At 71.6% G+C, this 57,671-nt stretch carries 47 protein-coding genes and 1 tRNA gene (1 of these 48 cut by a window edge); 34 read left to right on the top strand and 14 right to left on the bottom strand.

Annotated features, from left to right (window positions below):
- Positions 1-1,653, bottom strand: partial view of a DEAD/DEAH box helicase gene (locus ACWGJB_RS14185; RefSeq protein ID WP_453380431.1) — the 5' portion only. The gene continues 903 nt to the left of window position 1, outside the view; the window shows 1,653 of its 2,556 coding nt (coding positions 1-1,653); the start codon lies at positions 1,651-1,653; the stop codon falls past the left edge of the window.
- Between the two features lie 558 nt (positions 1,654-2,211).
- Here ACWGJB_RS14185 and ACWGJB_RS14180 point away from each other — a divergent pair.
- A complete protein-coding gene (locus tag ACWGJB_RS14180; protein ID WP_450754940.1) occupies positions 2,212-2,958 on the top strand; it encodes a ferritin-like fold-containing protein in 747 nt (248 codons plus the stop codon).
- A 127-nt stretch (positions 2,959-3,085) separates the two neighbouring features.
- Here ACWGJB_RS14180 and ACWGJB_RS14175 read toward each other — a convergent pair whose 3' ends face one another.
- The 4 genes from ACWGJB_RS14175 to ACWGJB_RS14160 all read right to left on the bottom strand — a co-directional run bounded on the left by ACWGJB_RS14175 (position 3,086) and on the right by ACWGJB_RS14160 (position 4,963).
- On the bottom strand, positions 3,086-3,358 hold the full coding sequence (locus ACWGJB_RS14175; protein WP_450755302.1) for a hypothetical protein: 273 nt from the start codon (positions 3,356-3,358) through the stop codon (positions 3,086-3,088).
- A 188-nt stretch (positions 3,359-3,546) separates the two neighbouring features.
- The gene (locus ACWGJB_RS14170) at positions 3,547-3,774 is read right to left on the bottom strand and encodes a DUF3107 domain-containing protein (protein ID WP_046730492.1); all 228 of its coding nucleotides are present in this window, start codon (positions 3,772-3,774) and stop codon (positions 3,547-3,549) included.
- Between the two features lie 150 nt (positions 3,775-3,924).
- Positions 3,925-4,566 (bottom strand): TetR/AcrR family transcriptional regulator, encoded by a 642-nt coding sequence (locus tag ACWGJB_RS14165; protein ID WP_365290502.1) that lies wholly within the window; start codon positions 4,564-4,566, stop codon positions 3,925-3,927.
- A gap of 166 nt (positions 4,567-4,732) precedes the next feature.
- Positions 4,733-4,963: a hypothetical protein gene (locus tag ACWGJB_RS14160; protein ID WP_453380430.1), complete on the bottom strand. Its 231-nt coding sequence runs from the start codon at positions 4,961-4,963 to the stop codon at positions 4,733-4,735.
- Positions 4,964-5,363: 400 nt separating this feature from the next.
- Between ACWGJB_RS14160 and ACWGJB_RS14155 the strand changes: the two genes are divergently transcribed.
- From ACWGJB_RS14155 to moeZ, 12 genes are all read left to right on the top strand, one after another.
- Positions 5,364-6,356 carry an alpha/beta fold hydrolase gene (locus ACWGJB_RS14155; protein WP_453380429.1) on the top strand — a complete coding sequence of 331 codons (993 nt, stop codon included), beginning with the start codon at positions 5,364-5,366 and terminating at the stop codon, positions 6,354-6,356.
- Between the two features lie 7 nt (positions 6,357-6,363).
- On the top strand, positions 6,364-7,845 hold the full coding sequence (locus tag ACWGJB_RS14150; protein ID WP_453380428.1) for a DUF3152 domain-containing protein: 1,482 nt from the start codon (positions 6,364-6,366) through the stop codon (positions 7,843-7,845).
- 56 nt (positions 7,846-7,901) lie between these two features.
- On the top strand, positions 7,902-7,994 hold the full coding sequence (locus ACWGJB_RS14145) for an Ms4533A family Cys-rich leader peptide (RefSeq protein WP_351321593.1): 93 nt from the start codon (positions 7,902-7,904) through the stop codon (positions 7,992-7,994).
- A 165-nt stretch (positions 7,995-8,159) separates the two neighbouring features.
- Positions 8,160-9,878: an ABC transporter substrate-binding protein gene (locus ACWGJB_RS14140; RefSeq protein WP_453380427.1), complete on the top strand. Its 1,719-nt coding sequence runs from the start codon at positions 8,160-8,162 to the stop codon at positions 9,876-9,878.
- 4 nt (positions 9,879-9,882) lie between these two features.
- The gene (locus ACWGJB_RS14135) at positions 9,883-10,911 is read left to right on the top strand and encodes an ABC transporter permease (protein WP_453380426.1); all 1,029 of its coding nucleotides are present in this window, start codon (positions 9,883-9,885) and stop codon (positions 10,909-10,911) included.
- Positions 10,908-11,906 (top strand): ABC transporter permease, encoded by a 999-nt coding sequence (locus ACWGJB_RS14130; protein ID WP_453380425.1) that lies wholly within the window; start codon positions 10,908-10,910, stop codon positions 11,904-11,906. The genes ACWGJB_RS14135 and ACWGJB_RS14130 overlap by 4 nt, the downstream gene beginning before the upstream one ends.
- Complete coding sequence (locus ACWGJB_RS14125; RefSeq protein WP_453380424.1) at positions 11,903-13,495, top strand: dipeptide ABC transporter ATP-binding protein; 1,593 nt, start codon at positions 11,903-11,905, stop codon at positions 13,493-13,495. Before ACWGJB_RS14130 ends, ACWGJB_RS14125 begins: the two co-directional genes overlap by 4 nt.
- A 268-nt stretch (positions 13,496-13,763) precedes the next feature.
- Entirely contained in the window at positions 13,764-15,497 is a 1,734-nt protein-coding gene (locus ACWGJB_RS14120) for a glycosyltransferase (protein WP_453380658.1), read from the top strand.
- Between the two features lie 20 nt (positions 15,498-15,517).
- Positions 15,518-16,825 carry a hypothetical protein gene (locus tag ACWGJB_RS14115; protein ID WP_453380657.1) on the top strand — a complete coding sequence of 436 codons (1,308 nt, stop codon included), beginning with the start codon at positions 15,518-15,520 and terminating at the stop codon, positions 16,823-16,825.
- Positions 16,826-17,006: 181 nt separating this feature from the next.
- Entirely contained in the window at positions 17,007-17,966 is a 960-nt protein-coding gene (locus tag ACWGJB_RS14110; protein ID WP_453380423.1) for an NAD-dependent epimerase/dehydratase family protein, read from the top strand.
- The gene (locus tag ACWGJB_RS14105) at positions 17,954-18,703 is read left to right on the top strand and encodes a spherulation-specific family 4 protein (RefSeq protein WP_453380422.1); all 750 of its coding nucleotides are present in this window, start codon (positions 17,954-17,956) and stop codon (positions 18,701-18,703) included. Before ACWGJB_RS14110 ends, ACWGJB_RS14105 begins: the two co-directional genes overlap by 13 nt.
- A gap of 63 nt (positions 18,704-18,766) precedes the next feature.
- Positions 18,767-19,945, top strand: coding sequence for an adenylyltransferase/sulfurtransferase MoeZ (gene moeZ, locus ACWGJB_RS14100; protein ID WP_351704789.1), 1,179 nt, complete (start codon positions 18,767-18,769; stop codon positions 19,943-19,945).
- A gap of 62 nt (positions 19,946-20,007) precedes the next feature.
- Here moeZ and ACWGJB_RS14095 read toward each other — a convergent pair whose 3' ends face one another.
- The 3 genes from ACWGJB_RS14095 to ACWGJB_RS14085 form a co-directional block, all read right to left on the bottom strand.
- Positions 20,008-21,555, bottom strand: coding sequence for an alpha/beta fold hydrolase (locus tag ACWGJB_RS14095; protein WP_453380421.1), 1,548 nt, complete (start codon positions 21,553-21,555; stop codon positions 20,008-20,010).
- 134 nt (positions 21,556-21,689) lie between these two features.
- Positions 21,690-23,231 carry an alpha/beta hydrolase gene (locus ACWGJB_RS14090; protein WP_453380420.1) on the bottom strand — a complete coding sequence of 514 codons (1,542 nt, stop codon included), beginning with the start codon at positions 23,229-23,231 and terminating at the stop codon, positions 21,690-21,692.
- Between the two features lie 128 nt (positions 23,232-23,359).
- Positions 23,360-26,116 (bottom strand): lysylphosphatidylglycerol synthase domain-containing protein, encoded by a 2,757-nt coding sequence (locus ACWGJB_RS14085; RefSeq protein ID WP_453380656.1) that lies wholly within the window; start codon positions 26,114-26,116, stop codon positions 23,360-23,362.
- Positions 26,117-26,316: 200 nt separating this feature from the next.
- On the opposite strand from ACWGJB_RS14085, the gene ACWGJB_RS14080 reads away from it, so the two are divergent.
- The 6 genes from ACWGJB_RS14080 to ACWGJB_RS14055 all read left to right on the top strand — a co-directional run bounded on the left by ACWGJB_RS14080 (position 26,317) and on the right by ACWGJB_RS14055 (position 37,152).
- Entirely contained in the window at positions 26,317-26,703 is a 387-nt protein-coding gene (locus ACWGJB_RS14080; protein ID WP_453380419.1) for an MGMT family protein, read from the top strand.
- 266 nt (positions 26,704-26,969) lie between these two features.
- A complete protein-coding gene (locus ACWGJB_RS14075; RefSeq protein WP_453380418.1) occupies positions 26,970-30,323 on the top strand; it encodes an ATP-dependent helicase in 3,354 nt (1,117 codons plus the stop codon).
- 51 nt (positions 30,324-30,374) lie between these two features.
- On the top strand, positions 30,375-33,989 hold the full coding sequence (locus tag ACWGJB_RS14070; protein ID WP_453380417.1) for a UvrD-helicase domain-containing protein: 3,615 nt from the start codon (positions 30,375-30,377) through the stop codon (positions 33,987-33,989).
- 10 nt (positions 33,990-33,999) lie between these two features.
- On the top strand, positions 34,000-35,403 hold the full coding sequence (locus tag ACWGJB_RS14065) for a dipeptidase (RefSeq protein WP_453380416.1): 1,404 nt from the start codon (positions 34,000-34,002) through the stop codon (positions 35,401-35,403).
- A gap of 155 nt (positions 35,404-35,558) precedes the next feature.
- Positions 35,559-36,503 (top strand): NAD(+) diphosphatase, encoded by a 945-nt coding sequence (nudC, locus tag ACWGJB_RS14060; protein WP_450754975.1) that lies wholly within the window; start codon positions 35,559-35,561, stop codon positions 36,501-36,503.
- Positions 36,504-36,519: 16 nt separating this feature from the next.
- Entirely contained in the window at positions 36,520-37,152 is a 633-nt protein-coding gene (locus ACWGJB_RS14055) for a class I SAM-dependent methyltransferase (protein WP_453380415.1), read from the top strand.
- 59 nt (positions 37,153-37,211) lie between these two features.
- Here the strand turns inward: ACWGJB_RS14055 and ACWGJB_RS14050 are convergent, their stop codons facing one another.
- A complete protein-coding gene (locus tag ACWGJB_RS14050) occupies positions 37,212-37,454 on the bottom strand; it encodes a mycoredoxin (RefSeq protein WP_453380414.1) in 243 nt (80 codons plus the stop codon).
- Between the two features lie 176 nt (positions 37,455-37,630).
- On the opposite strand from ACWGJB_RS14050, the gene ACWGJB_RS14045 reads away from it, so the two are divergent.
- From ACWGJB_RS14045 to ACWGJB_RS14025, 5 genes are all read left to right on the top strand, one after another.
- Positions 37,631-39,826 carry an ATP-dependent DNA helicase UvrD2 gene (locus ACWGJB_RS14045; RefSeq protein ID WP_453380413.1) on the top strand — a complete coding sequence of 732 codons (2,196 nt, stop codon included), beginning with the start codon at positions 37,631-37,633 and terminating at the stop codon, positions 39,824-39,826.
- A 163-nt stretch (positions 39,827-39,989) separates the two neighbouring features.
- On the top strand, positions 39,990-40,307 hold the full coding sequence (locus ACWGJB_RS14040) for a hypothetical protein (protein WP_453380412.1): 318 nt from the start codon (positions 39,990-39,992) through the stop codon (positions 40,305-40,307).
- Between the two features lie 175 nt (positions 40,308-40,482).
- Positions 40,483-40,851, top strand: coding sequence for a WhiB family transcriptional regulator (locus tag ACWGJB_RS14035; RefSeq protein WP_450754981.1), 369 nt, complete (start codon positions 40,483-40,485; stop codon positions 40,849-40,851).
- Positions 40,848-41,174, top strand: coding sequence for a hypothetical protein (locus ACWGJB_RS14030; RefSeq protein ID WP_450754983.1), 327 nt, complete (start codon positions 40,848-40,850; stop codon positions 41,172-41,174). Before ACWGJB_RS14035 ends, ACWGJB_RS14030 begins: the two co-directional genes overlap by 4 nt.
- 136 nt (positions 41,175-41,310) lie before the next feature.
- A complete protein-coding gene (locus tag ACWGJB_RS14025; protein WP_453380411.1) occupies positions 41,311-41,523 on the top strand; it encodes a hypothetical protein in 213 nt (70 codons plus the stop codon).
- A 20-nt stretch (positions 41,524-41,543) separates the two neighbouring features.
- Here the strand turns inward: ACWGJB_RS14025 and ACWGJB_RS14020 are convergent, their stop codons facing one another.
- Positions 41,544-42,968 (bottom strand): ABC1 kinase family protein, encoded by a 1,425-nt coding sequence (locus ACWGJB_RS14020; RefSeq protein WP_453380410.1) that lies wholly within the window; start codon positions 42,966-42,968, stop codon positions 41,544-41,546.
- Positions 42,961-44,166 carry a TOMM precursor leader peptide-binding protein gene (locus ACWGJB_RS14015; protein ID WP_453380409.1) on the bottom strand — a complete coding sequence of 402 codons (1,206 nt, stop codon included), beginning with the start codon at positions 44,164-44,166 and terminating at the stop codon, positions 42,961-42,963. The genes ACWGJB_RS14020 and ACWGJB_RS14015 overlap by 8 nt, the downstream gene beginning before the upstream one ends.
- 247 nt (positions 44,167-44,413) lie before the next feature.
- On the opposite strand from ACWGJB_RS14015, the gene ACWGJB_RS14010 reads away from it, so the two are divergent.
- The 4 genes from ACWGJB_RS14010 to ACWGJB_RS13995 all read left to right on the top strand — a co-directional run bounded on the left by ACWGJB_RS14010 (position 44,414) and on the right by ACWGJB_RS13995 (position 48,301).
- A complete protein-coding gene (locus tag ACWGJB_RS14010; RefSeq protein WP_453380408.1) occupies positions 44,414-45,010 on the top strand; it encodes a M48 metallopeptidase family protein in 597 nt (198 codons plus the stop codon).
- Positions 45,011-45,147: 137 nt separating this feature from the next.
- Complete coding sequence (locus tag ACWGJB_RS14005) at positions 45,148-46,836, top strand: TerD family protein (RefSeq protein ID WP_453380407.1); 1,689 nt, start codon at positions 45,148-45,150, stop codon at positions 46,834-46,836.
- Between the two features lie 11 nt (positions 46,837-46,847).
- Positions 46,848-47,528, top strand: coding sequence for an AIM24 family protein (locus ACWGJB_RS14000; RefSeq protein WP_453380406.1), 681 nt, complete (start codon positions 46,848-46,850; stop codon positions 47,526-47,528).
- A gap of 17 nt (positions 47,529-47,545) precedes the next feature.
- Positions 47,546-48,301 carry an AIM24 family protein gene (locus tag ACWGJB_RS13995; protein WP_453380405.1) on the top strand — a complete coding sequence of 252 codons (756 nt, stop codon included), beginning with the start codon at positions 47,546-47,548 and terminating at the stop codon, positions 48,299-48,301.
- A gap of 69 nt (positions 48,302-48,370) precedes the next feature.
- Here the strand turns inward: ACWGJB_RS13995 and ACWGJB_RS13990 are convergent, their stop codons facing one another.
- Positions 48,371-48,892 (bottom strand): NUDIX hydrolase, encoded by a 522-nt coding sequence (locus tag ACWGJB_RS13990; protein ID WP_453380404.1) that lies wholly within the window; start codon positions 48,890-48,892, stop codon positions 48,371-48,373.
- A complete protein-coding gene (locus tag ACWGJB_RS13985) occupies positions 48,889-50,325 on the bottom strand; it encodes a zinc-dependent metalloprotease (protein ID WP_453380403.1) in 1,437 nt (478 codons plus the stop codon). The genes ACWGJB_RS13990 and ACWGJB_RS13985 overlap by 4 nt, the downstream gene beginning before the upstream one ends.
- Before the next feature lie 192 nt (positions 50,326-50,517).
- Here ACWGJB_RS13985 and ACWGJB_RS13980 point away from each other — a divergent pair, with 192 nt between their 5' ends.
- The 4 genes from ACWGJB_RS13980 (at position 50,518) to ACWGJB_RS13965 (ending at position 53,686) form a co-directional block, all read left to right on the top strand.
- Positions 50,518-51,630, top strand: coding sequence for an SDR family oxidoreductase (locus tag ACWGJB_RS13980; RefSeq protein WP_453380402.1), 1,113 nt, complete (start codon positions 50,518-50,520; stop codon positions 51,628-51,630).
- 154 nt (positions 51,631-51,784) lie between these two features.
- Positions 51,785-52,246, top strand: a complete 462-nt coding sequence (locus ACWGJB_RS13975; protein WP_453380401.1) for a molybdenum cofactor biosynthesis protein MoaE — start codon at positions 51,785-51,787, stop codon at positions 52,244-52,246.
- Between the two features lie 117 nt (positions 52,247-52,363).
- Positions 52,364-52,528, top strand: a complete 165-nt coding sequence (locus ACWGJB_RS13970) for a hypothetical protein (RefSeq protein WP_453380400.1) — start codon at positions 52,364-52,366, stop codon at positions 52,526-52,528.
- Positions 52,529-52,588: 60 nt separating this feature from the next.
- A complete protein-coding gene (locus ACWGJB_RS13965) occupies positions 52,589-53,686 on the top strand; it encodes a YlbL family protein (RefSeq protein ID WP_453380399.1) in 1,098 nt (365 codons plus the stop codon).
- A gap of 109 nt (positions 53,687-53,795) precedes the next feature.
- On the opposite strand, the gene ACWGJB_RS13960 is transcribed toward ACWGJB_RS13965, so the two are convergent.
- Entirely contained in the window at positions 53,796-54,338 is a 543-nt protein-coding gene (locus tag ACWGJB_RS13960) for a PPA1309 family protein (RefSeq protein WP_453380398.1), read from the bottom strand.
- A 187-nt stretch (positions 54,339-54,525) separates the two neighbouring features.
- Here ACWGJB_RS13960 and ACWGJB_RS13955 point away from each other — a divergent pair, with 187 nt between their 5' ends.
- Both ACWGJB_RS13955 and ACWGJB_RS13950 read left to right on the top strand, forming a co-directional pair.
- A complete protein-coding gene (locus ACWGJB_RS13955) occupies positions 54,526-57,486 on the top strand; it encodes a UPF0182 family membrane protein (protein WP_453380655.1) in 2,961 nt (986 codons plus the stop codon).
- Positions 57,487-57,527: 41 nt separating this feature from the next.
- Positions 57,528-57,601, top strand: a tRNA-Met gene (locus ACWGJB_RS13950).
- Positions 57,602-57,671 lie beyond the last annotated feature (70 nt).

Here is a 57,671-nt window from a genome sequence, read left to right as displayed (position 1 = left end):
GACGGCCTGGACGGTCTCGGCGGTCTCCTGCGGAGCCTCCGTGACCTCGGCCGGTGTCACCGCGGCCTCCGCGGACTTGCGGGTCCGACGGCGACGCGGCTTCTCCGGAGCGACAGGCTCCACCACGGCCTCGACGGTCTCCACGACCGCCTCGGGCGTCCCGGTCTGCGGGGCGGTGGCCGCCACCGGCTCCGGCGACGCCCCACCGCGCGTACGGCGACGACGGCGCGGAGTGCGGGAACCCGCGGGCTCCGACGCCGTGACGGACTCGGCGGCGGGCGACGCGGACTCGGCGGCCGGCGCCGAGGACGTCGTACCGGATGCCGGGTCCAGCGCCGAACCGGCGCGGGTGCGACGGCGGCGGCGCGGGGTGCGGGGCGAACGCTCGCGCTCCTCGGGGCGGGCCGCGCCCCGGTCGCGACGGTCGTCCCGGCCACCGCGACCGCGGCCACCACGGCCGCCGGTCTCGCCCAGGTCCTCCAGCTCCTCCGCCTCGAGCCCGGCCCGGGTGCGCTCGGAACGCGGCAGAACACCCTTGGTGCCGGCCGGGATCTTGAGCTCCTCGAAGAAGTGCGGGGAGGTCGAGTAGGTCTCCACCGGTGCGGGGAAGCCCAGCTCCAGCGCCTTGTTGATGAGCTGCCAGCGCGGGATGTCGTCCCAGTCCACGAAGGTGATCGCCGTACCCTTCGCGCCCGCGCGGCCCGTACGGCCGATGCGGTGCAGATACGTCTTCTCGTCCTCGGGGGACTGGTAGTTGATGACGTGGGTGACGCCCTCGACGTCGATGCCGCGCGCGGCCACGTCGGTGCAGACGAGGACGTCCACCTTGCCATTGCGGAAGGCGCGCAGCGCCTGCTCGCGGGCGCCCTGGCCGAGGTCGCCGTGGACCGCGCCGGAGGCGAACCCGCGGTGCTGGAGCTGCTCGGCGATGTCGGCGGCCGTGCGCTTGGTCCGGCAGAAGATCATCGCCAGTCCGCGGCCGTCGGCCTGCAGTATGCGGGCGATCATCTCCGGCTTGTCCATGGAGTGCGCGCGGTAGACGAACTGCTTGGTGTTCGCGACGGTCGCGCCCGTGTCGTCCGGCGCGGTGGCGCGGATGTGCGTGGGCTGCGACATGTAGCGGCGGGCGAGACCGATGACCGCGCCCGGCATGGTCGCCGAGAACAGCATGGTCTGGCGCTTGGCCGGAAGCATGTTGATGATCTTCTCGACGTCGGGCAGGAAGCCCAGGTCGAGCATCTCGTCGGCCTCGTCCAGGACGAGCGACTTGATGTGCTTCAGGTTCAGCTTCTTCTGGCCCGCGAGGTCCAGGAGCCGGCCCGGGGTGCCGACGACGACGTCGACGCCCTTCTTCAGGGCCTCGACCTGCGGCTCGTAGGCCCGGCCGCCGTAGATGGCGAGCACGCGCACGTTACGGACCTTGCCGGCGGTCAGCAGGTCGTTGGTGACCTGGGTGCAGAGCTCGCGCGTCGGGACGACGACCAGCGCCTGCGGGGCGTCGGTGAGGGCCTCGGGGGCGGCGCGTCCGGCCTCCACGTCGGCGGGGACGGTCACGCGCTCCAGGAGCGGCAGACCGAAACCGAGGGTCTTGCCGGTGCCGGTCTTGGCCTGGCCGATGACGTCGGTGCCGGACAGGGCGACCGGGAGCGTCATCTCCTGGATGGGGAAGGGGTTGATGATGCCGACGGCTTCCAGGGCCTCGGCGGTCTCGGGAAGGATCCCGAGTTCACGAAACGTCGTAGTCAGGGTGCTGCCTCTTCTGTGTGTCGCGGTCCGAGGCGAGCGCGGGGGTCTTTGACGGACCGTGCCGGGGGACGTCGGCTGCCTTACGGGCGCCGTGTGGGGCACGCCGTATGACACGGGACCTCTGCCGACGCTCTAGCGCTCGTACCGCTGAGGTGTCCCTCCGGTCGTCGTACGCGATGTGCCGTACGCGCCGGGAGGGCTGTCGGGTCGGAGCCGATCGGGCCACCGACCGGGCATCCTCATACGTGCGGCCTGTCGAGGTACGTCCGAATACGACGGCGTACCAGCAGGCGCATTACCACCATACCCCGGAATCGTGCACATGCGATGGCCGATTCGGTCACGTCGTGGTAGTCACAGTGGCTGACCAGCGGCTTCTCGGTTACTTGTCCGGGACTTCTCGGGGCTTCCCCGAGGATTCCAGGGCCTTCCCCGGGGCTTCCCGGAGGCGGCGGGCGGACTATTGTGCGCTTCATGACGAGCTCTGACAAGCCTGAGACCGCCTCCGCCGAACCGACCGGTGTCGCCGCCCAGGACTGGGCGCAGGCGGCCGCCGACCCGCAGTACCGTGCCGCGGTCGTGGACCTGCTCGGCGCCCTCGCGTACGGCGAGCTCGCGGCGTTCGAGCGCCTCGCGGAGGACGCCAAGCTGGCGCCCTCGCTGGTGGACAAGGCCGAGCTGGCGAAGATGGCGTCGGCCGAGTTCCAGCACTTCGAGCGGCTGCGGAACCGGCTGACGGAGATCGGCGAGGACGCGACGCAGGCGATGGAGCCGTTCGTCGCGGCCCTCGACGGCTTCCACCGCCAGACGGCGCCGTCGGACTGGCTGGAAGGCCTGGTCAAGGCGTACGTCGGCGACTCGATCGCCAGTGACTTCTACCGGGAGGTCGCGGCCCGGCTGGACACGGACACGCGCGAGCTGGTGCTTGCCGTGCTCGACGACACCGGGCATGCCGGGTTCGCCGTGGACAGGGTGCGGGCGGCCATCGACGCCGACCCTCGTGTGGGGGGCCGGCTGGCGCTGTGGGCGCGGCGGCTGATGGGGGAGGCGCTGTCGCAGTCCCAGCGGGTGGTCGCCGACCGGGACGCGCTGTCGACCATGCTGGTGGGCGGGGTGGCCGACGGGTTCGATCTCGCCGAGGTGGGGCGGATGTTCTCGCGGATCACCGAGGCGCACACGAAGCGGATGGCTGCGCTGGGCTTGGCCGCCTGACGCTCTGAGGCGGGATTCAGGGGGAGTTGCGCGGCTGCGGGTACGTGGTGGCAGGTCGCGCAGTTCCCCGCGCCCCCTTGGGGGGCGCTCGGGCCAGGGGCGCTGGAACGGTCTTCGGCGCTTGACGCTACGCCGGGATCGATCGTCGGCGCAGGTGGCGGCCTGCCGGGCGGAGCAGCAGCGAGAGGGAGGCCGCCGCGACGATCGCGGCACCCAGAAGGCTCACCAGGACCGTGTCGGGGCCGAGCGCGCTGTGGGTGACGAAGTCGCCGAAGAGGGCTCCTGCGACACCCGTGGAGAACACCAGGGGGCGGGCCGGAAGACGGTGGGAAAGGCGGCTGGCCGCGGCCCACGAAAGGGCCAGGCCGAGCAGTGCGGATCCTAGGACTTCCAGCAGCATCACGAGGGGTCCCTCCCACGGCCGGTCGGTGCTTCACGGTCGTAGGCCGTCATACCCGTGACCTGCGGAATGCAATCCTCCCCTGTGGGTGAGTTGTGGACCGGATGTGGAGAGCGGACACGGCGGAGCGGGCACGACAGAGAGGCCCGTCGGACACACGTCCGACGGGCCCCTCCGTGCTGCTGTGGCTAGACCGCGCTGAAGCCCACCTTGCGCACCGTCGGCTCGCCGAGCTCGATGTACGCCAGGCGGTCCGTCGGGACCAGCACCTTGCGGCCGCGCTCGTCCTCCAGGGACAGCACCTGCGACTTACCGGCCAGCGCGTCGGCGACGAGGCGCTCGACCTCCTCGGCGTTGAGACCGCTCTCCAGCACGATCTCGCGGGGCGCGTGCTGCACGCCGATCTTGACCTCCACGGCTATGTCCCTCCGACGGTCAGTGAAGTGCGCGACCTTCCGCGCCGTACGCTGCACACATTAGCCCGGTGAGGGGACGTACACGCTGCGGGCGTGCACGCCAGGAGCGAACAGCGAACGGGAATGCCGTGCCGACAGGCCCGTGACGCCTCAGTGGTGGTCGGTGCCGTGCAGCGGGAAGCCGGCGATGCCGCGCCAGGCCAGCGAGGCCAGCAGCTGCACCGCCTGGTCGCGCGGGACGCTGCGGTCGCTGTGCAGCCAGGAGCGCGCCACCACCTGGGCGAGGCCGCCGAGGCCGGAGGCCAGCAGCGTCGACTCGGCGCGCGAGAGGCCGGTGTCCTCGGCGATCACGTCGCAGATCGCCTCGGCGCACTCGGTGGTGACCTTGTCGACGCGCTCGCGCACCGCGGGCTCGTTCGTCAGGTCGGACTCGAAGACGAGGCGGAAGGCGCCGCCGTCGTCCTCGACGTACGCGAAGTACGCGTCCATGGTCGCCCGGACGCGCTGCTTGTTGTCGGTCGTCGACGCGAGCGCGCCGCGTACCGCGTGGATCAGGGCGTCGCAGTGCTGGTCCAGCAGGGCCAGGTAGAGGTCGAGCTTGCCCGGGAAGTGCTGGTACAGCACCGGCTTGCTGACACCGGCGCGTTCGGCGATGTCGTCCATCGCGGCCGCGTGATACCCCTGCGCGACGAAAACTTCCTGGGCGGCGCCCAGCAACTGGTTCCGACGGGCACGGCGCGGCAGGCGCGTGCCCCGCGGGCGCGCCGCCTCTGTCTGCTCGATGGCTGTCACGCCGCCTCCCAAAATCGTCCACATGCGGATTACGCCGCCCGGCCATCGTACTTTTCGGTAACCGTGCTGTGCGCGGTGCGAGCGCAGAATTTCACGTACCGGACGACGGCGAAAGCCGCACCGGGAAATGCGGACAGGCCAGGTGGCCCCGCCGGAGCCGCCGCGGTCAGCGATAGTCCTCCTCGTCGAGGGAGACCACGCGCGCCTGTTCGATGAGATCGGCCTCGTTCGCGTGGTCCTCGTCCACACCGGTGAGCGGGTCGTCACGGGACGGTGCGACGTCCGTGTGCTGCTCTGCTGCGTCGCCCTCGGGGGCCTCGACGTCGATCTCCGGGGAGTCCTCCGCCTCCAGCGGCAGGTCGTCGAGCATGTCGGGGTCGGTGGGGTCATAGGCCATCGTGGGCTCCCTTCCATCGAATGTCCCTGGCAGAAGCAGGGGGCCATAAACGGGTGCCCTCTTTATGAGCGTAGGAGACACAGGTTGCGGACGCTATGCCGTCGACGGCCGTTCGCCCGGGATGCTGTCGACCGCCGACCACATGGCCTCGCCTACGGTTTGCCGAAGTTCGTCGACGACCTGTCGACGACCTGTCGCCGACAGGCCGGTGGCCGGTCCGTGGATCGTCGGCGGTCGGGCGTCGGGTCGGCCACGGCCGGCCCGGCGGACCGTGCGTGGTGTGGCGCGGCGGCTCGCCACTTGTGGCCCGGCGGCTCGCCCTGTGGTCCGATGACTCGCGGGGCGGCTGTGTGATGGCGAACACACGAATCACTGTGTGATCGTCTCGTAACATTGGCCCATGTCTTCGACCGAGCTGCCCTCAGTGCCGCCCACCAGCGTGCTGCCGAAGGCGGCGGCCGTCAGAGTCGCGGAGGGCGAGCGGCTGCGGACGGTCGGGCTGCCCGGCGTCACCCTCACGGTCCGGTCCAGGCCGCCCACGCGCGCGGGCCTGCCGCCCGCGCTGTACGTCCACGGGCTCGGCGGCTCCTCGCAGAACTGGTCGGACCTGATGCAGCGGCTCGAAGGCGTCGTGGACGGCGAGGCGGTCGACCTGCCGGGCTTCGGCGACTCCCCGCCACCGGACGACGGCGACTACTCCGTCACCGGGCACGCGCGCGCGGTCATCCGCTACCTCGACGCGGTCGGCCGCGGTCCGGTCCACCTCTTCGGCAACTCGCTCGGCGGCGCGGTCAGCACCCGCGTCGCCGCCGTCCGCCCCGACCTGGTCCGCACGCTCACGCTCGTCTCGCCGGCCCTGCCCGAACTGCGCGTGCAGCGCACGGCCATGCCGACGGTGCTGCTCGGCCTGCCCGGCGTCGCCGGACTGCTCACCCGCACGACCGGCAAGTGGACCGCCGAACAGCGGGTGCGGGGCGTGCTGGCCCTCTGCTACGGCGACCCCGGCCAGGTCACGCCCGAGGCGTTCGAGTACGCGGTGGAGGAGCTGGAACGGCGGCTGCGACTGCCGTACTTCTGGGACGCGATGGCGCGGTCCGCGCGCGGGATCGTCAATGCCTACACCCTGGGCGGCCAGCACGGGCTCTGGCGCCAGGCCGAGCGCGTCCTCGCCCCGACCCTGCTGATCTACGGCGGCCGCGACCAGCTGGTCGGCTACCGCATGGCCCAGAAGGCCGCGCGTACCTTCCGCCACTCCCGGCTGCTGTCCATGCCGGACGCCGGGCATGTGGCGATGATGGAGTACCCGGCGACGGTGGCCGGGGCGTTCCGTGAACTCCTGGCGGACGCCGACGAGTTGGGTGCCGGTACGGTCGCGCCGGGCGCGGGGGGCTGAGGGGCGGGTGGGACGTCACAGCCGCCGTGGTCCGGCCCCCAAAGGCGATGCCGCGGACATAACCGGCATAGGTGCGAGCCGGAACAGCGACCCGAGGAAAGGTGAGCGCGAAGGCACCGGGCCGATACCCCGCCCGACCCAGGGCACGCCTCCGGGAGGGGCCCCGCGCCCACCGGACGGCACCCCTGCGCGCGGGATGCCGCGCCTGCCGGACGGCACGCCGGCTCGAGGGGTTCCGCGCCTGCCGGACGGCACGCCGGCGCACGGTGTTCCCCGGTTCCCGGACGGGACGCCCGCCCATGGTGTGCCCCGGGCCCGTGGCGGTCATCCCCAGCAGCGGGAAGCCGGCGGTGGCTGGGGTGAGGTGGGCGGACAGGCCGGTGCCGTCGCTTCCGGGGCGGCCGGGCCGTCGATACCGAGGCAGCGGCGGGGCGGGCCCGGGGTGCCCCGGCAGGACTACCTCGACGCCTTCGGCGAGGACGTCGACGTCTTCACGCCCCGCCCCGGTGCGCCGGGTGCCGGCATCGGAGGCCGGCGCGCGGAAACGTATCCGCCCACCTCCGGCCCGGCTGCCTCGCTGCTCGACTCCGGCCCGCACACTTCCCCGCTCGCCTCCGAGCCGTACGGCGGCGACGGCGATGACGACGCGCCGCCCACCGGTGAACCCGCGCAGCCCAAGGGGGGCAAGGGACGGGCCCTCACCGGCGTCGTGGCCGCCGCCGTCACCACCGTGCTCGCGGTGATCGTCGCCGGGCAGGTCGCCGACGGCGGTGACAGCGGCGTACGGTCCCAGTCGGCTGCCGGCGACGCACGGGTCACCGACGGTGCCGCCTCGCGCGGCAACGGCCGTACGACACCGTCCGTCTCCGCCTCGCCCAGCGTGGCGACGCTCTCGTACGAGCAGGCGATGGGCAAGAAGTACCCGCTCGGCGCCAAGCTGGCCGGTTCCGGGAAGTTCGACGCCGTGCCCGGTGTCGCCAAGGCACCCGGCAAGGGGCAGAAGTACACCTACCGGGTCGACGTGGAGCAGGGGCTGGGGCTGGACGGCGAGCTGTTCGCCGCGGCCGTGCAGAAGACGCTCAACGACGATCGCAGCTGGGCCCACAACGGCGCCCGTACCTTCGAGCGCGTCTACTCCGGCAAGCCCGACTTCGTGATCACCCTTGCCAGCCCGGGAACCACTGCCAAGTGGTGCGCCAAGTCCGGCCTCGACACGACCGAGGACAACGTGTCGTGCGACTCGGCCGCCACCGAACGCGTCATGATCAACGCGTACCGGTGGGCGCAGGGCAGCAAGACGTACGGCGACAAGATCCACGCCTACCGGCAGATGCTGATCAACCACGAGGTCGGCCACCGGCTCGGCTACGGCCATGTGACCTGCGACAAGGACGGCGAGCTGGCGCCGGTCATGCAGCAGCAGACCAAGTTCCTCGACCACGACGGAATCCACTGTCTGCCCAACCCCTGGCCGTACCCCAAGAGTTGACAGGTGGCGCATACATCACATTGACATGGGCAGAAAGTTCATACATATTTCTGGGCATGTCGTCCCTTCACGCCTCCGCGCGCGCCGCCATCGAGCTGGCGCTCATCGGTGTGACCGCGCTCTGCGTGGCCGACATTCACTGTCGCTGACCCTCGCCCCTGGGCGTTCGCGTCGCGATCCTTCTCCGTTGCCGTGACTCGGTCACGGCTCTTTCGACGACCTGACGCCCGGGCAGACGTCTGTTCACTTGCGTCTCACTCCTCGTCAATATGTCTCACCTATCGAGACTCGCCTTCCGAGAGGTCGTCATTCCGATGCGTCAACCGTCCGCCACAGCGCGCCGCATGGCCGTGGCATCCGTCAGCCTGGTCGTGGCAGCGGGAGCCGTCGCCTGCGGGCCGAAGGACAACGATGCCAAGGGCTCCGGTGGCGACTCCACGCCGCACAAGGGCGGCACGCTCACGGTCCTGAACTCCGACCCCCAGTCGGACTTCGACCCCGCCCGCCTGTACACCTCCGGCGGCGGCAACGTGCCCTCCCTGGTCTTCCGTACGCTCACCACCCGCAACCGTGCGAGCGGTGCGGCCGGCGCCAAGGTCGTCCCCGACCTGGCCACCGACACCGGGCGCCCCAGCGAGAACGCGACCGTGTGGACGTACACCTTGAAGAAGGGTCTCAAGTACGAGGACGGGACCGCGATCACGTCCGCCGACATCAAGTACGGCATCGAGCGCTCCTTCGCCCCCGAGCTCTCCGGCGGCGCGCCCTACCTGCGGGACTGGCTGGTGGGCGCCGCCGACTACCAGGGGCCGTACAAGGACAAGAAGGGGCTCTCGGCGATCGAGACGCCGGACAGCAGCACGATCGTCTTCCACCTGAACAAGCCCGAGGGCGAGTTCCCGTACCTGGCCACGCAGACGCAGTTCACGCCCGTCCCGAAGGCCAAGGACACGGGCACCAAGTACGAGGAGCACCCGGTCTCGTCCGGCCCCTACAAGGTCGTGAAGAACGAGAACGACGGTGAGCACCTGGTGCTGGAGCGGAACACGTACTGGTCGTCGGCCGTCGACGACCAGCGCAAGGCCTACCCGGACAAGATCGACGTCAAGTCCGGGCTCGACTCCTCGGTGATCAACCAGCGGCTGTCGGCGTCCCAGGGGACGGACGCCGCCGCGGTCACCACGGACACCAACCTCGGCCCGGCCGAGCTCGCCAAGGTGACCGGCGACAAGGAACTCGCCTCGCGCGTCGGCACCGGGCACTTCGGCTACACGAACTACATAGCGTTCAACCCGAAGGTCAAGCCGTTCGACAACCCCAAGGTGCGGCAGGCGATCTCGTACGCCGTCGACCGGTCGTCCGTGGTCAACGCGGCGGGCGGCAGCGCGCTGGCCGAGGCCGCCACCACCTACCTGCCCAACCAGAAGTCCTTCGGCTACACGCCGTACGACCTCTTCCCGGCGGGCGACACCGGCAACGCGGCCAAGGCCAAGGAGCTGCTGAAGGAAGCGGGCTACCCGAACGGGCTCACCGTCACGCTGACCCACGACAACGCCCAGAACTTCAAGACCAGCCCCGAGATCGCGACCGCCATCCAGGATGCCCTCAAGAAGGCCGGCATCACGGTCAAGCTCCAGGGTCTGGAGGACAACAACTACTCCGACACGATCCACAACGTGAAGACCGAGCCGGGCTTCTTCCTCTCCGCGTGGGGTGCCGACTGGCCCTCCGGCGGTCCCTTCCTCGCCCCGATCTTCGACGGCCGGCAGATCGTCAAGGACGGCGCGAACTTCAACTCGGGTCAGCTCAATGATGCTTCGGTCAATGCCGAGATTGACGCGATCAACAAGTTGACCGACCTTGACGCGGCCGCCCAGCGGTGGGGCGCACTGGACAAGAAGATCGGCGCGCAGGCCCTGACCGTGCCGCTGTTCCACCCGGTCTACAAGCGCCTGGTCGGCAAGGACATCAAGAACGTCGTGATCAGCGACTGGACCGGTGTCCTGGACATCTCCCAGGTCGCGGTGAAGTAGCACCGTGAGCGAGGCACTTCTCGCCACCCAGGCCCCCGAGGCGCCCGCCTCGGGGGCCTCGGGGGCTCGTCAGTTCTGGCGGCGGCTGCGCACACAGCGCGCCGCCCTCGTCGCGGCCGCCGTCGTCGCGCTGCTCGTCCTGGTCGCACTCGCGGCGCCGCTGCTCACCGCGCTGGAGGGCCAGGACCCGACCACCTACCACCCGTCCCTCATCGACTCCGCGCGCGGCGGCGTCCCGATCGGCTCCCTCGGCGGCATCAGCGGCGACCACTGGCTCGGCGTCGAACCGCAGACCGGGCGGGACCTGTTCGCGCGGCTGGTGTACGGGGCCCGGGTCTCCCTGGGCGTCGCGCTGGCCGCGACCACCGTGCAGGTCGTCCTCGGCGTCATCGTGGGGGTCACGGCGGCGCTCGGCAACCGATGGGTTGATCAACTGTTGAGCCGGGTCACCGACATCATCGTCGCCATGCCGTTGATCATCATGGCGCTGGCGCTGCTGGCCGTCGTGCCCGCCAGTTTTCCGCGGCCGGTCCTGGTCTCGCTCATCATCGGCTTCGTCGCCTGGGGCACCATCGGCAAGATCACGCGGGCCGCGACGCTCTCCCTGAAGAACCTCGACTACGTGGCCGCCGCGCGGCTCAGCGGCTGGAGCACCTGGCGGATCGCCCGCCGGGAACTGCTGCCCGGCCTCGCCGCGCCCGTCATCACCTACGCCGCGCTCATGGTGCCCGCCAACATCTCCATCGAGGCCTCGCTGTCCTTCCTCGGCGTCGGCGTGAAGCCTCCGACCCCGTCCTGGGGACAGATGCTGACCTCCGCCAACATCTGGTACCAGGCGGCCCCGCAGTACCTGCTGCTGCCGGCCGGCGCCCTGTTCGTGACCGTGCTCGCGCTCACCGTGCTCGGTGACGGCATCCGCACGGCCCTCGACCCGCGGTCGGCCTCCCGGCTGCGCGTCGGCACGGGGCGCAAGCAGGAGGCGAAGGCGGCCACCGCGACGCAGGCGGCCGTGGCGAAGGAGACCCAGTCATGACCGGCTTCGCCGGATTCGCGCTGCGCCGTGCCGTCGGCGCGGTGATCACCCTGCTGGCCATCTCGGTGATCGTCTACGTCGTCTTCTACGTCACCCCCGGCAACGTCGCCCAGATCACCTGCGGCCCGCGCTGCTCGCCGGAACAGGTGCACCAGGTCTCCCAGCAGCTCAGGCTCGACGACCCGCTGTACCTGCGGTACTGGCACTTCCTGTCGGGCATCTTCGCCGGCCAGGACTACTCGACCGGCACATCTGTCGCGCACTGCTCGGCGCCCTGCCTCGGACTCTCGTACCAGAGCGACCAGCAGGTCACCCGGATCATCCTGACCAAGCTGCCGGTCAGCCTGTCCCTGGTGATCGGCGCGATGGTGCTCTGGCTGATCCTCGGGGTCGGCACCGGCATCCTCTCCGCCTGGCGGCGCGGCCGGTTCACCGAACGCGCCCTGACCGGCCTCACCCTGGCGGGCATGTCGACGCCGGTCTTCGTCATCGGGCTCGTCCTGATGATCGTGGTCTGCGGACAACTGGAGCTGCTGCCGTTCCCGGAGTACGTGTCCTTCTCGGACGACCCCGAGCAGTGGGCCTGGAACCTGTTGCTGCCGTGGTTCACCCTGGCGCTCGCCGAGGCGGCCTACTTCGCCCGCATGACCAGGGCGTCGATGCTGGAAACACTCGCCGAGGACCACATCCGGACCTTCCGGGCCTACGGTGTGGGCGAACGGTCGATCGTCGGCCGGCACGCCCTGCGCGGCGCCCTGGCGCCGATCATCGCCCTGAACGCCAACGACTTCGGCAGTGCCGTGGGCGGCGCCGTCCTCATCGAGACCCTCTTCGGCCTTCCCGGCATCGGCCAGGAACTCGTCCACGCCGTCACCGTGGTCGACCTGCCCGTCGTCGTCGGCATGGTCCTGGTCATCGGCTTCTTCGTGGTCCTCGCCAACGCCGTCGCCGACGTGCTGTACGCGGTGGCCGACCGACGGGTGGTACTGACGTGAGTCTCGTCCAAGTCACTGATCTGACCGTCGAGTTCGGCGACCTGCGGGCCGTGGACGGACTCTCCTTCGAACTGGCGGCGGGCGCCGCCCTGGCGCTGGTCGGCGAGTCCGGCTCCGGCAAGTCCACGGTCGCCTCGGCGCTGCTGGGCCTGCATCACGGCACGGGGGCGAAGGTCGGCGGCACGATCCAGGTCGCCGGCACCGACGTACAGGCCGCCACCGACGACGAACTGCGGCGGCTGCGCGGCGCCAAGGCGGCGATGGTCTTCCAGGACCCGCTCTCCTCCCTCGACCCGTACTACGCGATCGGCGACCAGATCGCCGAGGTGTACCGCGTGCACACGCGCGTGTCGCGACGGGCCGCACGCGCGCGTGCCGTGGAGGTCCTGGACCGCGTGGGCATCCCGGACGCGCCCCGCCGGTCCCGGTCCCGCCCGCACGAGTTCAGCGGCGGCATGCGCCAGCGCGCGCTGATCGCCATGGCGCTCGCCTGCGAGCCCGACCTGCTGATCGCCGACGAGCCCACCACCGCCCTCGACGTCACCGTCCAGGCCCAGATCCTCGACCTGCTGCACACCCTGCGCGAGGAGACCGGCATGGGCCTGCTGCTCGTCACGCACGACGTGGGCGTCGCCGCCGAGAGCGTCGACCAGGTGCTCGTCATGCGGCACGGGCGCGTGGTCGAGCAGGGCCCGGTCGCCGCCGTGCTCGGGGCACCCGCGCAGCCGTACACCCGGGAACTGCTCTCCGCGGTCCCGCGCGTGGACGCGGTGCGCGCGCTCTCACAGGCGTCCGAGGAGGTCGTGCTCGAGGCGTCCGGCCTGCGGCGCGAATTCGGGCGCGGCAAGGGGGCGTTCGCGGCCGTGGACGACGTGTCGCTGACCGTCCACCGGGGCGAGACCCTCGGCATCGTCGGCGAGAGCGGCAGCGGCAAGACGACGCTCGGCCGGATGCTGGTCGGGCTGCTGGAGCCGACGGCGGGAGAGGTCCGTTACGAGGGGCACGCGCGCGTGGGCGTGCGGCCGGCCGTCCAGATGGTGTTCCAGGACCCGGTGTCGTCCCTCAACCCCCGCCGCAGCGTGGGCGAGTCGATAGCCGACCCGCTCCGCGCGCGGGGTGACCGGTCTCAGGGGCGCATCCGGGGGCGTGTGATCGAACTGCTGGAGCGCGTAGGGCTCGAAGGGGCGCACTACGACCGCTACCCGCACGAGTTCAGCGGTGGTCAGCGTCAGCGCGTGGGCATCGCGCGGGCGCTCGCGGCCGACCCGCGCGTCATCGTCTGCGACGAGCCGGTATCCGCGCTGGACGTCACCACCCAGGCCCAGGTCGTCGCACTGCTCGGTGAGCTCCAGCGCGAACTCGGCCTGGCGCTCGTCTTCGTCGCCCACGACCTCGCCGTCGTCCGTCAGGTCAGCGACCGGGTCGCGGTGATGCGCCGCGGCCGGATCGTCGAGGCCGGACCCGCCGACGAGGTCTACGACAGCCCCCAGGACCCGTACACCCGGCAACTGCTGGCCGCCGTACCCGCCCTCGACCCCGAGGCCGCGGCCCGGCGCCGGGCGGCCCGGCGGGAACTGGCGTCGGCGTGACGTTTCAGCAGCTCCGGGGAGGCAACCCGATGTGACGTTTCGCTGTCGATCGATCTCTTAGCGCGACCGAACGCGAACCGCACGGGAAAGTTACGACCGTTCACCCCTTTTGGTGGCGCGATGGACAACCGTCCGTCGCGCCACCGCCTTGTCCGCATACGTTCGTCCCGCTGCGAGCCACCGAGGCAACGGTGGCTCCCCATACGGGAGATCGATCGGGGGTGCACACGTGCGCATCGGACTGCTTACGGAGGGTGGCTATCCGTATGTGAGCGGTGACGCCAGACTCTGGTGCGACCGGCTCGTGCGCGGGCTCGGGCAGCACGAGTTCGACCTCTACGCGCTCAGCCGCAGCAGGCGCCAGGAGGACGAGGGCTGGCTGCCGCTGCCGCCGCACGTCAGCCGGGTACGGACGGCACCCCTGTGGACCGCCGAGGAGGACGGGGTCACGTACGGCCGGCGCGCGCGCCGGCGCTTCGTCGAGAGCTACGGGGAGCTGGCGGCGGTGCTGTGCGCCGGACCGGGCGTCGGCGGCCCGGCCGGTGCGGGCCTGGACGGAGCGGACGGCGCGAACAGTGCGGAAGGCTCCGGTGCCGGACCCGGCCATCTGGCGGACCGTTTCGGCAGCGCGCTCTACGGACTCGCCGAACTCGCCCGTGACGAGGGCGGACTGGGCGGCGCACTCCGCTCCGACAGCGCCGTGCGCGCCCTGGAGCGCGCCTGCCGCGCACCCGGCGCAGTCGGGGCCGCGCGCGAGGCGCGCGTGCCGGATCTGCTCGCCGTAGCCGCGCACCTCGAACGCACCCTGCGCCCCCTCTCGCTCGACTGGTACGGCGACGACGGCCTCGGCGCCGCCGACCTCTGCCACGCCACCGCCGGCGGCCCGGCCGCCCTGCCCGGCCTGCTCGCCCGCCACTTCTGCGACGTGCCGCTGCTGGTCACCGAGTACGGCGTGCAGCTGCGTTCGCACTACCTCGCCTCCGGCCCCGACGCGGCCACCCCGGCCGTGCGCGCCCTGCTCGCCGCCTTCCACGGCCGGCTCGCCGCCGAGGTCTACGGCCGCGCCGCGATCATCACTCCCGGCAACGCGCACGCCCGCCGCTGGCAGGAGCGCTGCGGCGCCGACCGCGCCCGCATCCGCACCGTCCATCCGGGCATGGAGGCCGCCCGCTTCGCCGAGGTCGGCGAGGCGCCGGACCGGGCCGACCCGGACACGCTCGTGTGGGTCGGCCGGACAGAACCGTCCAAGGACCTGGTGTCGCTGCTGCACGCCTTCGCGGAGGTCCGCAAGGAGGAGCCCAAGGCACGGTTGCGGGTCGTGGGCGCCCCGGCGGGGCCGGAGGGCCGGGCCTACCTGGGCCACTGCAAGGCGCTCGCCGCCCAGCTCTTCCCGGACGAGGCCGAAGGAGTGCACGCCGTCGGCGACAACCCGGTCGCCTTCGAGGAGATCGGCGGCCCGGAGGCACCGACCCTCGCCGACGCCTACGCGTCCGGATCGGTCGTCGTCCTCTCCAGCGTCGTCGAGGGTTTCCCGGTCGGCCTCGTCGAGGCGATGCTCTGCGCCCGCGCGACCGTTTCCACCGACGTCGGCGCCGTGGTGGAGGTCATCGGCGGCACCGGTCTCGTCGTACCCCCGCGCAATCCGCGGGCGCTCGCGGAGGCGTGCGTGGCGCTGCTGCGCGACCCCGAGCGCCGTGAGCGTCTCGGAGCCGCGGCACGCGCCCGGGCGCTCGAACTGTTCACCGTCGAGCAGAACGTCGCGGCATTTCACGGCATTTACCTGGAGATCGTCTCGCACTGCCCGGTGCGCCGGGTCGTCCTCGACGAGGCAGGCGAGCCGCTGCCGTTCGCCGCTCCTGCCGAGGCCCATGTCCCCGGCCGCTGGACCGGTCCGACGGCCCGCGTCGTGAGCCGGGGCGGCCCCGGCTGGGCCCTGGGCGCCGCACCGCGGCCGACCCCGGTACGGGTCACCCCGCTCGCGGCCCCGGAGGGCGCCCTGTGAACGGCGACGAGGACGGCGCCATGAACGGCGGTCCGGGGGAGCCGGACCGGGCCGAGCGCCCCGGCGGGGCCGACGCCTGGGACGCGCGGTCTGAGGAATGGCTCCTGGGCGCGGTGGACGACGGCTCGGAAGACACCCTGTCCCGGAGCGGGGCTCGGCATTCGGCCGCGATCGCCGGCGGGGGCCACACCCGGACCGCCCCGGGCACCACGGGCAGCCGCAGACCCACCCCACGTCGAGGCGCCGCCGATCCCGTGAAAGCTCTGATGCACCGCCACCGCGCCCTCTGCGAGCAGGCCGTCGACCCACTGGAGATCGCGGCCGGCCTCGAAGCGCACGGCGTCACCGACCGGACCGCCGCCCGCTTCCGGCACCGTGACGTCTTCTCACTCGCCGAGGAGCTCTACGCGCGCGTGCCCCGCGACGGCGACCCGCGCCCGCGCCCGGAACCGGCGCCCCCGCCCCGCGTGCGCGCCGACTGGGCGCTGCTCACTCTCCTGCCGGGCGCGGTCGGCGCGGCGGTGGTGACCGGCGTACGGCTCACCGAGGGGCGGCCCCGCCTCCTGACGGCGGCCGTCGGCGTGCTCGCCCTCGCCCTGGCCGCGCGCCTGGCCCTGCGCCGCGGCCCCCTCGCCGGGCCCGCCCGCACCCTCGCCCGGCACACCGTGACCGGCACGCGCGTGTGGACCTGCTGGCTCCTTGCCTACGCCCTCCTCGGCAACGGCCTCCTGCGCGCCGTCCTGGACGGCGGCCCCGACGGCCTCCCGACCGGCGCCGCGGACGGCTCCTGGCCGGTGACCACCGCGCCCGTCCTGGCCCTCACCCTGGCCTGCGCCCCGGCCGCCTGGAGCGCCCATCTCTTCACGGCGGGCGCCCGCCGCAGGCTCACGGGCAGCCGGGGCCTGGAGGAGTTCGCCGGGTCCGTGCAGCCGCTGCTGCTCGGCACGTTCGCCCTCTACCTGGGCGTCCTCACCGCCCTGCTCGCCCTGTGCGGCGCCGCCCTGGGAGAACCCGCCGGCTACCCGGAGGCCCTCACCCTCGGCGCCCTCCTGCTGCTCGCCCGCCTCCTCACCGTCCACAACGTGCCGCAGCGCCCCGCCCTCGCCCTCGCCGCCGCCACGGAAGCGGCCGCCGTGGGGCTGGTCCTGGCCGGCCGGCTGCCGGGCTGCGCCTTCCTGGCGACCCCCGTCGACGCCCTGGCCGATGCCTGGGGCGCGGGCGGCGTCCCGGTACTCGTCTGCGGCGCCGCGGCCCTGGCGCTGCTGTTCCAGGCGACCCGCACGCTCACCCGGGCCTCGGCCCACGCGCCGACGGGAGACCCCGAGTGAGCAGAGCCGCCGTTCTCTTCGCCTGCCTCGCCGTGCCGTCGCGGCGGCAGGCGCCCGGCATCCCGCCGGAGGCAACCGCACCACCCCTTGAAGGAGACCGCCAGATGACCACCTCCCGACCCGGACCCGGAGCGTCCGGAACCACCGGAGTCGCCGGAGCGCACACCCCGGGAGCCATGCGATGAGGGTTCTGCTGATCGGAGCCAACGGATACCTCGGCCGCTTCGTCGCCGACCGGCTGCTCGCCGACCCGGCCGTCCAGCTCACCGCGCTCGGCCGCGGTGACGACGCCGACGTCCGCTTCGACCTCGCCACCGGCAGTCCCGGTGCGCTCACCCGCTTCCTCGACGCGGTCCACCCGGGCGTCATCGTGAACTGCGCCGGCGCCACCCGCGGCGGTGCCCGGGAACTCACCCGGCACAACACCGTCGCCGTCGCCACCGTCTGCGAGGCCCTGCGCCGCAGCGGCTGCGGCGCCCGCCTGGTGCAGATCGGCTGCGGCGCCGAGTACGGCCCGAGCCAGCCCGGCTCCTCCACGGCCGAGGACGCCGTACCGCGCCCCGGCGGCCCGTACGGCGTCAGCAAACTCGCCGCCACCGAACTGGTCCTCGGGTCGGGCCTGGACGCCGTCGTGCTGCGCGTCTTCTCGCCCGCCGGGCCCGGCACCCCGGCCGGCTCCCCGCTCGGCCGCCTCGCCGAAGCCATGCGCCGCGCCATGCAGTCCGGCGACGGCGAGCTCAAACTCGGCGGCCTCGGCGCCCAGCGCGACTTCATCGACGTACGCGACGTCGCCCGCGCCGTCCACGCGGCCTCGCTCTCCGCCGCCCAAGGCGTCATCAACATCGGTTCGGGCCGCGCCGTCCGCCTCCGCGACGCCGCCGGCGTCCTCGCCCGGGTCGCCGGATACGGCGGCGCCCTGCACGAACTCGACGGCCCGCCCGGCCCGCTGCGCAGCCCCATCGGCCACCCCCGCCTGGACCCCGACCACGCGGCCCCGGTCGCCTACCCGTACCCGGACGGCTGCGGCAGCTGGCAGCAGGCCGACGTGCGCTGCGCCCGCGACCGGCTCGGCTGGCGGCCCCGTATCAACCTCGAAGAGTCCCTCGCGGACATCTGGATGGAGGCGGCATGCCGCATCTGACCAGCACCAGGTCGGGCGCCGCGACCACCGGCGTCCGCACCGCCTTCGGCATCCCGGGCTACGCCCACCCCCTCCTCGCCCCGGCGCAGTGGGCCGAACTCACCCGCCCGGGCACCCCTTTGCACTGGGTCGTCCTCAACGTGGCGAACGGCCCCGGCAGCCGCCCCGACCCGCACTGCCTGGAAGCAGCCGGCAGGCTCCGCAACGCGGGCGTCCGCGTCCTCGGCCGCCTGGACACCACCTACGGCGCCCGCCCCCACGGCGACCTGGTCCTGGACGCCCGCCGCTATCACGACTGGTACCGCGTCGACGGCTTCCTGCTGGAGCGCTGCCCCGGCGAACGCACGGCGCTCCCCGAGATCCGCCGCGCCGTCGCCACGCTCCGCACCATCGGTGACGCGCCCCACATCGTCCTCGGTCACGGCACCCACCCCCATCCGGGCTACGCGGAGAACGCCGACCAACTGGTGACCTTCGCCGGCCCGTGGAGCGACTACCGCTGGTCGCATGTCGCCGAGTGGACCGCGGACTATCCGCCGGACCGCTTCTGTCATTTCGTGCACGGCATACCTCGCGGCCACCTCGACGAGGCACTGCGCATCGCCCGCTGGCAGGGCGCCGCGACCATCTACTTCACGGACCGTACGGATCACGGTGGTCGCGTGGACCCCTGGGAGAACATGCCCGGCTACTGGGACGACATCGTCTCGCGGGTCGGGACAGGTGTCTCGGAATGAAGATGGCCATGGCAGTGTTACAGGGAGAACATCTGTAGTGATTGACCGACCAACGGAGTCCCCGTGTCGCTGCCACCCCTGGTCGAGCCAGCCTCTGAGCTCACCGTAGACGAGGTCCGCAGGTACTCCCGCCACCTGATCATCCCCGATGTCGGGATGGACGGGCAGAAGCGGCTGAAGAACGCCAAGGTGCTCTGTGTGGGCGCCGGCGGCCTGGGCTCGCCGGCGCTGATGTACCTCGCCGCGGCCGGTGTCGGCACCCTCGGCATCGTGGAGTTCGACGAGGTCGACGAGTCGAACCTGCAGCGTCAGATCATCCACAGCCAGGCCGACATCGGCCGCTCCAAGGCCGAGTCTGCCCGTGACTCCGTCCTCGGCATCAACCCGTACGTGAACGTGGTCCTTCACGAAGAGCGGCTCGAGGCCGAGAACGTGATGGACATCTTCAGCCAGTACGACCTGATCGTCGACGGCACGGACAACTTCGCCACCCGCTACCTGGTCAACGACGCCTGCGTGCTGCTCAACAAGCCGTACGTCTGGGGCTCGATCTACCGCTTCGACGGCCAGGCCTCGGTCTTCTGGTCCGAGTACGGTCCCTGCTACCGCTGCCTCTACCCGGAGCCCCCGCCGCCGGGCATGGTCCCCTCCTGCGCCGAGGGCGGCGTGCTGGGCGTCCTCTGCGCGTCCATCGGCTCCATCCAGGTCACCGAGGCCATCAAGGTCCTCACCGGCACCGGCGAGCCCCTCGTCGGCCGCCTGATGATCTACGACGCCCTGGAGATGCAGTACCGCCAGGTGAAGGTCCGCAAGGACCCGAACTGCGCGGTCTGCGGCGAGAACCCGACCGTCACCGAGCTCATCGACTACGAGGCCTTCTGCGGCGTCGTCTCCGAGGAGGCCCAGCAGGCTGCCGCCGGCTCGACGATCACTCCCAAGCAGCTCAAGGAGTGGATCGACGACGGCGAGAACATCGAGATCATCGACGTCCGCGAGCCGAACGAGTACGAGATCGTCTCCATCCCGGGCGCCAAGCTGATCCCGAAGAACGAGTTCCTGCTCGGCACCGCCCTGGAGGGCCTGCCCCAGGACAAGAAGATCGTCCTGCACTGCAAGACGGGTGTCCGCAGTGCGGAGGTCCTCGCGGTCCTGAAGTCGGCGGGCTTCGCGGACGCCGTGCACGTCGGCGGCGGCGTGATCGGCTGGGTCAACCAGATCGAGCCGGAGAAGCCGGTCTACTGAGCGCAGTCTCCGCGACGGGCGGGGGTTTCGGGTGCGGCAGGCGCCCGAAGCCCCCGCCTTCGTCATGAGCAGACCTTGCCGTCCTTCGGGACCGTGCCGCCCAGCAGGTAGCCGTTCACCGTCGAGTCCACGCAGTCGCTCCCGCGGCCGTACGCGCCATGGCCCTCGCCCTTCCAGGTCAGCTCGACGCCGACGCCCTTGCCCAGCTCGTCGGCCATTCGCCGGGCGCCCTCGTACGGGGTCGCCGGGTCGCCCGTATTGCCGACCAGCAGGATCGGGGCCGAGCCCGGGGCGCTCACCTCCGGGGTGTCGTACTCCCCGGCCACCGGCCAGTCGTGGCACCAGCCGGCCGTGTCCCAGCCCAGGAAGTCGCCGAAGACGGGCGAGATCTTCTCGAAGGCGGCCAGCAGCTTCTTCGTCTGGGCGAGCGTGGGCCGTTGCCTGTCGTCCAGGCACGATATGACCCGCTGGGAGTGGGCGGTCGTGCCGTAGTGCCCCGAGGAGTCACGTTCGTTGTACTGGTCCGCGAGCGACAGCAGCTCCGAGCCGTCGCCGTCCTCGGCCGCCTGGAGCGCGCTGGTCAGCGTCGGCCAGCTGTCCTGGCTGTACAGCGGCAGGACGATACCGGTGACCGCGAGGGTCTGGGTCAGCTTCCGCCCGGAGGAGGTCGCGAGCGGCTCGGTGTCGAGCTTCTTCAGCAGGGCCGCGATCTTCTGCGAGCCCTGCTCCGAGTCCTGTCCGGTGGACTTGAGGTAGTCGTCCAGCGCCCGTTGGAACCCCTCGGTCTGGTTCTTCGCGTGGCCGACCGAGTCCGCGGTCGGGTCGACCACCGCGTCCAGGATCAGCCGCCCCACCTTGTTGGGGAACAAGTGGGCGTAGACACCGCCCAGTTCGGTGCCGTACGAGATGCCGAAATAGTGCATCTCCGTATCACCGAGCACCTGGCGCATCAGATCCATGTCCCGGGCCGTGTCGGTCGTCGAGACGTGCGCGATCAGCTCGCCGTCCGCAGTCTCGCAGCCCTTGCCGAAGGCGGCGGCGTCCTTGAAGTACGCCGTCTCCTCCGCCGCCGTGTCCGGGGTGGCGTCGATCGACTCGGCGGACCGCATGTCCTTGTCGCTGCGACACCGGATCCCCTCACTGGCGCCCACCCCGCGCGGATCCCAGCTCACCAGGTCGTACCGCTCGCGCAGCGTGGAGACGGTGGTGGCGTAGTACGGCATCATCGAGACGCCCGAGCCGCCGGGACCGCCGAAGTTGAACAGCAACGAGCCGATCCGCTTGCCCGAACCCCCGCTCGCCTTCGCCCGGATCAGCGCCAGCCCTATGGTCTTCCCGTCCGGCTTCGACCAGTCCAGCGGCACCTTCAGTGTCGCGCACCGCCACTCGCCACCGGGTGCGGCGGAGTCCGAAGTGGAGGTGCAGCGGCCCCAGTCGAGCTTCTGGGAGGTGAGGGAGGAGGGCAGGGCGGCAGAGGCGGTGGAAGCCGGTGACGGCTGTTCGGACCGTGTCTTCCCTTCGTCCCCGCCCCCGCCGGACGACCCACCGCCGCACCCGGCCACGAGCAACCCCGCGGCAACAGCGGCCGCCCACCGTACGAGACGCAACATGCGCGCACACCCCCCTCACAGGCTCTCCGCAGGTTCGTCGCGGAAAGCGGTCAGGTCATAGTAGGCGGATCGAGCGAAGGCTGTTGCGGCCTGTGGATAACCTTTTGACCTGCGGTTTCTTAGCTCTCCCGTGCTCACGAACAGACCGTGCCGGCCTTCGGTACCTTCCCCTCCAGCAGGTAGCCGTTCACGGTCGACTGCACGCACTTGTTCTTGCTGTCGTAGGCCCCGTGCCCCTGCCCCTTGTACGTCAGCTCCACCCCGACGCCCTTCCCCAGCGACTCCACCATCTTCTTCGCGCCCTCGTACGGCGTGGCCGGGTCGCCCGTGTTGCCCACGACCAGGATCGGCGCCGACCCGGGCGCGCTGACGTCGGGATGGTCGGCGGCGCCCGGCACCGCCCAGCTCGTGCAGCTGACCATGCCCCACGCCAGGTAGTCGCCGAACAGCGGGGACGCGGCCCGGAATTCGGGCAGTTTCTGCTGGACGTAGTCGGCGGTGTACCGAGGCTTCTCGTCGGCGCAGTTGATGGCGATGTTCGCCGCCGTGATGTTGCTGTACTCGCCGTTCTGGCTGCGGCCGTTCATGGAGTCGGACAGCAGCATCAGGATCTTCCCGTCGCCGTCGTACGCCTCTTCGAGTCCCTCGGTGAGGTACTCCCAGAAGTCCTTGGAGTACAGGGACTGCGCGATGCCGTTGGTGGCGGCGGTCTGGGTCAGCTGGCGGGGGAGGATGCCGGGGATCGGCTTCGTGTCGAGGTCCACGAGGAGCTTGGCGATACGGTCCTTCACGTCCTGCGGGGTGTCGCCGATCGGGCACTCGGTCTTCTTGGAGGTGCAGTCCTCGGCGAAGTTGTCGAGCGCGAGCTGGAAGCCCTTGGCCTGTCCCAGCGAGCTCTGCTCGGGGTTCTGGGTGGGGTCGATGACGCCGTCGAGGACGGCCCGGCCCACGTTTTTCGGGAACAAGTGGGCGTAGACGCCGCCGAGTTCGGTGCCGTAGGAGATGCCGAAGTAGTGCAGCTGCTTGTCGCCGAGGACCTGGCGCATGAGGTCCATGTCGCGGGCCGCGTCGGTGGTGCGTACATGCGGCAGGATCGTCTTGGAGTTCTTCTCGCAGGCGGCGTTGAACTGCTTGGTGCGGTTGATCAGCTGGGTGCGCTCGGCGCTGGTCTCGGGTGTCGCGTCCTCCTGGAAGTAGTTGTCGAGCTGTTCGTCGTTCTCGCACTCGACGGGGTCGCTGCGGCCGACTCCGCGCGGGTCGAAGCTGACGAGGTCGTAGCGGGTGCGCAGGGCCGCGTAGTCCTCGCCGAACGCGGGGAGCGTGGTGACGCCGCTGCCGCCGGGCCCGCCGAAGTTGAAGATCAGGGAGCCGATCCGCTTGCTCGCGTCACCGCTGGCCTTGGCACGGATCAGCGCGAGACCGATGGTGGCGCCCTTCGGCTTCGACCAGTCCAGCGGCGCCTTCATGGTCGCGCACTGCCAGGCACCGCCACCGGGCAGCGGCGAGGGGGTGTCGCCACCGCCCTCGGCCTCGTCGGGAGCCGGGCAGGCCTTCCAGTCCAGCTTCTGTGCCGCCAGATCCCCGTCCTTGGCACCGTCGCTGCACCCGGTCAGCAGGGAGGACAGCACCAGGGCGGTGGCCAGGGCGGCGACACGGATCCGGAAGGGGTTCGGCATGGTCCCATCCTGGGGTCGCACGCGCCCACGCGCGCGGGGCGCGAGCCGTACGAGGTACGACCCCGGTACGCCCGTGGCGCATCCCGTACCCGCCGGAGCGTCTCGTGCCCCCGGCGCCGTCGCCGTGGCTAGAGCGCTCCCTTGCGGGACAGGTGGTTGAAGGCCAGCCAGCCGGGCAGGACCGGCAGCCACAGGGTCAGCAGCCGGTACAGCAGGACGGCGGGGGCCGCGACTTCCTTGGGCAGGCCGACGGCGATGAGGCCGACGGTCAGGGTCGCCTCGACCGCGCCGACTCCGCCCGGGGTCGGCGCCGCGGAGCCGAGCGCGTTTCCGGCGAGGAAGACGACGGCGACGCTGGCGATGCTGAGCGAGGTGCCCTCGTTGCCGAACGCACGGATGGAGGCGTCCAGGCACATCACGAAGCAGGCGGTGAGCAGCAGCATGCCGCCGATGCCGGTGACGAGCTTCTGCGGCCGCTGCAGCACGTCCAGCATGCGAGGTACGACGCCCGCGAACAGCGACCGCACGCGCGTGGAGACGAATTTCCGCAGGAACGGCACCGAGGTCACCACGAGGACCAGGACGGCTACGGTCAGCAGGCCCGCGATGACGGTGCGGGACGGCGACAGCGACGGGGTCTTCTCGGTGCCGGTCAGATAGCCGAAGGAGAGCAGCATCAGGATGTGACAGCCGAGCCCGAACAGCTGCGAGGCGCCGACGCTCGCCACCGCGAGGCCGGGGCGCACACCGGCGCGCTGCAGGAAGCGTGTGTTGAGGGCGACACCGCCGACCGCCGCGGGCGCCACGATCTTCACGAACGACCCGGCGACCTGCGCCGCCACGGTCCGCACGAACGGCACCCGCTCGGGCACGAATCCGAGCAGCGCCATCGCGGCGGCGACATAGCTGACCGCCGAGAACAGCACCGCGGCGATCACCCAGCCCCACTGGGCGTTCGCGACCAGGGGGCCGAACTCGATGTGGGTGAGCTGGGTCAGCAGGTAGTACGCGCCGATCGCGCCGGCGATGAGGCTGATCAGCGTGCGCGGCCGCACCCGCTCCAGGCGGGCCGGCTCGACGGGCGCCTGCGGCCTGATCTTCAGCACCTGGTGCCGGATCTGGGTGAGCAGGTCCTCCTCGCGGGCCTCTTCCAGCGCGTCGTCCAGGGCCCGCTTCTCGGCCCGCTGCTCGGCGCGCACCGTCTTCTTGTCGGGCTTCTCGGCCTCCTCCGCGCGGGCCTGCTTGGCCTGCCGGGACGCCTCCAGGACCGCGTCGCGTTCGCGCTGGGCGCGCTCTCTGGCCAGTCTTCGCAGCGTCGCGCGCGTGGAGCGGGTGAGCGCGATCGGCTGGAGCATCGGCAGACAGTCGGCGACGGCGTCGGGCCCGAGGACACCCACCGCCGAGGCCACCGCCCGCTCGGCGCCGACCCGCAGGCCGAGCGTGGTGACCAGCTGGGCGACGTCCATGCGCAGCAGCAGTTCGCCGGCCGCGATCTCACCGCCGCGCAGATCCGTGAGGATCACCTGGCCGGAACGATCCACCACGATGGCGTCACCCGCGAGTCTGCGGTGCGCGATCCGGCGCGACTGCAGCGCCTGTACCTGGTGCCAGGTGTGGTGCAGCAGTTCGTCGGTGATCTCCTCGTCGGCCAGCGAGTCGAGGGTGCGGCCGCCGGTGTGCTCGTAGACGAGCATCACGGCGTCCGGGCCGAGCTCGGAGGTGGCGATCAGCTTGGGCGCGTTGGCGCCGGCCGCGATCGCCGCGTACGCCAGCAGCGCCTCCTGCTCCAGGGCCTGGCGCAGCGACTGGAGGCTGGAGCGGGTGGCGAAGCCGCGCAGCGTCAGGTTGCGCCACGCGCGGTAGAAGAAGCCCTGGGCCTGCTGTTCCCGGTCCACGACCGTGACGTCCAGCGGCGGGCCGTCCTCCAGGGTGACGAAGTAGCGCCGGCCCCGGTCGCCGTTCTCGCTGTCCAGGGCCTCCTCGCGGGCCGCGCCGACCGGGTGGAAGCCGACGTGCCGCAGCCCCGCCAGCAGGGTCCGGCCGGTGGGGCGGACGTTGGGGGAGCCGACCGCGTAGAGCGTGCCGTAGGCGACGGTCCAGCCGATCAGCACCGTGAGGATGATCGAGAACGGTGTCGTGTAGCCGGTGACAAGCATGGAGAACGCGTCGAGCATCAGCACGATCCACAGGACCGCACGCCATCTCGGCCGCCGGGACATGCCGACGGCCGTCATATAGGCGATGACGGGCGCGAGATAGCCGTGCACCGGGTCGGTGAGGGCGTGGATGTCACCGGGGGAGGGCTGGGTGAGCGCCTCCTGGATCGAGTCCGGGGCGGCCCGGGCCACCCACAGGTCGGTGGCGAGGGTCACACCATGGGCGAGGACGGCCGCGAGCACGCCGTCGGCGATGCGCAGCCCGTCCCGCTTGATCAGCCGCTCGATGGCGAACGCGACCGGCACCAGCAGGATCGCGATGCTGGAGGCCAGCCCCGCGATCTTGATCAGCAGGTCGGGGGCCTGCCCGGTGCCCTTGTTGATGTCCTGTTCGAGCCCGGAGGTGGTGCCGTGCGCGAACGCGGCGATGCCGAGCAGCACGGCGACGGCGAGCACGCCGACCAAAAGGCGCATGAGGTCGGAGGGGCGGTGCACGCGCGCGGGGAGCAGCGGTTCGTCGCCCTCCACCTCGTCCGTGTGGATCTCGTCCGGCACGTGTTCCGCCTCGGAGGCGTCGGGGGCGGCGTCGGGTCCGACGGTGGGGGGCGGGTGTCCGGCGTCCGGCTCCACGACCTCCGCGCGCGCGGATTCCGAAGGTACGGTGCCGGATTCGGCCGCTTCCGGGCGTGCGGCGGCGTCAGAGGTGCCCGCCGCTCCGTCGGGGTGCATGCCCTGCTGTTCGGTCGTCTCTTCTTGATCTCGTATCACCAGTCACCGCCCGCACGATGGTGGCATGCCCCACCGACACACGAGGGCATCAGGGTGCAGATGCGGGGGCGCACAGTCTGCCCCAAGCGCCGCCCGAGGGCGAGGCGGAGACCGGACGCGGACCGCGCGGGTTGTCGGTGGGGTGCGGCAGGATGGGGCGAATGAGCGAGCAGAGACTTCCCGAGGGCACCCGAGAGGGGTACGCGGACGAACTGCCCGAGTACGCCGAGCGGGTCCTGGAGGTCGCCGAGCGGATCCCGCCCGGGCGCGTGATGACGTACGGCGACGTCGCGGAGTGGCTGGAGGAGGGAGGACCGCGCCAGGTGGGACGGGTGATGTCCCTCTACGGCGGCTCCGTCCCCTGGTGGCGGGTGGTGCGCGCCGACGGGGTGCTGCTGCCGGGGCACGAGCTGAGCGCCCTGGACCACTACCGCGCGGAGGGCACCGCGCTGAAGGAGGCGAACAGGGCCGCGGAGGGCCATCTGCCGCGGCTCGACATGAAGCGGGCGCGGTGGGACGGCGACGCGGACTCGGGGGCTCACACCTGACAGCTTCCGCCATCCGAGGCCCTCGGGGGGAACCAGTGGCTCGTTCGAGGGACACCGGGGACATCCGTGGCATGACGTACGTTCGTGGGATGTGGGGCGCGCGTGCCACGAGTGCCGCCCGAGGCGGACGGGAAGAAGCGGAAGCTCTCCTTCCGTCCGGTTCGTCGGCGTAGCGTCGGCTGCGCGGGTCCCGCTCACCCCACGGCCACCGCACTGCCCGCGCGACCGCGAGCCAACCAGCACACCCACCAGGACCGGCGAACCACGTGAGCTCCTCTTCCTCCACCAGGCGCCTGTCGCACCTCCAGGTGCGGCAGGGGGCCCGTGGCGCTTACCGACTGGTGCGGACCCCGCCGGCGGACACGGATCCCCCTCGTCTGGACGCCGCACAGCGCGCCGTGGTTGACCACGCGGCCGGCCCGCTGCTCGTCCTCGCGGGTCCCGGCACCGGGAAGACCACCACCCTCGTGGAGTCGGTGGCCGCGCGGATCGCCCGCGGCGGGGACCCCGACCGGATCCTGGTGCTGACGTTCAGCCGCAAGGCCGCCGTCGAACTGCGCGACCGCATGGCCCTGCGCGTCGGCGCGGCCCGCGCGCCCCGGGCGACCACCTTCCACTCGTACTGCTACGCCCTGATCCGCGCCCACCAGGACAGCGGCCTGTTCGTCGACCCGCTGCGCCTGCTCTCCGGCCCCGAGCAGGACGTCACCGTCCGGGAGCTGCTGGCCGGCCAGGCCGAGCTGGAGCGGCTCGGGCTCGACCCGGTGCGCTGGCCCGACGAACTGCGCGCCTGCCTGACCACCCGGGGTTTCGCGGACGAGGTTCGCGCGGTGCTCGCCCGCAGCCGCGAACTGGGCCTCGACCCCACCGCCCTGGACGCCTTCGCCCGCCGTATCGGCCGCCCCGACTGGCGGGCCGCGGCCGCCTTCCTCGCCGAGTACCTCGACGTCCTCGACCTCCAGGGCGTCCTCGACTACGCCGAACTCGTGCACCGCGCGGTGCTGCTCACCCAGCGCCCCGAGGTCGCCCTGGACCTGGCCGGCCGCTACGACGCCGTGTACGTCGACGAGTACCAGGACACCGACCCCGCCCAGGTGCGGCTGCTGCACGCCCTGGCCGGCGGCGGCCGCACGCTGGTCGCGTTCGGCGACCCGGACCAGTCGATCTACACGTTCCGGGGCGCCGACGTGAACGGCATCCTGGACTTCCCGTCCGCATTCGCGCGCGGGGACGGCCGTCCCGCCCCGGTGGAGGTACTGCGCACCTCCCGCCGCTCCGGCGCCGCCCTGCTGGCCGCCACCCGCCTGCTGACCCAGCGGATGCCGCTGACCAGGCTGCCCGCCGCCAAGGTGCGCGCCCACCGCGAACTGGCCGCCGTGCGGGACGGCGGCACCGTCGAGGTCTACACGTACCCGACGCCCGGCACCGAGCTGGACAACATCGCCGACATCCTGCGGCGCGCGCACCTGGAGGACGGCGTGCGCTGGAGCGACATGGCCGTCCTGGTGCGCGCCGGGTCCAGCACCATCCCGACGGTCCGCCGCGCCCTCACCGCGGCCGGCGTACCCCTGGACATCGACGGCGACGACGTGCCACTGCGCCACGAACCGGCGGTGGCACCCCTGCTGACGGCGCTCAGGGCGGTGGCGGAGGCGGAAGCGGCACATCCGGGTGCGGGCACCGCCGAGGCGAGCCCCGGCGGGGACGAGGGCACCGCCGCCGCCGCAGCCGCCGCCGCAGGCCCTTGCTGGCTGGGCACCGAGACCGCGCTCACCCTGCTCTCCTCACCTCTCGCCGGCATGGACGCGGCCGACCTGCGCCGCCTCGGCCGCGCCCTGCGCGACGAGGAAAGGGCGGCCGGCAACGCGCTGCCGCCGCCCTCGGACGACCTGCTCGCGCGGGCCCTCGCCGAACCCGAGCGCCTGGCCGTCCACGACCCCGGGTACGCGCGCGGGGCGCAGCGGCTCGGCGCACTGCTCCGGAGGGCCCGGGAGCACCTGGCGGGCGGCGGTACGGCCGAGGAGGCGCTGTGGGACCTGTGGAACGGCACACCCTGGCCCTCGCGCCTGGAGCGCGCCGCGCGGCGCGGCGGCGCGGCCGGCCGCAACGCCGACCGTGACCTGGACGCCGTGTGCGCGCTGTTCGCCACCGCCGCCCGCGCGGAGGAGCGCAGCGGCGGCCGGGGCGCGCTGAACTTCCTGGCGGAGATCGAGGCCGAGGACATCGCCGCCGACACCCTCGCCGGGCGCGCGGTACGCCCCGACGCCGTCCGCCTGCTGACCGCGCACCGCTCCAAGGGCCTGGAGTGGCGCCTGGTCGTCGTCGCCGGCGTCCAGGAGGGCCTGTGGCCCGACCTGCGCCGCCGCGGCTCGCTGCTGGAGGCCGACCGGATCGGCCGCGACGGCCTGGCCGAACCGCTCACCCCGGGCGCGCTCCTCGCCGAGGAGCGCCGCCTGTTCTACGTCGCCGCCACGCGCGCGCGTGAACGCCTCGTCGTCACCGCCGTGAAGGCCCCCGCGGACGACGGCGACCAGCCCTCCCGGTTCCTCACCGAGCTAGGCGCCGAACCCCAGGACGTCACCGGACGGCCCCGCCGCCCGCTCTCCGTGGCCGCCCTGGTCGCCGAACTGCGCGCGACCACGGTCGACCCGCGCGCGTCCGACACGCTGCGGGAGGCCGCCGCCCGGCGGCTGGCCCGGCTGGCCGCGCTCGCCGACGAGGACGGCCGCCCCCTGGTGCCCTCCGCCCACCCCTACCGCTGGTGGGGCATGTTCGAGCCGACCGAGAGCAAGGTGCCGCTGCGCGACCGCGACCAGCCCGTCGTGCTCTCCGGCAGCGCCCTCGACCAGCTCGCCAACACCTGCAGCCTGCAGTGGTTCCTGGGCCGCGAGGTCAAGGCCGACGCGCCCGCCACCACCGCCCAGGGCTTCGGCAACGTCGTGCACGTCCTGGCCGACGAGGTCGCCTCCGGACGCACCCCCGCCGACCTTGCCGTCCTCATGGAGCGCCTGGAGTCGGTGTGGAACGCGCTCGCCTTCGACGCCCCCTGGAAGTCGGCCCAGGAGAAGGACAACGCGCGCGTGGCGCTCGAACGCTTCCTGAAGTGGCACGTCCTGGACCGCACCGCACGCACCCCCGTGGCCAGCGAGCAGGACTTCGACGTCAGCCTCGAAGCGGGCGACTACGAGGTGCGCATCCGCGGCCAGATGGACCGCGTGGAGACGGACGGCGAGGGCCGGGCCTACGTCGTCGACTTCAAGACCGGCAAGCAGGCCCCGAGCGCCGCCGAGGTGGCCCGGCATCCGCAGCTCGCCGTCTACCAGCTCGCGGTCCGCGAGGGCGCCGTGGACGAGGCCTTCGACGGCGTACGCCCCGAGCCCGGCGGCGCCGAACTGGTCCACCTCCGGCAGGGCGCCACCCGGCGCGACGGCGGCGAGACCCTGCCCAAGGTGCAGGCCCAGGAGCCGCTGGAGGGGGAGTGGGTCGGCGACCTGCTGGCCACCGCGGCCGGCAAGGTCCTCGACGAACGGTTCACGCCGACCACCGGCCAGCACTGCACGCACTGCGCCTTCCGGGCGTCGTGCAGCGCGCGGCCCGAGGGGCGTCACGTGGTCGAGTGACGTACGACGCCCGTCCCACGGTTGTCAGTGGTCACCGCTAGCCTCGACGGCATGCCCGCCCGCATCACCGACCCCGAGCAGCTCAAAGAGCTCCTCGGCATCCCGTTCACCCCGGAGCAGACGGCCTGCATCACCGCGCCGCCCGCCCCGCAGGTGATCGTGGCCGGAGCCGGGTCGGGCAAGACGACGGTGATGGCGGCCCGCGTGGTCTGGCTGGTCGGCACCGGACAGGTGGCCCCGGAGCAGGTCCTCGGGCTGACCTTCACCAACAAGGCGGCCGGCGAACTCGCCGAACGCGTCCGCAAGGCACTCGTCAGGGCGGGCGTCACCGACCCCGAGGCCCTCCCGTCGCCCGGCCACCACCCCTCAACGACAGCGCTTCGCGCTGCCCCCTACTGGTCGGACCCGGACAACCCGCCCGGCGAGCCGGTCATCTCGACCTACCACGCCTTCGCGGGCCGGCTGCTGACCGACCACGGCCTGCGCATCGGCCTGGAGCCGGCCTCCCGGCTGCTTGCCGACGCCACCCGCTTCCAGCTCGCCGCCCGGGTGCTGCGCGAGGCACCCGGTCCCTACCCGGCCCTCACCCGCTCCTTCGCCGACCTGGTCGGCGACCTGCTCACCCTCGACTCCGAACTCGCCGAGCACCTCGTACGCCCCGAGGACCTGCGGGCCTGGGACGCCGGACTGCTGAACACGCTGGCGGGCGCCAAGCTCGGCAACGCCGACCTGCGCAAGGTCCCCGAGACGGCCGCCGCCCGCCGCGAACTGGCCGAACTCGTCCTGCGCTACCGGTCCGCCAAGCGCGAGCGGGACCTGCTCGACTTCGGCGACCAGATCGCGCTGTCCGCCGCGCTGGCCCGCATCCCCGAGGTGGGCCGGCTGCTGCGCGACGAGTTCCGGGTCGTACTCCTCGACGAGTACCAGGACACCTCGGTGGCCCAGCGCGTGCTCCTGGCGGGCCTGTTCGGCGGCGGCACCGGCCACCCCGTGACCGCCGTCGGCGACCCCTGCCAGGCCATCTACGGCTGGCGCGGCGCCTCCGTCGCCAACCTGGACGACTTCCCCGAGCACTTCGCGCACGCCGACGGCAGCCCCGCCACCCGCCAGGCGCTCAGCGAGAACCGCCGCAGCGGCGGCCGCCTCCTCGACCTCGCCAACGGCCTCGCCGAGCCGCTGCGCGCCATGCACGCGGGCGTGGCGGCCCTGCGCCCGGCCCCGGGCGCCGAACTCGACGGCACGGTCCGCTGCGCCCTGCTGCGCACCCACGCCGACGAGATGGACTGGATCGCCGACTCCGTCGCCCACCTCGTCCGCACCGGCACGGCACCCGGCGAGATCGCGGTCCTGTGCCGCACGGCGACCGACTTCGCGGAGATCCAGGGCGCCCTCGTCGCCCGTGACGTCCCCGTCGAGGTGGTCGGTCTCTCCGGACTGCTGCACCTGCCGGAGATCGCCGACCTCGTCGCCGTCTGCGAGGTACTCCAGGACCCGGGCGCCAACGCCTCCCTGGTCCGGCTGCTGACCGGCCCGCGCTGGCGCATCGGCCCCCGCGACCTCGCCCTCCTGGGCCGCCGCGCCCGGCTGCTGGTGTCCCACGCGCGCGTGGGCGACGCCGACGACCCGGACCGCAGGCTCGCCGAGGCCGTCGAGGGGGTCGACCCGGCCGAGGTGATATCGCTCGCGGACGCCCTGGACACCTTCCTGGAACTGCCGCTCGACACCGAGCGCCAGGACGACGGCCTGCCGTTCTCGCCGGACGCGCGGGTGCGCTTCGCCCGCCTGGCCACCGAACTGCGCGAGCTGCGCCGCTCCCTGTCCGACCCGCTGATGGACGTCCTGCACCGCGTCCTCGCGGTCACCGGCCTGGAGGTGGAGCTGTCCGCCTCCCCGCACGCGCTGGCCGCCCGCCGCCGCGAGACGCTGTCCAACTTCCTGGACGTCGCCGCCTCCTTCGCGGCCGGCGACCAGGAGGCGACCCTGCTCGCCTTCCTCGGTTTCCTGCGCACCGCCGCCCAGTACGAGAAGGGCCTCGACAACGCCCTGCCCGGCGGCGAGAACACCGTCAAGGTGCTGACCGCGCACAGGTCCAAGGGCCTGGAGTGGGATGTCGTCGTCGTCCCCGGCCTGGTCAAGGGCACCTTCCCGAGCGGCCAGGGCCGCGAGAAGTGGACCGCCCAGGCCAAGGTGCTCCCGCACGCCCTGCGCGGCGACACCGACACCCTGCCGGACGTCGAGGCCTGGGACTCGCGGGGCATGAAGGCCTTCCACGAGGCCATGAAGGACCACCAGCACACCGAGGAGCTCCGCCTCGGCTACGTCACGTTCACCCGCCCCCGCTCCCTGCTCTTGGGCTCCGGCCACTGGTGGGGCCCCAGCCAGAAGAGACCGCGCGGCCCCTCCGACTTCCTCCAGGCCCTGTACGACCACTGCGCCACCGGACACGGCGAGATCGAGGCCTGGGCCGACGAACCGGAGGAGGACGAGGAGAACCCGGCCCTGCACACGGCCGGCGCCGACCAGGTGTGGCCGCTGCCTCTCGACGAGGCCGCCCTGGCCCGCCGCCGCGCGGCCGCCGAGACCGTCCTCGCCCACCTGGACACGCTCACGGCAGGGGAGGACGGCCACCCGGCGGCCGGTCACGACCCCGCCACCCACGAGGACCCGGAGTGGCCCCCGCCACCCGACGACGACGAGCCCGACCCCTACGAGGACGGCTTCCCGGACGAGGACTCCGCCGACTGGGAATCCCTGAGCGCCGACCGCCCCACGGTCCCGCACCAGGCGACGCCCGCCGAGCGCCCGCCGGAGCACGCACGCCGACCGGCACCCGGGCACGCACGTGGCCCGGAACCCGGGCACGCACGGGTGGCGGAGTCCGAGCACGCGCGCGTGGCCGAGTCGGAGCACGCGCGCGCCCCGGAGCGCACCCTCCTCACCCCCGAGGAGGCCCGCGCCATCGCGTCCTGGGACCGCGACCTCGACGCCCTCACCGGCGAGCTGCTGCGCGCCCGCCGGAGCGTCACCGACGTGCCCCTGCCGGCCGCGCTCTCCGCCACCCAGCTGATGCGGCTGGCCGAGGACCCGGACGGGCTCGCGCAGGAACTCGCGCGCCCCATGCCACGCCCTCCACAACCGGCCGCACGCCGGGGCACCCGCTTCCACGCCTGGGTCGAGGCGCGTTTCGAAGAGCTCACCCTGCCCTTGCTGGAGCCCGACGAGCTGCCGGGAAGCGACGCCGAGATCGCCGACGAGCGCGACCTCGAAGTCCTCAAGGAGGCCTTCGAACGCACCGAGTACGCCCACCGCACGCCCTATCGCGTGGAGGCCCCCTTCCAGCTCGCCCTCGCCGGGCGGGTCGTACGGGGCCGTATCGACGCCGTCTACCGGACCGGGCACGGCGACGGGGCGACGTACGAGATCGTCGACTGGAAGACCAGCCGCACCCGGCCCGCCGACCCGCTCCAGCTCGCGATCTACCGGATCGGCTGGGCGGAGCAGCAGGGCGTGCCGCCCGAGTCGGTCACCGCCGCGTTCGTCCACGTCCGCACCGGTGAGGTCGAGCGACCGGAGGGTCTGCCGGACCGGCCCGCCCTGGAAAGACTGATCATCGGGCAAGCTGAGTGTGACGAACCGCCCGCCGAGGATGTCGGCGCGGGCCGATAGGCTCGTGACCATGAGCCAGACCCCGGACAGCGCTGTCCGTACGTACATCGAGCAGCACCGTGCCGCCTTCCTCGACGACCTCGCCGAGTGGCTGCGCATCCCCTCCGTGTCGGCCCAGCCCGAACACGCCGCCGATGTCCGCCGCAGTGCCGACTGGCTCGCCGCCGAACTCAAGGAGACCGGCTTCCCGACCGCCGAGGTCTGGGAGACACCGGGCGCCCCGGCCGTCTTCGCCGAATGGCCCGCAGGCGACCCCGAGGCGCCCACGGTCCTCGTCTACGGCCACCACGACGTACAGCCCGCAGCCCGTTCGGACGGCTGGGACAGCGACCCCTTCGAGCCGGTCGTCCGGGAGAACCGCCTCTACGCGCGCGGGGCGGCCGACGACAAGGGCCAGGTGTTCTTCCACACACTCGGCGTCCGCGCCCACCTCGCCGCCACCGGCCGCACCGCACCCGCCGTCAACCTGAAGCTGCTGATCGAGGGCGAGGAGGAGTCCGGCTCCCCGCACTTCCGGGCCCTCGTCGAGGAACACGCGGACCGGCTCGCCGCGGACACCGTGATCGTCTCCGACACCGGCATGTGGTCCGAGGACACCCCCACGGTGTGCACGGGCATGCGCGGCCTCGTCGAGTGCGGGATCGTCCTGCACGGCCCCGACCAGGACATCCACTCCGGAGCCTTCGGCGGCGCCGTCCCCAACCCGGCCACCGTCGTGGCCCGCCTGGTCGCCGCGCTGCACGACGAGCACGCGCGCGTGGCGATCCCCGGCTTCTACGACGGCATCGTGGAACTCGGCGAACACGAGCGCCGGCTCTGGGCCGAGCTGCCGTTCGACGAGGAGGGCTGGCTGCGCGAAGCGCATTCGCACGCCACCGAGGGCGAGGCCGGGCACACCACCCTGGAGCGCATCTGGGCCCGTCCCACCGCCGAGGTCAACGGCATCGGCGGCGGCTACCAGGGCCCGGGCAGCAAGACGATCGTCCCGTCCTCGGCCATGGTCAAGCTGTCGTTCCGGCTGGTCGCCGGGCAGGAGCCCGACCACATCGAGAAGGCGGTCCGCGCCTGGGCCACCGAGCGGATCCCCGCCGGCATCCGTGCCGAGATCACCTTCCTGCCGGCCACCCGCCCCTGTCTGACCCCGCTCGACCACCCGGGCCTCCAGTCGCTGGTCCGAGCCATGGGCCGCGCCTTCGAGGGACCGGTCCGGTTCACACGTTCGGGTGGCTCAGGGCCGGCCGCGGACCTCCAGGACGTCCTCGGCGCACCCGTTCTCTTCCTGGGCATCTCCGTCCCCTCCGACGGCTGGCACGCCCCGAACGAGAAGGTTGAGCTGGACCTTCTCCTCAAGGGCGTCGAGACCAGCGCCTACCTGTGGGGTGACCTGGCCGAGAACTGGCGCCATGCCCCCTGACCGGTCCGCGCCGTCCGGAGCGGCACCGCGCGCGGGGCACACTGGAAGGGCCGCCCCGCCCGTCCCGCCCCCGCCCGACCCGGTCTCCTCCCGCCCTTCGTCCCGCTGAACCGCCCGCTGAAACATCCGTTCCACTGGGGGAGTTGGAAGCACCCGTGACCACCTGGACCGACCACACCGCCGACCGACCCATCTCGCTCACCGCCCCGAGCGGCATCGACCGCGCTGCCCACCACCGGCTCGACGAGGCCTGGCTCGCGGCGGCGTGGAGCCACCCCGACACCCGCTGCTTCGTGGTCTCCGGCGGCCAGGTCCTCATCGACGAGACGCCCGACGGCCGTACCGAACTCGTCATGACCCCCTCCTTCGAGGCTCCCCTCACCGAGGCGCACCGCTACTTCCTGGGCACCGACGAGGACGGCGTCAGCTACTTCGCGCTCCAGAAGGACGCCCTGCCCGGCCGTATCGACCAGTCCGCGCGCCCGGCCGGCCTGCGCGAGGCCGGACTGCTGCTCTCGCCGCGTGACGCGGGCCTGATGGTGCACGCGGTCGGCCTGGAGAACTGGCAGCGCACCCACCGCTTCTGCTCCCGCTGCGGCGAGCGCACGGTGATCGCCGCAGCCGGCCACATCCGCCGCTGCCCCGCCTGCGGCGCCGAGCACTACCCGCGCACCGACCCCGCCGTGATCATGGCCGTCACCGACGAGGACGACCGCATCCTGCTCGGTCGCCAGGTGCACTGGCCCGAGGGCCGCTTCTCCACGCTCGCCGGCTTCGTGGAGCCCGGCGAGTCCATCGAGCAGGCGGTGCGCCGCGAGGTCTTCGAAGAGGCCGGGATCACCGTCGGCCCCGTCGAGTACGTCGCCAGCCAGCCCTGGCCGTTCCCGTCCAGCCTGATGCTCGGCTTCATGGCCCGCGCGACCTCGACCGAGATCAACGTCGACGGCGACGAGATCCACGAAGCCCGCTGGTTCTCCCGCGACGAACTGGGCGCCGCCTTCGACTCCGGCGACGTCCTGCCGCCGTACGGGATCTCCATCGCGGCCCGCCTCATCGAGATGTGGTACGGCAAGCCGCTGCCGACGAGGAGTTTCGTCTGAGACGGCGACCCGGCTGATGACCGTCACCCACGACACCTACTGGAACCACAACGTCCACTACCACCCGGTGGTGCTGGACGCCGTGCCCCCCGGCTGCCGTGCCGCCCTGGACGTCGGCTGCGGTGACGGCCTGCTGGCCGCCAAGCTCGCGGCCAGGGCGGAGTCGGTGACCGGCGTGGACCGGTCACCGGAGATGATCCGGCTGGCGCAGAAGAGGGACGACAGGGAGAACGTCACCTTCCTGGAGGGTGACTATCTCGACGGCGCGCTCCTCGACGAGGGAGGCTACGACTTCGTCAGCGCGGTCGCCGTCATCCACCACGCCCCCTTCGACGACGCGATCGAACGGTTGGTGGGGCTGCTCGCCCCCGGCGGCCGGCTGGTCATCGTCGGCATGGCCTACAACCGCACCCTCCTGGACCGGGTGATCAGCGGTTGCGGGGTCCCCGCGGCGCTGCTGACCGCGCGCAGGAACGGCGGCAAGCAGGGTCCGTCCGATATGCCCGTCGAGGACCCGATCATGAACTGGAAGGAGGTCCGGCGGGCCACCGCACACCTGCTCCCCGGACGCCGTTACCGGCGCCGGCTGCTGTGGCGCTACACCCTGGTGTGGGACAAGCCGGGCGACATGCGCGAAGGCGGCCCCTGAACCGGATCAGGGACCGCCTTGTGCGAAGAACGCGCCGGTGTGGAGAGGGCGGAGGAAGATTACGCGCTGATCTTCTGCTTGACCTGGGCCAGCGAGGGGTTCGTCAGCGTGGAGCCGTCGCCGAAGAGCACCGTCGGGACCGTCTGGTTTCCGCCGTTCGCCTTCTCGACGAACGCGGCCGACTCCGGGTCCAGCTCGATGTTGATCTCGGTGTACGCGATGCCCTCGCGGTCCATCTGGCTCTTCAGCCGGCGGCAGTAGCCGCACCACGTGGTGCTGTACATCGTCACAGTGCCCTGCATCTCGCTCGCGCTCCTTCGGCAGGTCGGGAAGTTCGTCCAGGAGAGGAACGTACGCGGCCCGTCCGCCATTCCCACAGCACCGGTCCCGGGTGACGCCCGTCGCATTAGTACGACTGCGAGGGGCTGCCTGTGGACAACCGGCACAGCGGTCTCCGGCGACCTGGCAGCATGGCCGTGTGACAGCAGCAACGCACTCCTCCCTCTTCCCGCAGGTACCGGACTCTGCCGACGCGGTGCTCGAAGGGCTCGACCCCGAGCAGCGCGAGGTGGCGACCGCCCTGTACGGGCCGGTGTGCGTGCTGGCCGGAGCCGGTACGGGCAAGACCCGGGCGATCACCCACCGGATCGCCTACGGGGTGCGGGCCGGCGTTCTCCAGCCGTCCAGCGTGCTCGCCGTGACCTTCACCAACCGTGCCGCCGGGGAGATGCGCGGACGGCTGCGCCAGCTCGGCGCCCAGGGAGTGCAGGCCCGCACCTTCCACTCGGCCGCGCTGCGCCAGCTCCAGTTCTTCTGGCCGAAAGCGATCGGTGGCTCGCTGCCCCGGCTCGTCGACCGCAAGATCCAGCTGGTCGCCGACGCGGCCGCCGCCTGCCACATCCGCCTCGACCGGGGCGAGCTGCGGGACGTCACCGCCGAGATCGAGTGGTCCAAGGTCACCCAGACCGTCCCCGCCGACTATCCGCCCGCCGCCGTGAAGGCCGGCCGCGAGGCTCCCCGTGACCCGGCCGAGATCGCCCAGATCTACTCGGTCTACGAGGACCTCAAGCGCGATCGCGCGGTCATCGACTTCGAGGACGTCCTGCTGCTCACCGTCGCCGTCCTGCAGGACCGGCACGACATCGCCGAGCAGGTCCGCGCCCAGTACCAGCACTTCGTCGTCGACGAGTACCAGGACGTCAGTCCGCTCCAGCAGCGTCTGCTGGAGCTGTGGCTCGGCGAACGCGACAGCCTGTGCGTCGTCGGCGACGCCAGCCAGACCATCTACTCGTTCACAGGAGCAACTCCCGACCATCTGCTCGACTTCCGCATCCGTCACCCCGGGGCCACCGTCGTCAAGCTGGTCCGCGACTACCGCTCCACCCCCCAGGTCGTCCACCTCGCCAACGGCCTGCTGGCCCAGGCCCACGGCCGCGCCGCCGACCACCGCCTGGAACTGATCTCCCAGCGCCCCGCGGGACCTGAGCCCGTCTACACCGAGTACACCGACGAGCCCGCCGAGGCCGAGGGCGCCGCCCGCCGTATCCGTGAGCTCGTCGACGCCGGGGTCCCGGCCGCCGAGATCGCCATTCTGTTCCGCACCAACTCCCAGTCCGAGATCTACGAGCAGGCCCTCGCCGACGCCGGTGTGCCCTACCAGTTGCGCGGCGCCGAGCGGTTCTTCGACCGGCCCGAGGTGCGCAAGGCGGGTGTCGCCCTGCGTGCCGCGGCCCGCTTCGGCGGCAACGACGCACTGCTCGACGACACCGTCGACCTGCCCTCCCAGGTGCGTGCGGTCCTCTCCGGGGAGGGCTGGACCACCGAGCCGCCGGCCGGCTCCGGCGCGGTCCGGGAGCGCTGGGAGTCACTGGCCGCCCTGGTCAACCTGGCGCACGATGTGGCCGCCGCCCGGCCCACCGCCACCCTCGCCGACTTCGTCACGGAACTCGACGAGCGGGCGGGCGCCCAGCACGCTCCGACCGTCCAGGGCGTCACCCTGGCCTCCCTGCACTCGGCGAAGGGCCTGGAGTGGGACGTCGTCTTCCTGGTCGGCGTCGCCGAGGGGATGATGCCGATCACCTATGCGAAGACCGACGAGCAGATCGAGGAGGAACGCCGTCTCCTCTATGTCGGCGTGACCCGCGCCAGAGAGCGGCTCCATGTCTCCTGGTGCCTCTCCCGTACCCCCGGCGGCCGCCCGAACCGTCGGCCCAGCCACTTCCTGGACGGGCTGCGACCCGGCTCCACCGGCGCCGTCGGCCGTGGCTCCGGCGCAGGCCCTGGAGGCGTCGAACGCGGTTTCACCGGCGGCCCCGTGGCCGCACCCCGGCGTACCCAGCGCACCCCCGCCCGCTGCCGGGTCTGCGGGCGCACCCTCACCGACGCCGGCGAGATGAAACTGATGCGCTGCGACAACTGCCCCTCCGACATGGACGAGGGCCTCTACGAGCGGCTGCGGGAGTGGCGCGCGGACCAGGCCCGGCTCAGCGGCCAGCCCGCCTTCTGCGTCTTCACCGACAGGACGCTGATGGCGATCGCGGAGTGCGCGCCCGACGACGACCGCGAGCTGGCCCGCATCCCCGGCGTCGGCATGCGCAAGCTCAACCGTTACGGCGCCGATGTTCTGGCCATCTGCGCAGGTCGGCAGCCAGGGGGAGCCGTCGAGGGGGACTGATGCCAACTCGTCGAAAAAATAGTTTGCGCATGCCCCAGCAATCCCCATAGGTTCTAGGCACGGAAGCGGCGGCCTTCTCGAAGGCCCGGTTCCGTGTTGTACTTGCATATCCGAGCGGACTGGCTCATCCCAGTCCCTTAGACGCCGAGAGGAGGCGAGTCCAGTGATCAGCATCAAGACCAACATCAGCGCGGCCAAAATGACCGATCTCTCGGCCGTCTCCGTGTGCATGCTCGGCGTCTCGAACCTGGGCACCGGTGTGTCCGGCATTCCTGCCGTGCGTCCGGCGTCCTCCGTTTCTCTCGCGGGTCTTCCTGTCCGTGAGCGCAATGAGCGACCGACTGAGGCACTGGAAGCAGTACTGGCAGGGGCCCAGGCCTATGCCTTTACGGCAGCCGGTGCCGGAAGCCGGAAGCAGACGACGCAGCACCACCTGATGTGGGCCTTCCGTGGGCCAGAACCCTGGAGTGATCCAGCCTGAATCGATCAGGCCGGCGCCTTCAGGGCCGCGGAACCCCATCCGGGATCCGCGGCCCTTCTGTTTGTCCCCATCACAGGGACAGACGGGCGAAGGGGCCTCGGGACAAGAGCAGAACCCGGTACCAGCCGCCAACCGGTCCAACCCGACCGGCACGACCAGACGAGGAAAAACAGCCGTGCAACTCGAAGCGCACGCCCCGTCCGTACCGCCTTCCGAAACGATCCCCCCGCCCGGCCCCACGGAGGACTCCACCTTGATCCCGCTCACTGCGCTCACCGCGCTCGACGACGCCATCGAGAACCTCGGCGTGCCCGTCCCCTGCCGTTCCTACGACCCGGAGGTCTTCTTCGCCGAGTCGCCGGCGGACGTCGAGTACGCCAAGTCCCTCTGCCGCACCTGCCCGCTGATCGAGGCCTGCCTCGCCGGTGCCAAGGAGCGGCGTGAGCCCTGGGGTGTCTGGGGTGGCGAGCTGTTCGTCCAGGGAGTTGTCGTCGCCCGCAAGCGGCCGCGTGGCCGCCCGCGCAAGAACCCGGTCTCGGCATGAACATCCAAGGAACGATCGACCGCCCCCTCACGCACGACCCCAAGAAGCAGGCCCCGATGAAGCCGTCCACCAGCGAGCCCACCGGCTCCGCGATTCCAGACTTCACCCCCGCCGGTACGACCACCGGCTCGCGTCAGAACAGGACCCGCGAGATGCAACTCATTCCAGAAGCCCTGGCTCGTGCGCATATGCACGAGCGACTGCACGAGGCTGAGCAGGAGAGCCGGGCCGTGCGCCTGGCGACCGCTCGCCGGATGCAGCGCCGGGCCGAGCGCGCCTCGATGCGCGCCCGCCGTGCGCTCGCCATGGCCGTCATGCAGTGATCCCGAACACCTGAAGCGGTGGCCTCCCGGCTGAGGGAGACGAAAGCTTCCCGCGGGGGCCGGTCCGGCCGAACGGACCGGCCCCCGCGGTGCGTTGCGCCCGCGGATCCGCGGGCCGCGGCGTTATCGTCGCCGGGTGACGAGTCTTTCCGGAGGCAGTGATCACGGTGGTTCCGCCGCGGAGCCCCACCCTCCTGTGTGCGCCCGCTGCGGCACCCCGGCCGACGGCCCCCAGCCCGCCACCTGGACCTGCTCCATGGAGAACGGCGTCCGCCAGTTCTACTGCGACACCTGCTCCAGGGAGAACCTCAGAGCGATCGAGGGCCGGCTCGACTCGTCCTGGTGGTGATCACCGCCCTGTCGTCCCCCCTACTGCGCCTCCACGGCCGCCTCCGCCACCGCGGCTTCCGCGACTTCCACGGCTTCCGCGACCTCCGGAAGGTCTTCTGCCTCTCCGGCCTCTTCGAGCACGAACCCGGGCAGCCACGCCTCCAGTTCCTCCCGCAGCCGGACCGTCGCGCCCAGCTGGCACAGCACGCCGATGGTGCTCAGGGTCACCCGGTGTATCAGCAGGTAGGCAGGCGGCAGGTTGAGCTGTTTGCCCAGTTGGTGGGCCGGGTTGCGGGGGTCGGCGATGCGGGCCGCCTGGCTGCGCATCCAGTTGCGGGTGAAGGTGAACTCGTCGATCTGCGCCGGTTCGATGATCGGCAGCAGATAGTCCAGGACGGCGTCGGGGTCCAGCTCTATGGAGTCCTTGACGAACCCCTCGGCGCACAGCAGCTCGTAGACCGCCTCGGCGTCACCGTCCAGCGTCATCCGCAGGGAGTCGCCGATGGGGGCGGGCAGGCCGCCCGCGAGGCGGTCGACCGTGCCGAAGTCCAGCACGCCCAGGAGCCACTCCTCCTCGTCCTCCGGCCCACCGGGCAGCAGCCGGAAGTTGCCCGGGTGCGGGTCGGCGTGCAGCAGGCCGGTGCGGGCCGGGCCCGAGAACAGGAACCGCGCCAGGAGCTGACCGGCCCGGTCACGCTGCTCCTGCGTGCCCTCCGAGATGATCTCGGAGAGCGGTATTCCGTCGATCCACTCCGTGACCAGGACCTGCTCGCACTGGTACACCACCGCGGGGACCACCACATCGGGGTCGTCCGCGAACTCCTCCGCGTGTGCCGACTGGGCCTGCGCCTCCAGGGCGTAGTCCAGCTCTTCGGAGACCCGGTCGCGCAGCTCAGCGATCAGGGGCTTGATGTCCATGCCCGGGATCAGCGGACCCAACAGGCGGGCGAAACGGCTCAGTTGCCCGAGATCGGACAGCAGGGCCTCGCCGGCTCCCGGATACTGCACCTTGACCGCGACCACACGGCCGTCGTGCCACACCGCCCGGTGCACCTGCCCGATCGAGGCGGCCGCCGCGGGTTTCTCCTCGAACTCCAGGAACAGCTCCCGCCAGTCCTCGCCCAGGCGCTCGGCGAGCACCGCGTGCATGGTGCGGGTCGGCATCGGCGGTGCGGCGTCCTGGAGTCTGGTGAGGGCCGCCCGGTAGGGGCCGGCGATCTCCTCCGGGAGGGCGGACTCGAAGACGGACAGGGCCTGCCCGAACTTCATGGCCCCGCCTTTCAACTCTCCGAGAACCTTGAAAAGCTGCTCGGCCGTGCGCTGTTGCAGCTCGCGGCCGACGATCTCCGCGGACTCGCCCACGATGCGCTTGCCCAGGCCCCAGGTCGCCCGGCCGGCGAAGCCGAGCGGGAGCGCGGCGAGCTTGGCGGTCCGGGTGACCGCCTTCCGGGGAAGATCAGACATGCGCCCTCCAAGTCCCAGTCGGCCGCGCGGCGTCCGCGTGCTCTCGTCGCTCCGCCGACGGCCGTTGCACCACCATTGTCTCGTGCGGAGCTCCATCGGTTGAGGAGTGTCCCCCCTTAGCTTTCTCCGCTGCTCCGCACGGGCATGCGGGATGCGGCCGGACCGGCCGCGCATGCCAGTGCAGAGCCGGCACGGACGCCTCCCAGCGCACTCCGGTGCCGGACGGCGACTCCCCGTCGAGGAAGGCCAGGGCATGCGCGGCGGCCAGTCCTGCCACGGCCGTCGCCAGCGTCAGATCGCAGGCCCCCACCCGGCGGGCCTGCCCGGACCGCCACTGGGCGATCAGGCGTGGCCAGGCCGGGTCCCGGTCCGAGCGGTGCTCGTGCAGACAGCGGGCGCAGCCGGTCCCGCCGGGCAGGACGAGCGGACCGACGACGCCCGTGCCCTCCACGACACCCGTGTAGAGGTGAGGTGTCCCGGAGGCCATGAGCGGCTCGGCGGCGCCCGCGTCCGGGGCGTGCACCAGGACGTCGTCACGCGGAGCGATGATCACCAGGGAGAGGCCGGGCTCTGCCTCGGCCGGGTCCGGGCGGCGCGGCGGGCGGTCCGGGGCGACCCGGCGGACGACCCTGCGGGCGGCCTCGTCCCGCCGCTCGCCGACCGCCTCCGAGGGCAGCCCGCCCGGCGCCACGTCCCACGGCCGGACGCGGCCCACGTCCCGCACGTCGACCTCGCCGACACCCGCGCCCGCCAGCAGCGCGGCCAGCGTGACACCGACCCGGCCCGCGCCCCGCACCTGCACCCGCAGGGCGCGCCGGGCCGCCAGCCGGCCGATCGCGCCGCCCGGCTCCGGTGTGATCAGGGACAGTGAGGCAAGATCGGGACCGAGCCGGTCCAGGACCTCCTGCTTCGCGCGCAGCGCCGCCGCGGCCGGCCCGCCGTCGCGCGCGTCGTCCACGAGCCCGGCCCGTGACAGCCGCTCCACCAGCGCGTCGACATGCCCGTCCGGCAGGTCCATGCGCCGCCCTTCGGCGCGCAGCAGTGCGAGTCCGCGGGTGCCGTTGAGCAGGTCCAGGAAGCTGCCGGTCGCCGTGTCCATCGGCCCGAGTGTCATCGCGTGCGCCGGGGTCATCCCGAACTGCACGGTGTTGAGATCACGCCAGCCGCGCCGGAGCGCGGGCTTCACCAGCGGATGCATGACAGTCCCCCGTAGCTGTCGAAAGGTCGCGGAAAATCCCTGTAGGTCACGGAAGATCCCCGTCTGCCGGTGGAGCCGGTCACGCTCCGCCCGACGACTGCCAGCATGCCCGGCCCGCTCGACGGGTGGCGAAAGTTGTCCACAGGCGGTGGGTATTCGTCGTACAAATCAAACGCATGGTGGGGGATCGGCATCGAACCGTCCCGGACCCGGGACTTCCCCCGTGCGCAGCGGGTAACGTCGGGGCGTGCCCGCCGACCCACTGCACCGCGCCGGAAAGCCACAGCGCAGCATGACGAGCCAGCCGCCCAGCGGTTTGGGGGTGAGCGCGATCGAGGTTCGCAGAAGCGCCCGGCGCCGCCGGACGGTCTCCGCGTACCGCGAGGGCGATCGCACCGTCGTACTGATCCCCGCCCGGATGTCCGAGGCGGAGGAGAAACGCTGGGTCACCGTCATGCTCAACAAACTCGCCGCCCAGGAGAGCAAGCGAGTGCTGGGCGACGCCGAACTGGCCGAGCGCGCCGAGCGGCTGTCGGCCCAGTACTTCGACGGCCGGGCCCGCCCCGCCTCGGTGCGATGGGTCACCAACCAGAACACCCGCTGGGGCTCCTGCACCCCCGCCGAGGGCAGCATCCGCCTCTCGCACCGGCTCCAGGGCATGCCCGAGTACGTCGTCGACTATGTGCTCTGCCATGAACTGGCGCATCTGCTGGTGCCCGGGCACGGTCCCGACTTCTGGCGGCTCCTGGAGGCGTATCCGCGGACCGAGCGGGCCAGGGGCTACCTCGAAGGGGTGGTCGCCGCCGACCGGCTGCCCCATGCGCCCGATGTCCGGGACGAGTGACACGCCCCACAGACGCTCCTTTCGGGGCCGTTGAGCCCGGTTGTGTACCGGGTCTGTACCGACTTCCTCCGTTGTCCGAGTTAGCCGTTAGCCTGGCGCGACGCACTCACATTCGGGATGGGGGACGGTCGTAGCGCATGGCCAGGGAATTCCAACGCGGCCACAAGGCCAGGATCAGTGACCTGACGGCGGGCACGGATCTGTACGTAGGTGTGCAGATCGCCGGGCCCGGACTGTCCTTCGACATCAGCTGCTTCGGCCTGGACGCCGACGAACGGCTGTCGGACGACCGGTACTTCGTCTTCTTCAACCAGCCGAAGTCCCCCGAGGAGTCCATCCAGCTGCTGGGTGCGCAGGCGGGTGACACGGAGTCCTTCCGGGTCACGCTGGACCGGGTCCCGCCGCGGATCCAGAAGCTGGCGTTCACGGCGACCCTCGACGGCGCCGGGCAGATGTCGCAGGTCACGCCCGGATACATTCGGATCGTCGCGGGCGGCGAGGAGGTGGCCCGGTACTCCTTCGACGGCTCCGAGTTCTCCACCGAACGCGCCGTGATGCTGGGCGACTTCTACCTGAAGGACGTGTGGCGCTTCGCCGCCGTCGGTCAGGGCTTCGACGGCGGTCTGGATGCGCTGCTGAAGAACTTCGGCGGCGAGGTGATGGAGGAGGAGGCGCCCGCCGCGCCCGAGCCGCAGCCGTCGCAGAGCGGACCCGCGCCCGGATTCGCGCCGCCCGCGTTCGCCGCCCCGGCCGCGCCCGCACCGAGCCCGGCGCCCGCCCCGGCGACCCCCGCTCCCGCGCCCCCGTACACCCCGGCACCCGCGCCCCAGGGCTTCACCCCGCCCCCGGCACCCGGCCCCGCGCCGGTTTCGAACGTGCATGGCGCGCCCACGGTCATCGCCCCGCTGGCGCCGCCCGCCCCCGGCACGGTACCGCCGCCGTCCCCGGCGCCCGCGCCCTACGGCCAGCCGCCCGCCCCGGGCGCGCCCATGCCGCCCGGCTACGGCCGGCCCCCGGCGACCCCGCAGGCCCCGCCCCCGCCGCCCGGCTACCCCCAGGCACCCCAGGCCCCGACCCCTCCGCCGGGCTACGGCCAGCAGCCGCCGTTCGGGCAGGTCCCCGGCCAGCAGACCTACGGAGTCCCGCAGGGCGCTCCCCAGGGCGGTGCCGGAGTGGGCGCGGCGCTCGAGAAGTTCAAGGAGACGCCCACCGGGCAGCGCTGGACGCAGCAGAACAAGAAGCTCGTCCGGGTCGACCTGGGCATGGGCGGCCAGCCGGTGCTGGCCCGGCAGGGCAGCATGGTGCTTTACCAGGGCAAGGTCGACTTCGGCTACAAGGGCGCCGGGTTCGCCGGCCGGATCGTGGGCAACGCCACCGGCCAGGAGATGCAGTTGATGCGCTGCACCGGCCACGGCCAGGTGTTCCTCGCCGAGAACTCCGCCCATCTGCACCCCATCGAGCTCCAGGGCGACGCGATCTGTGTCTCCGCGGAGAGCGTCCTCGCCTTCGACGAGAGCCTCCAGTACGAGGTCCGCCGCATCGAGGGCCACGGCATCCCCGGCGGCGCGCTGTTCACGATGCAGTTCCAGGGCACCGGCACGATCGTCGTCAAGACGCACGGCACGCCCGTCGTGCTGCCCGTGACGCCGACGACGTTCGCCGACTGCAACGCGGTGGTCGCCTGGTCGGCGGCCTCCCAGGTGATCGTCTCCAGCCAGGTCCGGATGCGCCGCAACGCCTACCCGGGCGACACCGGCGAGAGCGTCAACCTGCAGTTCCGGGGCGCCCCCGGCAACTTCATCGTGGTCCAGCCGTACGAGGTCTGAGGGAGCCCGTCATGAACCAGCCGCTCGCGGGCTACGCCCCCGCACCCGTCACCGCCCGCATGGAGAACCACGGCAACAACATGCTGAAGGTCGCCATGCAGACCGGGAACGACCTCCTCGCGCGCGTGGGGTCGATGGTCGCCTACGAGGGTTTCGTCCAGTACGAGCCCAACCCGCCGGCCGTGCGCCAGATCGCCCGGGACTGGATGACCGGCGAGGGCGCGCCCCTGATGAAGTGCACCGGTGACGGACTGCTCTACCTCGCGGACTACGGCGCCGACGTCGTCGTCATCAACCTCAACGGCGACGGCATCTCCGTCAACGCCACCAACCTGCTCGCCTTCGACGCGCATCTGACATGGGGTGTGGAGCGGGTCAAGGGACTCGCGAAGTTCGCCGGTCAGGGCCTGTGGAACACCAAGATCTCCGGGCAGGGCTGGGTCGCGCTGACCTCCCGGGGCAAGCCGATCGTCGTCGACTGCGGCGGTGGCGAGGACGAGACGTACGTCGACCCGGACGCGCTGGTCGCCTGGTCGCCGAACCTCAAGGTGAAGGGCAAGCGCAGCTTCAAGGCGCAGTCCCTGATCGGCCGGGGCAGCGGCGAGGCCTACCAGATGGCCTTCTCCGGGCAGGGCATCGTCGTCGTCCAGCCCAGCGAGGACAGCACCGACCGCCTTCGTTTCCGGGGCTGAGGGGGAGCAAGAGAATCATGCAGAGCCCGCTTTTCGCGCACAACGACTCCCAGGTCCGGGACCGCTACAGCCTGCAGAACAAGCAGATGCTGCGGGTCGTCCTGGAGGGCCACGACGACGTCCTCGCCCGCAAAGGCACGATGGTCGCCTACCAGGGGCTCGTCGAGTTCGACGCCGAGTACACGAACAACCAGCAGTCACGCGCGCGTGCGTACACCGGCGAGGGCCTGGACCTGATGCGCTGCCACGGGCAGGGCACGGTCTACTTCGCCAACCTCGCCCAGCACGTCCACGTCATGGACGTCGAGCAGGACGGACTGACCGTGGACAGCGGCTACGTCCTCGCCATGGACTCCTCGCTGCACTACGAGGTGGTCGCCGTGGACAGCCTCTACGGCATCTCCGGCTCCGGGAAGTACCAGCTCAACATCACCGGTCACGGCAAGGTCGCCCTGATGACCTCCGGCGCGCCGCTGCTGATGCAGGTCACGCCCGACAAGTACGTGAACTGCGACGCCGACGCGATCGTCGCCTGGTCCACCGGGCTGCGCGTCCAGATGCAGGCCCAGACGCATTCCTCGGGCGTGTGGCGGCGTCGCGGCACCACCGGTGAGGGCTGGGAGCTCAGCTTCATGGGAAGTGGCTTCGCGTTGGTCCAGCCGAGTGAACTGCTCCCGCCGCAGGGCGCCCAGATCGGCCAGGGCCTCGCCGCCCAGTTCGGGATGGGCCAGCAGGGAGCGCGCGGAATGAACCAGGGCAACGCCTGGAGCTGACGGCCACGAGGTAAGGGGCGCACGCTGTGGCAAGCGCCCCTTACACGGGTCTTGGCGAGGCCGGGGGTTTCAGAGCCGCGCGCGGGCCCCCTCCAGCAGTCGTACGACCGAGTCGTCGGCGACCTCCGCGACCTCGTCGTAGGCGAACCAGCGCAGGTCCAGGGACTCGTCGCTGATCGCGTGGGCGGCGCCCCGCGGGGCCACGGCCGCGTACTGGACGTCGAAGTGCCAGTGACACGGCGCCGGGATCGGGTGCCGGTCCAGACGCACCGGGCCGCCCGGCAGCAGGGTCAGCCCGGGGATCCCGGACTCCTCGGTCGCCTCCCGCAGGGCAGCCGCGGCCAGCGTGGCGTCGCCCGGCTCACAGTGGCCGCCCATCTGCAGCCACATCCGCAGCTTCCGGTGCAGGGTCAGCAGCGCCCGGCCGTGCTCGGGGTCGACGACCAGTGCGCTCGCCGTGACATGCCCCGCGTGACACGCCTTCCACATCCCGTCGGGGTGCGCCGCGAGATGGTCCAGATAGGCCTGGCGCAGCTCTTCCTGGCCCTCGTACCCCTTGAGGACGAGGACCGCGTCGTCGTACAGGTTCACTCGCTGTCGTCGCCCTTTGCCTGGTCTTCCTGGTCGTCCTTCTTGTGCAGGTCGGGCTTCTGGGCCGCCTCGCCGAGCATCTTGTCCAGCTCGGAGAAGTCCAGCTGCTCGCGGTGGACGAAGCCGTCCGGGTCGTCCAGGTCGCTCGCGGTCGGCAGCATGTCCGGGTGCGCCCACAGGGCGTCCCGGCCGTCGACACCACGCGCGTCGGTGAGCGAGGCCCACAGGCGGGAGGCGTCACGCAGCCGGCGCGGGCGCAGCTCCAGGCCGATCAGGGTGGCGAACGTCTGCTCCGCGGGACCGCCCGTGGCGCGGCGGCGGCGCAGGGTCTCGCGCAGCGCGTCGGCGGACGACAGGCGCGGCTTCGCCGCCGCGTGGACCACCGCGTCGACCCAGCCCTCGACGAGGGCCAGCGCGGTCTCCAGACGGGCCAGGGCCGCCTTCTGCTCGGGCGTGTCCTCGGGCTGGAACATGCCCTGCTGAAGCGCGTCCTGAAGCTGCTCGGGGTTCTGCGGGTCGAACTGGCCGACCACGTCCTCCAGCTTGGCCGTGTCGACCTTGATCCCGCGCGCGTACCCGTCGACCGCGCCGAACAGGTGCGAGCGCAGCCACGGCACATGTGAGAACAGGCGCTGGTGGGCCGCCTCGCGCAGCGCGAGATACAGCCGCACCTCCTCCTTGGGCACGCCCAGGTCCTTGCCGAACGCCTCGACGTTCACCGGCAGCAGCGCGGCCCGGCCGATCGGGCCGAGCGGCAGGCCGATGTCGGTCGAGCCGACGACCTCGCCCGCGAGCACGCCGACGGCCTGCCCGATCTGCGTGCCGAACATGGCGCCGCCCATCGAGCGCATCATGCCGATCAGCGGGCCGGCCATGGCCTGCATCTCCTCCGGCAGGACGTCGCCCATCGCGGCGCCGACCCGCTCGGCGACCGGGTCGACCAGCTCCTGCCAGGCGGGCAGCGTCGCCTCGACCCACTCCGCGCGCGACCACGCCACGGCCGAGCCGGAACCCGACGGCAGCGACGTGGCGTCGTCCAGCCACAGGTCGGCCAGCCGTACCGCCTCCTCGACCGCCGTGCGGTCGGAGGGGCCCACGCTCGCGTCCTTGACGCCGTCCGAGGTGCCTTGGGAGACCGTCTGGCGGGCGATCTGCTTGGCCATGTCCCAGTTCACCGGGCCGCCCTCGTAGGAGAGCATCTGGCCCAGCTGCTGGAAGGCCGCGCCCAGGTCGGTGGGGTTCAGCGAACCGAACATGGCAGCGAACGGATTGTCGGCGCCGGGGCTGCCGAAACCGCCCGCCCCGGGTGTGCCGAAACCGAACGGACTGGCCGGTCCCTGCCCACCACCGCTCTGCTGGTCCTTCTTCTTGCCCTCGTCGCCGTCGTCCGGCTCCTCCGGCGGAAGGCCGAAACCGAATGGGGTGTCACTCACGGGAATCCTCGGCTGGTAAGGCCACCGGTTCTCTCCGGCGGCGCGGCTGCCCGACAACACCACCCAGCGTAGACACCCCGACCCGATCGGGCCTCGGTGCTTCGCCGACAGTCGGCCTGCGGCAGGATGGATGCCACCTGGTACGTACGCGTCACTCACGCTCGTACTGAAGACAACCGCTGGAGACGCCCGGTGAGTTCCCCAGATCCGCAGGTTCGCGCAGCGCGAAACCCGTCAACCCCTGCCGCCCTGCGCGGGCCCGTCGTCGCCGTCACCGGCGCCGCGACCGGGGTCGGCGCGCTGCTCACCGAGCGGCTGGCCGCGTCCGAGGGGATCAAACAGGTCATCGCCATCGACGAGCGGCGCGGCGAGTGCGCGGACGCCCAGTGGCACATCCTCGACGTGCGGGATCCGGCCATCGCGGACAAGCTCCGCGGGGCCGACGTGGTGGTGCATCTCGCGCTCGACCTGGACCTGGAGACCGATCCCGCCGCCCGTACGGCCTACAACGTGCGGGGGACGCAGACCGTGCTGACCGCGGCGGCCGCGGCCGGGGTGCACCGCGTGGTGCTGTGCACCTCCGCGATGGTCTACGGCGCGCTCCCGGACAACGAGCTGCCGCTGTCCGAGGACGCGGAGTTGCGCGCCACGGCGGAGGCCACCGGCGTGGGGGACCTGCTGGAGATCGAGCGGCTCGCGCGCCGGGCGCCCCGCGCGCACCCCGGGCTCAATGTCACCGTCGTGCGCCCCGCGGTGCTCGTCGGAGGCACCGACACCGCGCTGACCAGGTATTTCGAGTCGCCCCGGCTGCTTGTCGTGGCCGGCTCGCGGCCCGCCTGGCAGTTCTGTCACGTCGAGGACCTGTGCAGCGCGCTGGAGTACGCCGTGCTGGAGCAGGTCGACGGGGAACTCGCCGTCGGCTGCGACGGATGGCTGGAGCAGGAGGAGGTCGAGGAGCTCAGCGGGATCCGGCGGATGGAGCTGCCGTCGGCGGTGGCGCTGGGCGCCGCGGCCCGGCTGCACCGGATCGGGCTGACACCGTCGCCCGCCGGGGATCTCGCCTACACGATGTATCCGTGGGTGGTGAGCGGAAGCCGGCTGCACGAGGCCGGGTGGCGGCCGGGGTGGACGAACGAGGAGGTCCTCGCCGAGCTGCTGGAGGAGGCGGCCGGACGGCACACGGTGGTCGGGCGGCGGCTCGGCCGCAAGGACGCGACGGCCGCGGGCGCGGCGGGCGCGACGGTCGCACTGCTGGGCGCGGCGGCCGTGGTACGACGGGCACGCAAGGCCCGGCGACGGATCTGACCACGGGCCGGCGGCGGCCCCGAGCCGGGCAGTGGGCACAGGCCGGAGCCGGTGATCGCGAGCCGGGAGTCGTAGGAGTCTCCAAACGGGCACGCGCGTGTGCCGGTTGTTGGGCGTATTCCGTATGGTCCCGGGCTTACGGCACGATGGGGGTATGGCTGCTGTGAACGATCATCCCGGTGAGCTGGGTGCCGAAGATCCCGTCAAACTGATCGGGATCCGGGAGGACGCGCTCTCCGTGGACGAGGTCTTCGCGGCCGTGGGGGACGACGCGGCCGGTGGCATCGCGCTGTTCGTGGGGACCGTGCGGAACCACGACGGAGGCGCCGATGTGCACGCGCTCGGCTATTCGTGTCATCCCAGTGCCGAGAGCGAGATGCGGCGGATCGCCGAGAAGGTCGTCGCCGAGTATCCGGTGCGGGCGCTGGCGGCGGTGCACCGGGTGGGGGACCTGCGGGTGGGTGATCTCGCCGTGGTCGTCGGCGTGTCGTGTCCGCATCGCGGGGACGCCTTCGAAGCCTGTCGGAAGCTGATCGACGACATCAAGCACGAGGTGCCCATCTGGAAGCACCAGAAGTTCTCGGATGGGACGGAGGAATGGGTCGGAGCCTGCTGAAGAACGCCTGTCCGGCCTCCGGTTGCGTAACCGTACCCCCCGCGTGAGCGTTGTCAGTGCGGATGATTAATCTGCTGATCAGTCAGTCGCGGACGGTCATGGGGTTGGGAGGTCGGCATGGGGGCGCTTGTCTGGTTGCTGATTCCGCTTGTGGCCGCGGTCGCTGCCGGTCTGTGGGGCAGCTGGGCCAGCCGGACCAGGAGTGCCCGGAGCGACGGGCCGGAACTCGACGGGTACGCGCGGTTCCGCGAGGCCATGGAGAGGTCCCACTCCGGCAGCTGAGACGCCTCTGACGGGTGGCCCTGACGGTGCGCTGACAGACACGTCCCGTACTGTCTTTGCATGCCACGCCGCACCGCGACGATGCTCGCCTCCACCCTGATGCTGATCGCGCTCCTGTGCGCCGGAGTGCTCATCAACGTGCCGTACTCGGAGATGTCCCCCGGCCCGACCGTGAACACGCTCGGGGACCACGGCGGCGAGCCGGTGCTGCAGATCTCCGGTCACAAGACCTACGCGACCTCCGGGCACCTGAACATGACGACCGTCCGGGTCACCAGCGCCGACTACAAGATGAACCTCGTGGAGGCCGTCTTCGGATGGCTCTCCCACGACAACAAGGTCGTGCCGCACGACACGCTCTACCCGGACGGCAAGACCGAACAGCAGTCCACCCAGGAGAACGCCGAGGAGTTCAGCGAGTCCCAGGAGAGCGCGAAGGTAGCCGCCCTGAAGGAACTGCGCGTCCCGGTGCAGTCCTGGGTCATCGTCTCGACGGTCCTCAAGGGCTCGCCCGCCCAGGGCAAGCTGCACGCCGGTGACGTGATCAAGGCCGTCGACGGTACGGCGGTCAAGCAGCCGACCGACGTCGCCACGCTGGTGACCAAGCACAAGCCCGGCGAGGACGTCGTCTTCACGGTCGTACCGGCCAAGGAGCAGGCGGCCGCCGTGAAGGCGAAGAAGACGGCCACCAAGACCGAGAAGGTCACCCTGAACACGACCGCCTCCAGCGACAGCGGCGAGAAGCGCGCCATCGTCGGGATCTCCGCCGGGACCGATCACACGTTCCCGTTCGACATCGACATCAAGCTCGCCGATGTCGGCGGACCGAGCGCCGGCCTCATGTTCGCGCTCGGCATCTACGACAAGCTCACCCCGGGCAACCTCACCGGCGGCAAGTTCGTCGCCGGCACCGGCACGATCACCGACGACGGCACGGTCGGTCCGATCGGCGGCATCTCGCTGAAGACGATCGGGGCACGCAGCAAGGGTGCCCAGTACTTCCTGACCCCGGCCGACAACTGCGCCGAGGCCGCCAAGGACACCCCGAGCGGGCTCACCCTGGTCAAGGTCAAGACGATCGACGACGCCCTCGGCGCACTCAAGGACATCCGCGCCGGGGACACCGGCGCCCTGCCGAAGTGCAGCACCAAGAGCTGAGGCTCCGTAGAGGACCTGAAAAGCCCGGGGGCGCCCTTCCAGACGAGGGGCGCCCCCGGTGCCGTACGGGAGCCGCGCGCGGGCCATGTGCCGGGCGCGGGCGAGGCGGTCAGTCCGCGAACGTGGCCTTCAGGGCCTCCGCCAGGCCCGGGACCAGCTCGGGGCCGGTGAGGACCTCCGTCGGCGAGTCCTTCTCCCGCAGCCGGACCGCCGAGTCGCGGCTGCCGTCCCGCAGCACGCCGACCGTCATCCGGACCTCCTGGCGGTCGGGGTGCTGCGCCACCCACTTGGCCAGCTTGGCCTCGGTCAGCCCCTCCGGGACCTGGTTCTCGGCGGACGGCGGCAGCATCAGCCGCTCCACCGTGAGCGCGCAGCCGACCACCGCGTCCGGCCAGGCGATGGTGCCCAGGAACTCGTCCAGCGCTTTGTCCGTTGGCACTTCGTCCTGCTCGATCGGGGTGAGACCGGTGGTCGCGGTCTCGTCCTCCAGACCGAGCTGGGCGGCGAGAGCCGGTTCCTGGGTGCGCAGCCGTGCGGTGTCGACGAGGGCGAAGAGGCGAGCGGGCTGGTCCCAGCCGAGACCGGAGGCGTACTCGTCGATCTCGAGGACGGCCCGGGTGAGCGGGTTCGCTGCCATGGGAGTGTTGGACATGGTCACAATCCTGCCTCGTTCATGGCCGGAATCGGGAACCGAGTAAGTCGTGAGTAAGTTGCATAGGTGTGGCCCCACGATCACGGGGGGCCACGTCCGGCCCGCGAACAAGAGGGCCTGACGCAACAAAAGCGGATCAACAGCGAATCAAACAGCGAACTTCGAGGTGCGCACCTTGGCTTTCCAGATGCCGGACCGCGGCGGAGGCCCGACGGGGCCGCGGATCAGAGCGGGCCGCCCGTCCCGGCGCGTCCGGACCCTGCTCATGACATTGGGCGTCCTTGCCGTACTCGGCATGGCGTTCACCATGTTCGCGGGCTTCTGGACGGACTGGCTCTGGTACCGGTCGGTGCACTACTCCTCGGTGTTCACCACCACCCTGTGGACGAAGATCGGGCTGTTCTTCGTCTTCGGGCTGCTGATGGCGGCCGCAGTGGGCTTCAACATCTGGCTGGCGCACCGGCTGCGGCCGCCGCTGAGCGCCATGTCCATGGAGCAGCAGAGCCTGGACCGCTACCGGATGGGCATCGCGCCGTACAAGAAGTGGCTGCTGTTCGCGGTCACCGCGCTGGTCGGGCTGATCGCCGGCGCCTCCGCGGCCGGCCAGTGGCGCACCTGGCTGATGTGGGTGAACGGCGTGCCCTTCCACCAGAAGGACCCGCAGTTCCACCTCGACGTCTCCTTCTACGCCTTTGACCTGCCCTGGTACCGGTTCCTGCTGGGCTTCGGCTTCGCCACCGCGATCCTCTCCCTGATCGCCGCCGCGCTCACCCACTACCTGTACGGCGGGCTGCGCGTCACCAGCCCCGGCGCGCGTGCCACCGGTGCCGCGACCGGTCACCTCTCGGTGCTGCTCGGCCTCTTCGTCGCCCTCAAGGCGGTCGCCTACTGGCTCGACCGCTACGGACTGGCCGTCAAGTCCAGCGACTTCAAGGCCACCGGCAACTGGACGGGCCTCAGGTACGTCGACGCGAACGCGTATCTGCCGGCCAAGACGATCCTGTTCTGCATCGCCGTCATCTGCGCGCTGCTGTTCTTCGCCACCCTGTGGCGGCGCACCTGGCAGCTGCCCGTCATCGGCTTCGGCCTGATGGTCCTGTCGGCGATTCTCATCGGCGGCCTCTACCCGGCGATCGTCCAGAAGTTCCAGGTCCAGCCCAACGAGCAGGCCAAGGAAGCCCCGTACGTCCAGAAGAACCTCAAGGCGACCCGCGAGGCGTACGGCATCGACGACACCCAGGTCACCGAGTACACGGGCAAGAGCGCGACCACGGACAAGACCAAGCTCCGGGACGACGTCGACGCCACGGCGAGTATCCGGATCATGGACCCGAACATCGTCTCGCCGACGTTCCAGCAGCTCCAGCAGATGCGGAACTACTACGCGTTCCCGACCAATCTGGACGTGGACCGCTACACCAAGGACGGCAAGGTCCAGGACACCGTCATCGGCCTGCGCGAGCTGAACCTCGCCGGCATCCCGAAGAACAACTGGATCAACGACCACTTCCGCTACACCCACGGCTACGGCGTGGTCGCCGCCAAGGGCACCGAGGCCGACGACCAGGGCCAGCCGGTCTTTACCGAGTCGGACCTGCCGTCCACGGGTGACCTGGGCACCTACCAGCAGCGCGTCTACTACGGCGAGAAGACGAACACGTACTCGATCGTCGGCGGTCCCCAGAAGGAGATCGACTACTCCGACGACAACGGTGAGAAGCTCACCAGCTACGAGGGAAAGAGCGGGGTCAGTCTCTCCAGCCCGATCAACCGCGCCGCGTACGCGGTGGCGTTCAACGAGCCGCAGATCCTGTACTCGGGCGCGATCGGCAAGGGCTCGCGGATCCTTTACAACCGCACGCCCAAGGAGCGGGTCGAGGCGGTCGCCCCCTGGCTGACCATCGACGGCGACGCGTACCCGGCGGTCGTGGACGGCCGCATCCAGTGGATCGTCGACGCCTACACGACGTCGAACGGCTATCCCTACGCCTCCCGTACGACCCTCGGTGACACCACGGCAGACTCGCTGACCGCGACCAACAACTCGCGGGCGGTGGTGGCCCAGCAGAACCAGGTCAACTACATCCGCAACTCGGTGAAGGCGACGGTCGACGCGTACACCGGCGACGTCAAGCTCTACCAGTGGGACACCGAGGACCCGGTGCTGAAGACCTGGATGAAGGCCTTCCCGGGCACGGTGCAGCCCAAGAGTGCCATCTCGCAGGACCTGATGGACCATCTCCGGTACCCGCAGGACCTGTTCAAGGTGCAGCGCGAACTGCTCACCCGCTACCACGTGACGGACGCCCAGACGTTCCTGACCGGCAGCGAGGTGTGGCAGGTGCCCGACGACCCGAGCAACAAGTCGGGCGACGCGGTTCCGCCGTACTACCTGAGTATGAAGATGCCGGACCAGAGCGCGCAGACGTTCTCGCTGTCGACGACGTTCACGCCCAACGGCCGGGACAACCTCAGCGCGTTCATGTCGGTCGACTCCGAGGCCAGTTCCAAGGACTACGGCAAGATCAGAATCCTGAAACTGCCGACCAGTACGACCGTCGACGGACCCAAACAGGTCCAGAGCAAGTTCAACTCCGAACAGGAGATCGCCGCCGCCATCAAACTCCTCAAGGGCGGCGACTCCGAGGTCGAGTACGGCAATCTGCTGACCGTGCCGCTGGACGGGGGCCTGCTGTACGCGGAGCCCGTCTACGTACGCGGCGCCGGGGTCAAGTACCCACTGCTGCGCAAGGTGTTGGTCACCTACCAGGGCAGGACCGTCTTCGAGAACACCCTCGACGAGGCGCTCAACAAGGTGTTCGGCTCGAACGGCTCGGACACCGGGTCCTCGGACACGGGGTCCTCCGACACCGGGACGACCACGCCGCCGACGTCCGGCAATCCGACCGTCCAACAGGCGCTGAGCGACGCCCAGAAGGCCTTCGAGGCGGGACAGGAGGCCCTGAAGAAGGGCGACTGGACGGCGTACGGCAAGGCCCAGGACGAGCTGCAGGACGCGCTCAGCCGGGCCGAGGCGGCGCAGTCCAAGGCCGACAAGACCGGTGGCGGCACGTCGCCGAGCAGCAGTCCGAGCCCTGCTACCAGCGCGAGTCCCACCGCGAGCAGCAGTCCCAGTCCGAGCGGATGATCAGGACCGCCCCGCGCCGTGGTACTGTTTGAACACAACGGCGCGGGGTGGAGCAGCTCGGTAGCTCGCTGGGCTCATAACCCAGAGGTCGCAGGTTCAAATCCTGTCCCCGCTACTGAAATCGAATGGGCGGGGGCGAGGTGGGTAGCGGCGCGGGGGGGTGTGGGGGGGGGAGCCCACCCCCC

Source organism: Streptomyces sp. NPDC054813 (genome assembly GCF_053611365.1).
This window is presented reverse-complemented; position numbering and strand designations above follow the sequence as displayed.

Coding starts and splice junctions, on each gene's coding strand:
- ACWGJB_RS14020 (WP_453380410.1), bottom strand. CDS start 42,968: ATGTCTGATCTTCCCCGGAAGGCGGTCACCCGGACCGCCAAGCTCGCC.
- ACWGJB_RS14005 (WP_453380407.1), top strand. CDS start 45,148: ATGGCCAGGGAATTCCAACGCGGCCACAAGGCCAGGATCAGTGACCTG.
- ACWGJB_RS13975 (WP_453380401.1), top strand. CDS start 51,785: ATGGCTGCTGTGAACGATCATCCCGGTGAGCTGGGTGCCGAAGATCCC.
- ACWGJB_RS14095 (WP_453380421.1), bottom strand. CDS start 21,555: ATGTTGCGTCTCGTACGGTGGGCGGCCGCTGTTGCCGCGGGGTTGCTC.
- ACWGJB_RS14070 (WP_453380417.1), top strand. CDS start 30,375: ATGCCCGCCCGCATCACCGACCCCGAGCAGCTCAAAGAGCTCCTCGGC.
- ACWGJB_RS14105 (WP_453380422.1), top strand. CDS start 17,954: ATGCCGCATCTGACCAGCACCAGGTCGGGCGCCGCGACCACCGGCGTC.
- ACWGJB_RS14160 (WP_453380430.1), bottom strand. CDS start 4,963: ATGGCCTATGACCCCACCGACCCCGACATGCTCGACGACCTGCCGCTG.
- ACWGJB_RS14080 (WP_453380419.1), top strand. CDS start 26,317: ATGAGCGAGCAGAGACTTCCCGAGGGCACCCGAGAGGGGTACGCGGAC.
- ACWGJB_RS14110 (WP_453380423.1), top strand. CDS start 17,007: ATGAGGGTTCTGCTGATCGGAGCCAACGGATACCTCGGCCGCTTCGTC.
- ACWGJB_RS14030 (WP_450754983.1), top strand. CDS start 40,848: ATGAACATCCAAGGAACGATCGACCGCCCCCTCACGCACGACCCCAAG.
- ACWGJB_RS14130 (WP_453380425.1), top strand. CDS start 10,908: ATGACCGGCTTCGCCGGATTCGCGCTGCGCCGTGCCGTCGGCGCGGTG.
- ACWGJB_RS13960 (WP_453380398.1), bottom strand. CDS start 54,338: ATGTCCAACACTCCCATGGCAGCGAACCCGCTCACCCGGGCCGTCCTC.
- ACWGJB_RS13955 (WP_453380655.1), top strand. CDS start 54,526: ATGCCGGACCGCGGCGGAGGCCCGACGGGGCCGCGGATCAGAGCGGGC.
- ACWGJB_RS14140 (WP_453380427.1), top strand. CDS start 8,160: ATGCGTCAACCGTCCGCCACAGCGCGCCGCATGGCCGTGGCATCCGTC.
- ACWGJB_RS14050 (WP_453380414.1), bottom strand. CDS start 37,454: ATGCAGGGCACTGTGACGATGTACAGCACCACGTGGTGCGGCTACTGC.
- ACWGJB_RS13995 (WP_453380405.1), top strand. CDS start 47,546: ATGCAGAGCCCGCTTTTCGCGCACAACGACTCCCAGGTCCGGGACCGC.
- ACWGJB_RS14065 (WP_453380416.1), top strand. CDS start 34,000: ATGAGCCAGACCCCGGACAGCGCTGTCCGTACGTACATCGAGCAGCAC.
- ACWGJB_RS14090 (WP_453380420.1), bottom strand. CDS start 23,231: ATGCCGAACCCCTTCCGGATCCGTGTCGCCGCCCTGGCCACCGCCCTG.
- ACWGJB_RS14000 (WP_453380406.1), top strand. CDS start 46,848: ATGAACCAGCCGCTCGCGGGCTACGCCCCCGCACCCGTCACCGCCCGC.
- ACWGJB_RS14115 (WP_453380657.1), top strand. CDS start 15,518: ATGAACGGCGGTCCGGGGGAGCCGGACCGGGCCGAGCGCCCCGGCGGG.
- ACWGJB_RS13965 (WP_453380399.1), top strand. CDS start 52,589: ATGCCACGCCGCACCGCGACGATGCTCGCCTCCACCCTGATGCTGATC.
- ACWGJB_RS14015 (WP_453380409.1), bottom strand. CDS start 44,166: ATGCATCCGCTGGTGAAGCCCGCGCTCCGGCGCGGCTGGCGTGATCTC.
- ACWGJB_RS14175 (WP_450755302.1), bottom strand. CDS start 3,358: ATGCTGCTGGAAGTCCTAGGATCCGCACTGCTCGGCCTGGCCCTTTCG.
- ACWGJB_RS14155 (WP_453380429.1), top strand. CDS start 5,364: ATGTCTTCGACCGAGCTGCCCTCAGTGCCGCCCACCAGCGTGCTGCCG.
- ACWGJB_RS13970 (WP_453380400.1), top strand. CDS start 52,364: ATGGGGGCGCTTGTCTGGTTGCTGATTCCGCTTGTGGCCGCGGTCGCT.
- ACWGJB_RS14055 (WP_453380415.1), top strand. CDS start 36,520: ATGACCGTCACCCACGACACCTACTGGAACCACAACGTCCACTACCAC.
- ACWGJB_RS14145 (WP_351321593.1), top strand. CDS start 7,902: ATGTCGTCCCTTCACGCCTCCGCGCGCGCCGCCATCGAGCTGGCGCTC.
- ACWGJB_RS14085 (WP_453380656.1), bottom strand. CDS start 26,116: ATGCACCCCGACGGAGCGGCGGGCACCTCTGACGCCGCCGCACGCCCG.